This window comes from Streptosporangium canum, assembly GCF_900113865.1.
Lineage (GTDB): Bacteria > Actinomycetota > Actinomycetes > Streptosporangiales > Streptosporangiaceae > Streptosporangium > Streptosporangium canum.
Genome location: NZ_FOQY01000005.1, coordinates 342907 through 400167 on the forward strand (window position 1 = coordinate 342907; position 57261 = coordinate 400167).

The window sequence follows — 57261 nt, forward strand, 5'->3', positions numbered from 1 at the left end:
CACAATCGCCTCCTGACCGCTGTGACACCGGCCCGCCGGGAGGGACCATGCCCGACCTCCGTCATGTTCCCCGAGCGCTCGCGGTGGCCGCGGTCCTGGCGGCCGCGCTGCTGCGTCCTCCCGCGACGGCCGCCGGCGACGACCCCGGCCACCCCTGGCTGGACCCCGCCAGGCCCGTCGCCGAGCGGGTGGATCGCCTGCTCGGCGCGATGACGCAGGACGAGAAGCTGAACATGATCCGCGGGCACGGCCTCGCGCTGATCCCCCGGGGACGGGTGGCGCCCGTTCCCCGCCTGGGGATCCCCGAGCTCCGCATGCACGACGGCCCGCACGGCGTGAGCGACGTGCGCGGTGTGACCGCCTTCCCCGCGCCCGTCACCCTGGCCGCCACCTGGGACACCGCTCTCGCCCGCCGGTTCGGGGCCGCCCTCGGCGCCGAGGCGAGGGGCAAGGGCGTCAACGTCTACCTCGCCCCCGCCGTGGACATCCTGCGGGTGCCGCAGTCGGGAAGGGCCTGGGAGAGTTTCGGAGAGGACCCCTATCTCGCCTCCGCGATGGCGGGGGAGGAGGTCGCCGGGATCCGGGGGCAGAACGTCATCGCCACCGTCAAGCACTACATCGGCAACAACCAGGAGACCGACCGCATGCGGGTCGACGCCGTGATCGACGAGCGGACGCTGCGGGAGATCTACTACCCGCCCTTCGAGGCCGCCGTCGACGCCGGGGCCGGCGCGGTCATGTGCGCCTACAACAAGGTCAACGGCCCGTTCGCCTGTGAGAACCCCCAGACGCTCACCGCCGGCCTGAAGGACTCCATGGGCTTCGAGGGCTGGGTCATGTCCGACTGGCTGGCCACCCGGAGCGGGCAGAAGGCCGCCCTGGCCGGCCTGGACCAGGCGATGCCGGACGACCCGCTGTTCGCCGCGAACCTCAAGGCGGGGATCGCCCTGGGGACGTTCCCCGCGGCGCGGCTCGACGACATGGTCCGGCGCGTGCTCACGCCGATGTTCGCCGACGGGCTCTTCGAGACCGGGTACGGCGCGCCGGACCGGGACGTCCGCACCCCCGAGCACACCGCGCTGGCCCGCGACATCGCGGTCTCCGGCACCGTCCTGCTCAAGAACCGCGACGGGATCCTGCCGCTCACCGGCGGCCGGATCGCCGTCATCGGGACCGCCGCGCACGACAACGTCGAGATCACCTCCGCCGGCTCCGGCCGGGTGCTGCCGCCCTATGTGGTCACGCCGTACCAGGGCCTCAACGCCAGGGCCGGAGGCAGCGCGACCTACTCGCCGGGGGACGCGGAGGGGGCGCTGCCGTGGGACGTCGACAAGCGGCTGCGCGAGGCCGCCGACGCGGCCCGGCAGGCCGACGTCGCCGTGGTCGTGGTGGGCCTGTCCTCCCAGGAGGGAGAGGACAGGCCGGACCTCGGGCTGCCGGGCAACATGGAGACGCTGATCGAGACCGTCGCCGCGGCCAATCCGCGCACGGTCGTCGTGCTGACCGCCCCCGCGCAGGTCCTCATGCCCTGGGCCGACCGGGTCAAGGGCGTGGTCTCGGCCTTCGTCGGGGGGCAGGAGCTCGGCAACGCGCTCGCCTCCGTGCTGTACGGCGACGCCGACCCCGGCGGGCGCCTGCCGATGACGTTCGCCGCCCGGGCCGCCGACTACCCGGCGAGCACTCCTGAGCAGTTTCCCGGGGTCGGCCACCGGCAGGTCTACAGCGAGCGGCTGCTGGTCGGCTACCGGCACTTCGACGCGACCGCTCTGACGCCGCTGTTCCCCTTCGGGCACGGCCTGTCCTACACGAGCTTCTCCTACGACTCCCTGTCGATCTCCGGGGCCACGGTGCGCGCCAGGATGACCAACACGGGCTCACGCGCGGGCGTCGCCGTACCGCAGCTGTATCTCGGGTTCCCGGCGGAGGCGGGAGAGCCGCCCCGGCAGCTCCGCGGGTTCGCCAGGCTCCGGCTCGCGCCGGGGGAGTCGGCGACCGTCGCCTTCCGGCTCCCGGAGCGGGCCTTCCAGGTCTGGACGCCCCAGGGGTGGAGCACCGTGCGCGGCGATCACACCGTCGAGGTGGGCGCCTCCTCGCGGGATCTGCCCCTCAGCGGAACGCTGACCCGCTGAACAGCCGGCGCCGCCGGTCCGCGCCCTAGACTGGGCGCAACCACTAGAATGGAGTTCGGTAGCGATGCGGATCGGACTGTTGATCGACGAGCCCCAGGGGCAGGACGTACTGGGCAGGCTCCGGGGGCGGATCGCCCGCGCCGCCGACGACGGCTTCTCCTCGGCATGGATGTCCAACATCTTCGGCCTCGACGCGCTGACCGCGCTGGCCGTGGCCGGCAGCCAGGTGCCGGGGATCGAACTCGGCACCGGCGTCGTCCCCACCTACCCGCGCCACCCGGCGGTGCTCGCCCAGCAGGCGCTCACGGCCAACGCCGCCCTGGACGGGCGGCTCGCGCTCGGCATCGGCCTGTCGCACCAGATCGTCGTCGAGGGCGTGTACGGCTACAGCTTCGACCGGCCCGCCCGGCACATGCGCGAATACCTGTCGGTCCTGGTGCCGCTCGTGCGCGGGGAGCAGGTGGCGTTCGAGGGGGAGACCCTCAAGGCGCGGCTCGGGCTGACGACGCCGGGCGCCGGGGACATGCCCGTGCTCATCGCCGCGCTGGCCCCGCGCATGCTCAAACTGGCCGGCGAGCTGGCCGACGGCACCGTGCTGTGGATGACCGGCCCCAAGACCGTGGCCGAACACGTGGTGCCCGCCGTCACCGAGGCCGCCCGCGCCGCCGGACGGCCCGCGCCGAGGATCGTCTGCACGCTCCCGATCTGCGTCACCGGCGACGTGGAGGCCGCCAGGGCGCGCGCGGGCGAGGTGTTCGAGATCTACGGCCAGCTGCCGTCCTACCGGGCGATGCTCGACAGGGAGGGGGCCGCCGGCCCGGCCGACGTGGCGATCGTCGGCGACGAGGACGCGGTGGCCGCCCAGATCGAGTCGCTCGCCCAGGCGGGGGTCACCGACTTCGTGGCCGCCGAATACACCTCGGACCGCCGGACCCGGGAGTTCCTCAGAACCCTGCTCTAGGAGCTCGCCCCGGAGGGCCCCGCCCCGGCCGCGCGGGCCCGCGGGGCCCGCCTCCCGGACCACCAGGACGTGACGGCCCAGCGGGTGAGCGCCGACAGGGTCGAGCCGACCGACAGTGCCGAGCCGATCGAGAAGGCCGACGTGGCCGAGCCGATCGATCCGACGGACAGTGCCGAGCCGATCGAGAAGGCCGAGGCGGCCGAGCCGATCGACCCGACCGACAGCGCAGAGCCGGCGGATCCCAGGGAGCCGACGGACAGGATCGAGCCCGCGGACCCGATGGATAGGATCGAGTTCGTCGACCCGACGGACAGGATCGAGTTCTTCGAGCCGATGGACCACAGCGAGTTCTGATTTTCCGGCATGACGGCCATCATGCTCCATCCGCGGACGGCCGTGATCTACAGGCGGCCCGTGATCCGCGGACCGTCCGCGTCCTGCGGGCGAACCGTGCGCTACGGACGGTCCGTGGCCCGCAGGTGGTCGCGGACGAGGGCTCCGAACTCGGCCTCGAACAGGTCGTAGCGGCGCCTGAGGCCGTCGCCGGGCCAGTCGCCGGGCAGCAGGCCGGCCGGCAGCAGGGGGTCGGCCAGCAGATGGCGCAGCGCGGCGGCGGCCAGGGCGAACCGGCCGGCGACGGTGGTCGCCGCGTCGAAGGCGCTCTGCAGCGCCCGCGCGTGCCGGGCCCAGGCGGGCAGGTCCCACAGGGATCCCGCCAGCGAGGCGGGGTCCTCCTCCGGGACCGCCCGCAGGAAGGCGCACTGGCCGGCGACGACGGCGGGCCGGCCCCTGCTCAGATTGTCCGGCCGCATCCACACGCCCTCGCGGACCTCGGCCAGGCGCAGCGCCGCCATGGCCTCCCGGAGCGCGGCGCGTTCGGCGGCGGGCCGCCGCTCCGCGGTCACGATCGCGACCTCCCACGTGCCGTCCCAGGCACGGGTGCCGGGCGAGCGGCTCTCGTCCTGGCGGGCCTGCCGCAGGCGGAGGCGCTCGCTGAGCTCGTAGAAGCCGTCCGGCTGGCCGAGGTCGCCCGCGGCGACCATGCGTGACAGCGCGACCCGGACCGTGCCCTCGGAGATGCCGAACAGGGCGCCCACGCGGACCAGGCGGCCTGCCCCCAGCCGCGGGGGGTGGGTGCCCAGCAGCGTGCTGAGGATGACCGAGCGCGCGGTCAGCGGCCGGAGCCCGAGCGGGTCGTCTTCGTTCGCCATCGCCAGGTGGTTGCTTTCACGGGGTTCGGTGGTCGTAAGCGATCAAGGCATGTTCGACGGGCCGGCCGTCCGGCCGATTCGGGACGCAGAGCGGTCTCGCGGGAGCGGCCGCACTCCACCGGGGTGGAGTCCACCACCCGCACATCGTCGCTCCACAGCGTAGTGTCTACCGCCGACAGCCGTATGGCCTGCTGGAGCAGGCCCGCCGCCTTGCGCAGCCGCTTGTTGTAACCGGGTGTCATAGGTAGACATAGGAGCAGATGCCGTAGGTGAGCGCGGGCATGACGGATCCACCGCCGTTCCGAGGTGAGGCCCAGCAGGGTCTGCCGCACCGCCGACGTGACCGGCTCCGCGTCGCTGAGCTTTGGTGTATGCCCACCGACGGGCGCCAGGGTGCCGGCTGAGGTGATTCCTTCAGCAGGTCGTCGGATCGTACGTCCAGCGCAGTGGCCAAGCTGTCGAGGTCCGGCTTCACCGATGTCTCCGTCTCCCCTCCAGCCGAGGAACATGGAGTGCGAGGCGGGACCTCGCTACCGAATCAGGCGGTCACACTCTTCGGCGGCACTTTCGTAACTACCCGCAAGGAAGGTGTGGATCGCCGTCAGCTGGTCATCGGAGAAGGTGGCCATCAATCGGCGGCTGCGGGCATCGATCCCGTTGTAGAACGAAGCGATCCGTTCGAGTCCTGGGGCCGAGGCTTCGACGAGTACGCGGCGGCGGTCGTGCGGGTCGGGTTTACGCCGGACGTATCCCGCCTTCTCCAGACGGTCGATCATGTGCGTGACCGCGCCGGTGGTACGCCCGAGCTGAGAGCTGAGCGCGCCGGCCGTGGAGGCTCCGGCGCGGTTGAGTACGTGCAGGCAGAGCAGATCGGTCTGCGCGATGCCGAGTTGCTGGGCGATCAGGTCGTTCAGGCGTCCCAGGGCTCCGGCGAGGTCCGTTATGGACACGATGATCCGGGTGGCCAGTTCGTTCGGCTGGTCGTCCTGCGGCTTGACGGACATGCGACTTCCATTTAACTTCGCGGTTCAGATACTTAGCTATGAAGCTACTGTACCCGATGCGTCACCTCTGCGAACTGGAGGGCCTGATGGCGGCCCAGGTCCAGGTCGTTCCCCTTGGAAGGAGCCCCGCCGTGGACGACTGGTATGTGGACGACCGCTGCATCAACTGCGATGCCGCCCGACAACTCGCGCCCGACCTGATCGGCGAAGTCGGCGGACGGTCGCAGATCCTGCGTCCGCCGAACGATGAGACGGAGACACGGCGTCTCCACGCGGCCGCCTTCGCCTGCCCCACACGCTCGATCCGCCCGGCCTCCGGGCAGCCGGACCAAGCGCTCGACCCTTTTCCGATGGCCTTGGACAACGGCGTACTGATGTGCGGGCACAACTCCCGGCACACCGCCGGGGCCAACTCCTACCTGCTGCTGCGGCCGTCCGGCACGGCCATGATGATCGATACACCGCGCTGGAGCCGTGAACTCGCCGAGCGTTACGCGGCATCGGGCCTCGTTACCGATGTGCTGCTCACACACCGAGACCACGCCGCACACGGCCGCCGCTACGCGGACTATTTCGGCGCCCAGCTGTGGATCCACGAGGGCGACCTCGAAGCGGCGCCGGACGCGGACCAGGTGATCCGGGGCCTGGAACCTCTGCAGATCAGCGAGGAGGTCACCGCCCATCCACTGCCCGGCCACACCCGGGGCAGTGTGCTCTACCTCGCGGATGACCGGTACTGCTTCAGCGGCGACAGCTTCTACTGGTCACGCACCACCGGTGATCTGGAAGTCGCGGAGAGCGTGATGTGGTACTCCATCGAGCAGTTGGCCGCCTCCCTGGCCAGGGCGGCCGTACGGATGCGATTCGAATGGATCCTGCCAGGCCACGGTGGCCGCCACCGCCTGGCCGCCGACGAGATGTCCCGGCGGCTGCGAGCGCTGGCCGAACGCACGCGACTGCTACGGCCCCGGCCGATCGACTTCACGGCCGTCCGCTGGTGAGGGGCCGGCCCAACCGTTACCGGGGTCCACGCAGCGGCCGCAGTGCCCTTCCTCAACCGATTCCGGGAACCCTCCTGAAGAAGACGTCCGGTCCAGGGAGTGCGGGTACTTCGCTCAGGAGCGGGGCGCGGCTACTTGGGCCCCGACCCTGCTCATGCCGTCGGAGGTTACATCTTTTCTTCATGCGTCGCACAAGCGTAATGTCCAGGCATGGCTTCCTACCTCATCGAGCCGGTCGACCGGCTGCCCTTCGGCGGCCCGGACAAGGCCCGGCGTTACGCCACCGAGCGCTACCGGGGCGCGGCCGGCCTCAACTGGTACGGCTGCGACCCCACGCTGCGCTTCCTGATGCGCCGCCACCTCGGCGCCGACGCCCTGGAATGGGCGGCCCCCCACCTGGAACGGGCGGGCGCGCTGATGAGCGGCCCCATCCTCGAACACGCCGAGGAGACCGACCGCAACCCGCCCCGGCTGGAGAGGTACGACCGGTGGGGCCACGACGTCAGCCGGATCGTCATGCCGCCCTCCTTCGAGGCGGCCCGCCGCGAGCTGGTCGCCGGCTCCTTCACCCGCCCGGAGTTCGCGCGGGAGGCCGAGGCCGCCGGCGCCGACCCGGTGACCATGGGGGTGGCCTGGAACTACCTGCTCTACCAGGCCGACATCGGGATGGGCTGCGCGCTCGGCACCGGCGGCGACATGGTGGTGCTCATGGCCGAGGCGTTCGCCCCCCAGGACGTCAAGGAACGGGTCAGGGAGATCTTCGCGGACGGGATGTTCTCCGGCGAGGCCGCGCAGATGTTCACCGAACGCACCGGCGGCTCCGACCTCGCCGCCCTGGAGTCCACTGCCACCCCGACGGGGGACGCCTGGCGGCTGAACGGCCTGAAGTGGTTCGCTTCCAACGCCAACGGCTCCGCCTTCGTGGTGCTGGCCAAGGCCGAGGGCGGCCCCGACGGCAGCCGGGGCGTCGCTCCCTTCCTGGTGCTGCGCGAGCGCCGCGACGGCGGGCACAACGGCATCCGGGTCCGCAGGCTCAAGGACAAGCTGGGCACCAGGTCGGTGGCCTCGGCGGAGATCGAGTTCACCGACGCCGAGGCGTTCCTGCTGGCACCGGCGAGCACCGGCGCCGGCGACGGCAAGGGCCTGGGCCGGATGATGGAGCTGACCAACGGCGCCCGGCTCGGGATCGCCACGATGGGCCTGAGCTGCGCCCGGCGCGCCCTGGTCGAGTCGCTCTGCTACGCCCGCAGCCGCGAGGCCTTCGGCGCCGCCCTCATCGACCAGCCGCTCATGCGCCGCAAGCTGGCCGAGCTGATCGTCGAGGTCGAGGCGGCCCAGGCGCTGGTGTTCGACGGGTTCCACAACAGGCTGCGCCTGGGCCCGGCCCTGATCAAGCTCAGGGCCGCCCGCCTGGGCGTCACCGCGGCCAGTGACGCGATCGAGGTGCACGGCGGCAACGGCTACATCGAGCAGTGGCCGGTCGCCCGCATCCTGCGCGACGCCCAGGTCAACCCGATCTGGGAGGGCGGTGACAACATCCTCTGCCTGGACGTGCGCCGGGCCGTCGAGAAGGACCAGCACCTGCCGTTCTTCGACCGGCTGGCGGAGGCCGTACGGCATGCGCCGCCCGGCGACGACTCCACCGCCCTGCTGGTGTCGGACCGGATCGACCGGCTGCGCGAGGCCGTGGACCGGTGGCGTGGCCTCGACCCGGTCACCGCCGAGGCCAGGCTCTTCCCACTGGCGCAGTTCATGGCCGACGTCTACGCCGCCGCGCTGCTGCTGGAACAGGCCGGATGGGAGCGCCGCGAGCTCGGCGCCGACCGCAAGGCGCTGGTCGCCCGCCTCTACGCCCGCGCCCACCTCGCCGACCACGGCCCGCTGCGCGGCATCGACCACGTCGCCGAGGACCTCGAACGGTTCAAGGACCTCGCCGACGGCGCCTTCGTCGACGACCGGCCCTGACCGGCCACCGCGTCCGCCCGCGCGGACGGCCCGGCGCTCCCGGTCCGCGCGCCTGGCTGCGCACCCGGCTGCGGGAGCAGGCCACCTGGCGCGAGGCCGGCTACACACTGCTGTCGATCCTCGCGCTGTGGTGGGTCGACCTGGGGGCGATCGCCGTCAGCGGCGTGCTGCCGGGCGTGCTGCTCTCCGCGCCGCTCCAGCCCGACACGCCCCTGTCCCTCAGCCTGACCCTGGCCCTGGCCGGAGCGGTGATCATGCCGACCGCCGCCTATCCGATCACCGCCTGGGCGGGGGCCCGCGCCACCACGGCCAGGGCGCTTCTCGGCTCTCCCGACCCCGAGCTGGCCGAGGTCGTACGGTCACGGGCCCGCCTGGTCGACGCGTTCGAGGTCGAACGGCGCAGGATCGAGCGGGACCTGCACGACGGCGCCCATCAGCGGCTGGTCGCGCTGGCGCTGAAGCTCGGCATGGCCCGGCTCGACCTGGAGCCCGGTTCCCCGGCCGCGGAGCGGGTCGCCGAGGCGCACGAGGAGGCCATGCGGGCCCTGGCCGAGCTGCGGGAGCTGATCCGCGGGGTGCATCCGCGGATCCTCACCGACCTCGGGCTGCCCGAGGCGGTGCTCGACGTGGCCGGGCGCTCACCGGTCCCGGTGGAGGTGGACATCGTGCTTGCGCGGCGGCTGCCGACGGCGACCGAGGTGACCGCCTACTTCGTGGTCACCGAGGCGCTGGCCAACGTGGCGAAGCACAGCCGGGCCGCCCGCTGCCTGATACGCGGCCGCCTCACGCGGGAGGCCCTGGTAATTTCGCCGACGCACTGGACCGGGTGGCCGCCGGCGGCACCGTCGTCGACCCCGAGGTGGTCAGGCAGCTGCTGACGCGCCGCCGCGACCCGCTGCGGCGCCTCACCCCCAGGGAACGCGAGGTGCTCGCCCTCATCGCCGAAGGCCGCTCGAACGCCGCCATCGCCCGGACCCTCGTGGTCACCGAGGCCGCGGTGGCCAAGCACATCGCGAGCATCCTCGCCAAACTCGACCTCCCCCCGGCCGGGGACGACCACCGCCGGGTCCTCGCCGTCCTCGCCTATCTCCGCGGGTGAGCCGGTCTGCGGTCCCGTGACGGGTCAGGCGGGTCCTCCACGGCCCCCCGCGGGCGGATCAGAGGCCGAAGCCGCTCAGGGCCGCCCAGGCCGAGCCGGCGCCGACGACGGCCCCGGCGGCGACCTGGGCGGGAGTGTGGTGCCTGAGTCGCACCCTGGCCCAGCACACCGTCGCCACGATCAGCATGCCCGCCACGAGGGTCGGTGCGGCGGGCAGCACCTCGGCCAGCACCACCACGGTGCCCGCCGACACCGCCGCGTGGAAGGAGATCTTCCACCTGAGGGTGATCGGGACCGTCAGCGCGAGCGCGGCCAGCATCGCGGTCACCGTGGCGACCAGCAGCCGGGGCGCGCCCAGGGAGGCCAGCAGCACCAGCGTGACGAGCACCGCCATGACCGCCACCAGCAGCGGCCTCGTCCGGCTCGCCCGGTCGACCAGGTGATGGGAGTCCAGCCGCCCCGAGCGCACGCCGGCCAGGATCACCCCGGCGGGGATCCCGCCGCACAGCGCCGAGGCCACCAGCCCCCAGCCGGCGCCGTGCCAGCCGTCCGCCACCAGCCCCACGGCCGGAGGAAGCACGATGACCAGCACCTGGGGCGCGAACAGTCCGGTGACCCACCGCGCGAGCGCCGTCGGGCCCTTCTCGCCGCGCGCCGCGTCCCGACCGGTCAAGCCACTCCCATCGCCGCAGGGTCCGTGGCACAAGCCTGTCAGATGCGCGGCTCCGAGACGAACTTCCGGAAGCCGTCGATCCCGGCGGGTTGCGGCGGCTGCCCCTCGACGCCGGGCCGCGGGGAGGGGCCGTTCACCGGACGGCCCCTCCCGGCGGCCCGCGCCGGTCCGGGCGGGCTCAGTCGTTGGCGTGCAGGGCGCTGTTGAGCTCCACCCCGGTGCCCCGGCGGGGCACGACCTCGACGGCGCCGGAGGTGGAGTTGCGGCGGAACAGCAGGCCGGAGGTGCCGGAGAGCTCGGCTGCCTTGACGGTCCGGCCGTCGGGGAGGGCCACCTTGGTCCCGGCGGTGACGTAGAGGCCGGCCTCCACGACGCAGTCGTCGCCGAGGGAGATGCCGACGCCGCTGTTGGCGCCCAGCAGGCAGCGGTCGCCGATGGAGATGACCTGCTTGCCGCCGCCGGAGAGGGTGCCCATGATCGAGGCGCCGCCGCCCACGTCGGAGCCGTCGCCCACCACCACGCCCGCCGAGATGCGCCCCTCGACCATGGAGGCGCCGAGCGTGCCGGCGTTGAAGTTGACGAAGCCCTCGTGCATCACGGTCGTGCCGGCGGCCAGGTGCGCGCCGAGGCGGACGCGGTCGGCCTCGGCGATCCGGACGCCGGAGGGCACCACGTAGTCGACCATCCGGGGGAACTTGTCCACGCCGTAGACGGTCACCTGGCCGCGGGCCCGCAGGCGCAGCCGTACCGACTCGAAGCCCTCGACCGGGCACGGGCCGTAGTTGGTCCACACCACGTTGCTCAGCACGCCGAACAGGCCGTCCAGGCTCTGCCCGTGCGGCTGGACGAGACGGGCCGACAGCAGATGGAGGCGGAGGTAGGCGTCGTGGGCGTCGGCGGGAGCCTCCGAGAGCTTGGCGATCCCGGTCTGGACCGCGACCACCTCCACCCCGCGGTCCTCGTCCGGGCCGAGCAGCGCGGCGACCGCGGAGCCGAGCGCCTCTACGGCCTCCTCCGGGGTCAGCCGCCTGGTGCCCGGAGCGGAGGGCTCACCCAGTCGCGGGGAGGGGAACCAGGTGTCGAGCACCGTCCCGTCCGGGGTGATGGTCGCGATGCCGGCACCGTGGGCGCCTGATGTCTGTGCTGCTGCGTTCACGCCGACCAAGCCTAGTCAAAGCCGCTGCAATGGCAGTACGCCGAGGGAGAGTTGGACATGTGCGCGTGTCGCCGGAGTCATTAGCGTGGCCGCCATGTTGCGTGGCATCGATGTGTCGAACTGGCAGGGCGCCGTCGACTGGGACCACCATGCCGACAACGGGGTCTCCTTCGCCTTCGCCAAGGCGACCGAGGGAAGCACCTTCACCGACAAGTGGTTCGGCAGGAACTGGACCGGCATGCGGGAGAGCTGGATGGTCTGCGGGGCCTACCACTTCGCCCGCCCCGCCGGCGACCCGGAGACGCAGGCGGGGCACTTCCTGCGGGCCGTGCAACGGGCGGGCGGCATGCGCCGCGGCGACCTGCTCGCCCTCGACCTGGAGACCAACGACCACCTGCCCGCCCGCCGGGTGGCCGGCTTCGCCCGCCGATGGTGCCAGGCGGTCGTCGACCAGGCCGGGGTGCGTCCGGTGATCTACACCTTCCTGACGTTCGCGCTGAACGGCAACTGCGCCGGGCTGGAGGGATACCCTCTCTGGATCGCCGCGCCCGACGACCCGCGAGGCAGGCCGGACGTGCCGGGGCCGTGGGACAGGTGGACCATCCACCAGCACTCCCACATCCCCGTGGATCGCAACGTCTTCCGGGGCACCCGGGCCGATCTCACCTCGCTGGGCTACCGCCGGCGCCGCAATGTCCGAGATATCCTGTAGCGGACACCGGTAGCATCGACGGCAGACCTCAATATCGCCGTCTCTCAGGGAGTCACCGTGTCCGCCGTGCCAGAACTTCGTATCACCCTCGCCGGAGCCGAGCGTGTGGTGGCGGAGGGCACGACGTACGGCGAAGCGCTCCAGGCCGACGGCCGCTCCGTGGTCGCCGCCCGCGCGAACGGCGAGCTGAGGGACCTGGCGGCCCCCGTCGCCGAGGGGGACCAGGTCGAGCCGGTCGCGGTCGACAGCCCCGACGGCCGGGCGATCGTGCGCCACTCCACCGCGCACGTCATGGCCCAGGCCGTCCAGGAGCTGTTCCCGGAGGCGAAGCTGGGCATCGGCCCGCCGGTCGACAACGGCTTCTACTACGACTTCGACGTCAAGAACCCGTTCACCCCCGAGGATCTCAAGCGTGTCGAGAAGCGCATGCGCGAGATCGTCAAGCAGGGGCAGATCTTCTCCCGCCGGCCCGTCTCCGACGAGGAGGCGCAGGAGGAGTTGGCGGCCGAGCCGTACAAGCTGGAGCTCATCGGCCTCAAGGGCGGCGCCGGCGCGCAGGAGGACGGGGCCGACGTCGAGGTGGGCGGCGCCGAGCTGACCATCTACGACAACCTCGACCCGAAGACCGGCGACCTGTGCTGGAAGGACCTGTGCCGCGGCCCGCACGTGCCGACCACCCGGTCCATCCCGGCCTTCAAGCTGATGCGCTCCGGCGGCGCCTACTGGCGAGGCAGCGAGAAGAACCCGCAGCTCCAGCGGATCTACGGCACCGCCTGGGAGTCGCGCGACAAGCAGGACGAATACCTCCACCTGCTGGAGGAGGCCGAGAAGCGCGACCACCGCAGGCTGGGCGCCGAGCTGGACCTGTTCAGCTTCCCGTCCGAGCTGGGCAGCGGCCTGCCGGTCTTCCATCCCAAGGGCGGGATCATCCGCAAGGAGATGGAAGACTACATGCGCAGGCGGCAGGGCGAGGCGGGTTACGAGTTCGTCAACACCCCGCACATCACCAAGTCGCAGCTGTTCGAGACCTCCGGTCACCTGCCGTGGTACGCCGAGGACATGTTCCCCCCCTTCGAGCTGGAGGGGGTCGAATACCGCGTCAAGCCGATGAACTGCCCGATGCACAACCTGATCTTCCGGGCGCGCGGGCGGTCCTACCGTGAGCTGCCGCTGCGGCTGTGCGAGTTCGGCTCCGTCTACCGCTACGAGAAGTCGGGCGTCGTCCACGGCCTGACCCGGGTGCGCGGCATGACGCAGGACGACTCGCACATCTACTGCACCCGGGAGCAGATGGTCGGTGAGATCAAGAGTCTGCTCACCTTCGTGCTCAGCGTGCTGCGCGACTTCGGCCTGTCGGAGTTCTACCTGGAGCTGTCCACCCGCGACGACTCCGACAAGTTCATCGGTGATCCGGCCGACTGGGACGAGGCCACCGAGGCGCTGCGCCAGACGGCCGTGGAGTCGGGGCTCGAACTGGTCGACGACCCGGGCGGCGCGGCCTTCTACGGCCCCAAGATCTCGGTGCAGGCCAAGGACGCGATCGGCCGTACCTGGCAGCTGTCCACCATCCAGCTCGACCTCAACCAGCCCAAGCGGTTCGAGCTCGAGTACCAGGCCGCCGACGGCAGCCGGCAGACGCCCGTCATGATCCACCGGGCGCTGTTCGGCTCGATCGAACGCTTCCTCGGCGTCCTCACCGAGCACTACGCCGGCGCCTTCCCCCCCTGGCTCGCCCCGGTCCAGGTCGTCGGCATCCCGATCGCCGAGGCCCACGCGCCCTACCTGCAGGACCTGGCCAAGAAGGCCCGCGAGCGGGGCATCCGGATCGAGGTGGACGCCTCCGACGACCGGATGCAGAAGAAGATCCGCAACGCGCAGAAGTCCAAGGTGCCGTTCATGCTCCTGGCGGGCGACGAGGACATCGCCAACGGCGCTGTCTCCTTCCGTTTCCGCAACGGCGAGCAGAAGAACGGCGTGCCGGTCGACGAGGCGATCAACGAGATCGCCGACGCGATCGAGCGTCGCATCCAGGTCTGACCCGGACCGGACCGGTCTGGTCTGATCTGTCAGTCTGATCTGTCACGGGAAGTACGGCGGGCGGCCGTGGCCGCCCGCCGTACCGCTGTCCGGAGGTCCGCTCCGGGGCGGGCGGGCTCCACGGGGGTGGTCCGCCGTACGCCCGGCTGAGGCCGCCGCCGGCCCGCCGGGGCCCTGAGCACGGCGGCCCGCCGTGCCGGACGGCCCGGGCTCTGTCAGGGCTCGGCGGGCGCCTCCGGGTGGTCCTCGCCGGGCAGGCGCACGTCGTCCACGTTGACGTTGACCTCGACGACCCGCATGCCCAGCATCCGGCTGACCGTGCGGGCCACGTTCGTCTTGACCTCGTTGGCCACGTCCATGACCACATGGCCGTACTCCGCCACGATCGCCACGTCCACCGCGACCGTACGCTCCTGGACGTGGGCGCTCACGCCCCGGGGGCCGCGTCTGGCCCCGGCTCCGGCGCGCTCGCGGATCGACTCCACCGCGTCCGTGAGACCCGAGCCCAGGTCGGCGACGCCGGCCACCTCGAGTGCGGCGAGGGCGGAGACCTTCTCCACGACCTCGTCGGCCACCTTGATCCGTCCCTTGACCACGGCCGCGGCGACCGGCTCGGCGACCGGCTCCGGGTCGGCCACGGAGGCCACAGGGGCCATGGAGGCCACAGGGGCCACCGGGGGCGCCGGGGGCACGGAGGGGATGGTGATGGGAGGCGTGGAGGGGATGGAGGAGGTGGACAGGCTCAGGGAGAACGGGCGGGCGGCGGTGGTCGTTTCAGCGGGAGAGTCGGTCTCCTCGGTGATGTCCTCGACGGAGACGTCGGTCATGGGGTGCTCCTCGGCTGTTGGTGGTCACGCTCGCTGGGATTCTGCCGGAAATCTGCACCATTTGTTCGCCGCGGCGGTCCGTGGGGCATCCCGGGCACTCCGCCGGGAGTCGCCAAACCGAACAAATCCACTTGGCAATATGCTGATCGCCATGAGCGAAGAGCCAGAGACGCAGCAGGGAGCAGGGACGCCGGACGCGTTCGAAAGACTCTGGACTCCTCACCGGATGGCCTACATCAAGGGGACGAACAAGCCGACGGGGCCGGGCCCGGACGACGGCTGCCCCTTCTGCGAGATCCCCGCGATGAGCGACGAGGACGGGTTGATCATCGCCCGGGGCCGCTCGGTCTTCGCGGTGCTCAACCTCTACCCGTACAACTCCGGCCACCTGATGGTCTGCCCCTACCGGCACGTCGCGGACTACGCCGAGCTCGACGACGGCGAGACCGCCGAGCTCGCCGACTTCACCAAGCGGGCACTGGCCGCCCTGCGCAAGGCCAGCGGCGCGCAGGGCTTCAACGTGGGAATGAACCTCGGCGGTGTGGCGGGCGCGGGCATCGCCGCCCACCTGCACCAGCATGTGGTGCCCCGCTGGGGCGGCGACACCAACTTCATGCCGGTGGTCGGCCACACCAGGGTGCTGCCTCAGCTGCTCCGCGACACCAGGGAACTGCTCGCCGGCTCCTGGCCCGCGTCGCCGTAGCGGCCCGCGCCGTCACGGAGGACCTTGACGCCCACCGACAGCGTGAGCGGCACCCCCAGGGCGAGCGCCATGGACAGCACGGCCGCGCCCGAGTCGTTGACCAGCATGCCCACGACCCCGCTGACCAGGGTGCCGATCAGGCCGGCCCGCAGCGCGGGGGAGTGGCCGAACGCGGCCGGGAGGACCCCGGCGCTGGCCGCCCCCGGCCGCAGCAGCGCGTAGACCAGGAACGCGACCGCGGCGATCACGATCGGCATCAGGTTGGGGCTGAGCAGCGTGCCCAGCATCGCCCCCAGCTTGCGGCCGATCACCTCCATCGCCTCACCGGTGAACACCTGGCCGACGAAGCGGCCCAGATGTGACTGGGAGCCCGGCGGGCGCAGGTAATCGAGGTAGGCGATGGCCATCACGATGACGCCGCCCGCCACGCAGAACGCGCCCAGCTTGACCACCGAGACCCGCCTGCCCGCGATCAGCAGGGCGGTTACCGCGATGCCCGGCACGAAGGCGATCACCCCGCCGAAGTCGCTGCCCACCCCCGGCCAGCCGCCCATGATCATCGCCGAGCACCCCAGCACCGCCACGACGGCGACCCCCGCGGTCCTGCGGCCCCGGTCCGCCAGCCGGTGCGCGATCGCGGTGGTCAGCAGCAGCACCGAGGTGGCGAACAGCGCGAACGGGATGTTGCCCAGACCGGAGTAGCGGGCGCCGACCACGGCGGTGTATCCCATCACGCTGTTGAACTGCAGGGTCGTGCCCGTCAGCAGGTCACCGGCGAGCACCGCCCCGGTGACCCCCGTCACGACGGCCAGCGGCCCGAGCGGATCGTGCCGCCAGGGGCCGGCCAGCGCCACCGCGGACAGCAGGAGCGTCACCCCGGCGATCCCGCCGACCAGGGCGAGCACCGGTGCCGCGCTGTGGTGCCAGGGGAGAAGGTTGACCAGGTAGGTCGACACGGGGACGGACGCGAGCGCCAGCGCGGCCACGCGGATCCCGCCGAGCCCGCGCGAGCGGCGCATCAGCAGGAACGCGGTGAGGTAGAAGAGCACCTGGAGCGCGGCGACGGTGGTGAAGAAGATCCCGCCCACGTTCCTGATCGTCTGCCCGGCCACGTCGGCGTTCACCAGCGCGGTCCGCGCCGCCTCCGTGCCGCCGGTACGGCTCCCGCCCGCCTGCCAGGGCACCCCGACCACGGTCGCCGGGGTGGGGATGCCCGTCACCGCGAGCATCGTGGCGGTGATGTCCGGCAGGATCGAGACGTCCTCGCGGTGAGTGGAGGCCGCCCCCAGGAACCGGCCCGAGACGTCCGCGGCGCGCATCATGGTCGCGCGCAGGTGCGGGACGCTCCCGTGGTCGGCCAGGCCGGCCAGCAGCACGGTGGTGTCCTGGGGCAGGGCGGCCAGCACCGCCCCCGCCCCGGCGTCGGCCCGCCGCAGCGCCGCCGCCCGCTGCGGCGGGGTGAGGCTCTCCTCCACGGCGGGCAGCCGCCCGTCCGCCACGTAGGGCCTGATCAGGTCGTCCACGTCCACGGCGATCACCCGGCACTCGGTGAGCGCGCCGGGGCCGATCCGCGCGGGGGAGGGGGCGTAGCGGTCCACCTTCCCCGTCCGGTCGGCCAGCGCCAGCGCCGCGCCGGGACCGACCGCGGAGGTGCACTCCCCGGCGGCGTGCACGGCCTCGCCGAGCGTCCCGGCGTTCTTCTGCCGGGCGACCCGGTGCAGGTAGGCGTAGTCGGGGATGACCGCGCCGGCCGTGCCGGGGACGGGCTCCGGCGGGAGGCCGCAGGCGTAGCCGACCGCGGACCTGACCCCGGCGGAGACCGTCAGCCACCCGTCGTAGGGGCACGTCACCCGGCCGACCGCGCGCACCGACAGCGAGCCGACCGCGCTCTGCCCGGCCAGCCGCCACAGGTTGGGCGTGCTCTCGGGGCTGAGATCGCTCCACTGCAGGCCGGGAACCCCGATCAGCGCCACCCGCCCGCCCGCGGGCGCGGCGGCCTGCGCCGCCGTCGGCCACAGAACGCTCAGGACCAGCGCTAACGCGGCAAGCGTCTGCCTCACCGGTGACCTCCCCGACCTCGCCAAATGCTGGCACCGTAGGGGAACATTGTCCCCCCGTCCAGCGGATCCGTTGATCGGCTTGCGTGTCGGGTGGGGCGGCACACCGCCCCCGGGATCCGGCGGGTCCAAGGGGATACAGGTGTCGGCTCAGGTCAGCGCCGCCTCCGGGACCCGGCGGGTCCGGAGGGGGACAGGCGCCGGCTCAGGTCAGCGGTGCCCCCGGGCCCGGCGGGCCCAAGGGGGCAGGCGCCGGCTCAGGGCGCGGCCTTGGCGGGGGCGCTCTCGTTGTGCAGGCGGTCCAGGGAGCTGACGAGGTAGGCGCCGCCGCCCGAGACGGGGAAGGACTGCCGGTCGCCGCCCGCCGCGGGGACGACCGCGACGAGGTTGCGGGCATCGGCGGTGGCGCACTCGCCGACCTTGCCGGAGGGGATCTGGTAGACCGCGTAGGAGGCGGCGCCGGGAGAGCCCTTCCAGCTGAGCGCCGTGCCCTGGATCCTCACCTCGGCGGGCTGGGCGGGCGCCCGGCCGCCGAGGTCCTTCATCAGGGGCAGCAGCGCGGGGTGGGAGTAGTGGTTCTTGACGATCAGGTCCAGCACGCCCAGCGGGTTGGTCAGCAGCTGCTTGGCGTTGAAGTAGACGTCACCCTTGACCTGCTTGTGCTTGCGGTTCTTGGTGAGGTGTGAGGGCAGCTCGCCGGGCCTGGTCCAGGCGGGGGTGTCGGTGCTGCCGACCCGGTAGAGGGCCTGCCCGATGTAGAGGTGCACGTCGGTGCCCTTGACCTCCTTCGCCCACCACGGCATCAGCACGTCGTAGTCGGCGGCCTTGAAACCGCTCGGCCAGTAGAGCTGCGGCGCGACGTAGTCGACCGTGCCCTTGCGGATCCAGTGGCGGGCGTCGGCGTAGATGGAGTCGTAGGCCGACATGCCCGCGGTGGCCGAGCCGGTGGGGTCCTCGGACTTGTTGCGCCAGATCCCGAACGGGCTGATGCCGAACTTCACGTGCTGCTTCGTGCCGTGCACGGCCTTGTCGACCTGCGCGATCAGCTTGTCGACGTTGGCGCGGCGCCAGTCGGCCAGCTTCTCGCCCTTGCCGTACTTCTTGAAGGCGGCGCCGTCGGCGAACTGCGCGCCCCCGCCCGGGTAGGGGTAGAAGTAGTCGTCGAAGTGGACTCCGTCGACGTCGTAGCGCTTGACCACGTCCGTGATGACCGAGGTGACGTGGTCGCGGACCGCGGGCAGGCCCGGGTTGTAGTAGACCAGGCCCTCGTGCTTGACGATCCACTCGGGGTGGACCCGGGCCGGATGGTCGGCCGGAAGCTTGCTCACGTCGCCGTCGTAGGCGGCGCGGTAGGGGTTGAACCAGGCGTGGAACTCCAGCCCGCGTTTGTGGGCCTCGGCGACCAGGAAGGGCAGCGGGTCCCAGCCCGGGTCCTTGCCGGCCGTACCGGTCAGAAACTTCGACCAGGGTTCCATCGACGACTTGTAGAAGGCGTCGGAGGCGGGCCGGACCTGGACGAACACCGCGTTGAGCCGGCGCTTGACCGCGTTGTCGAGGATCCTGACGTATTCGGCCTGCTGCTTGGCGGCGGAGAGGCCGGTCCGCGAGGGCCAGTCGATGTTCTTCACCGTGGCGATCCAGACGCCGCGCAGCTGCCGCTTGGGATACCTCGCGTCGGTGGTGCACGAGGCCGTCTGGGAGGCCGCGGTCGTCTCGGAGGTGGTGGCGCCGGGCGCGCGCTTGAGGGCCGTGGGCTTGGTCACCTGGGCATCCGGGCCGAAGGCGTAGGCGGCGCCGGTGGTGACGACGGCGAGGGCGGCGGCGAGGAGCAAAGGGCGTCCGGTTCGCATGGTTCCTCAGTGTGGCATCGGGACCGGCGTGCTTTGGCCGGAAAAAAGAAATCGTTTCGTGACGTCACCGTTACGTGGGGAACTTTTTGGGAGGCGCGAGCCGGATGGTTCACGCCTCCCCGGGGCGATCAACCGGCGACCTTGCCCACCAGGTGGGCCGGGAGCGGTTCATAACGCAGGAAGGTGCGCTGGAACGTCCCCGTGCCGTGTGACATCGATCTCAGATCGATGGCGTAGCGGGTGATCTCCAGCTCGGGCACCTCGGCCCGGACGAGGGTACGGCCGATGCCGACCTGCTCGGTGCCGAGGACCCGGCCACGGCGGGTGGACAGGTCGGACATCACGGCGCCGACGTGGTCGTCGGAGACCAGCACGGCCACCTCGTCGACCGGTTCCAGCAGCAGGGTCGGCACCTTGGCCGCGGCCTCCTTCAGCGCGAGCGCCCCGGCGATCTGGAAGGCCATGTCGGAGGAGTCGACCGAGTGGGCCTTGCCGTCGTACAGCGTCACCCGCACGTCCACCATGGGATAGCCGGCCACCACGCCGCGCTGCATCTGGTTGCGGACGCCCTTCTCCACCGAGGGGATGAACTGGCGCGGGACCACGCCGCCGACGATCTTGTCCACGAACTCGAAGCCCTCGCCGGAGGGCAGGGGCTCGACCTCCAGGTGGCAGATGGCGAACTGCCCGTGACCGCCGGTCTGTTTGACGTTGCGTCCCAGCGCCTGGCACCGGCCGCCGAAGGTCTCCCGGAGCGGGACCCGCAGCTCGATCTTCTCCACCTCGACGCCGTGCCGCTTGCTCAGCCGGTCCAGCAGCACGTCGGCGTGGGCCTCGCCCATGCACCACAGCACGAGCTGCCGGGTCTCGGCGTTGTTCTCCAGCCGGAGCGTGGGATCCTCGGCGACCAGCCGCTGCAGCGCCTGGCCCAGCTTGTCGTCGTCCGCCTTGGACCTGGCCTGGATCGCCACCGGCAGCAGCGGTTCGGGCATCGTCCAGGAGGTCATCAGCAGCGGCCGGTCCTTGTCGGAGAGGGTGTCGCCGGTCTCCGCGCGCGACAGCTTGGCCACCGCGACGATGTCGCCGGCCACGCATTTGCCGGTCGTGCGCTGGTGCCTGCCCAGGGGCGAGGACAGCGCGCCGATGCGCTCGTCCACGTCGTGGTCCTCGTGGCCGCGGTCGGCCATGCCGTGTCCCGAGACGTGCACGGTCATGTCCGGGCGCAGCGTTCCGGAGAACACCCGCACCAGGCTGATCCGGCCCACGTAGGGGTCGCTGGTGGTCTTGACGACCTCGGCCACCAGCGGTCCGTCGGGGTCGCAGGCGATGCCGGCGACCGGCGTGCCGTCGATCTCGGTGATCTCCGGCATCGGGTGCTCCAGGGGGGAGGGGAAGCCCTGGGTGATGAGTTCGAGGACCTCCGTCGCGCCCACGCCGGTCCCGGTGGCGAGCACCGGGTAGAAGCCGCCGCGCGCGACCGCCTTCTCCAGGTCGTCGATGAGGACCTTGGTGTCGATCTCCTCCCCGGAGAGGTAACGGTCCATCAGGGACTCGTCCTCGCTCTCCTGGATGATCCCCTCGATCAGGGCGCCGCGGTACTGCTCGATCTGGTCCTCGTAGGAGGACCCCGGGGCGTTCTCGGTCCGGGTGCCGGTGGCGTAGTTGTAGAACTTCTGGGTCAGCAGCCCGATCAGGCCGTTCATCCGGCCGTTGGTGACCACCGGCAGGTACAGCGGGGCCACTCCCTCGCCGAAGAGGTCCTGGCAGGCGGTGAGGGCCTCCTCGAAGTCGGCCCGCTGGTGGTCGATCTTCGTGATCACGACCGCCCGCGGCATCCCGACCGTCGCGCACTCCTCCCACAGCATCCGGGTCAGGCCGTCCACGCCCTCGGACGCCGAGACCACGAACAGCGCCGCGTCGGCCGCGCGCAGCCCGGCGCGCAGGTCGCCGACGAAGTCGGCGTAGCCGGGGGTGTCCAGCAGGTTGATCTTGATGTCGTTGTGGACCACGGGGGCGACGGTCAGGTTCACCGAGCGCTGCTGGCGCACCTCGACCTCGTCGAAGTCGCTGACCGTGGTGCCGTCCTCGACCCGGCCGGGCCGCTGGACGGTCCGGGTGGCGGCCAGGAGCGCCTCCACGAGCGTCGTCTTCCCCGCACCGGAATGGCCGACCAGCACGACATTCCTCACCATGTCCGGCCGGTCGGCCGCAGGCGCCCTCCCCGCGGCTCCCGCTGCCCCGCCGGTTGCCTTCTCTGCCACGTCGCCTCCCGCGTCGTTGCCGGAGCGCGGCCAGGTGCGGCCACACCCTCGGGTCCGCTGCCGCGTCCGCACACTGCGAGGACGCGGTCTGTTCACCAAATACCCATGTGGCGAATATCACAAGAGCTCCGGGCCAATCCGCTTGCGGAGCGTTGGATGCACGCTCACATGCGGATTGGCCTACGATCAGAGCGCGATGCTGAAACTTCTGCGCCCCGCCGTAACCCGAGTCTTGACCCCCCTGGGCAGGGCGCTCGCCCGCCGAGGGATCAGCCCCAACGTGGTCACCGCGGTCGGCACGCTCGGCACCGTCGCCGCGGCCCTCTTCTTCTACCCCCGTGGAGAGTTGTTCCCCGGCACGGTGGTGATCACGTTTTTCGTGCTGGCGGACCTTCTCGACGGGGTCATGGCCAGGATGGTCGGGCAGGGAAGCCTCTGGGGCGCCTTCCTCGACTCCACCCTCGACCGGGTGGGCGACGCCGGGATCTTCTCCGGGCTGGCGATCTGGTTCGTGGTGAGCGACCAGCGGGTGCTGGCCGGGGTCGCGCTGTTCTGCCTCGTGGCGGGCGCGGTGGTGTCCTACGTCAAGGCCAGGGCCGAGGGGCTGGGCATGACGTGCGACGTCGGCCTCGCGGAACGGCCCGAGCGCCTGGTCGTCGGCCTGGTCTCCGCCGGTCTCGGCGGCCTCGGCGTGCCCTACATCCTGGCCGCCGGGCTCTGGCTGCTCGCCGCCGCCAGCGCGGTCACCGTCGGCCAGCGCCTGCTGCACGTCCGCCGCCAGGCCGTCTCCGTCCCGCCCCGGACCCTCCGCTGATCGGGAGAGCGATGACCGACAAGCCGTCCTTGCAGGATCGTCTCGTCGCCGCCGGTTTCGGCGCCGGCTGGACGCTCGTGCCCCGCCTCCCCGAACGCCTCACCGCCTGGGCCTTCCGCAAGGCCGCCGACCGCCTCTGGAGGCGTCGCGGCGGTTCGGTGCGGCGGCTGGAGGCCAACCTCGCCCGGGTCAGGGGCACCTCACCGGACGACCCGGCGATCCGGGAGCTGAGCCGCGAGGGCATGCGCTCCTACTTCCGCTACTTCCACGAGGTGTTCCGGCTGCCCTCCATGCCCGCGGAGGAGATCCTCTCCCGGATGAAGGTCGTCGGCGACGAGCAGGTCTACGACAACCTGGCCAAGGGCCGCGGCGTGGTCCTGGCCCTGCCGCACATGGGCAACTGGGACCAGGCGGGCGCCTGGTTCGTCGCCAAGGGGCACCCGTTCACCACCGTCGCCGAGCGGCTCAGGCCCGAGTCGCTCTTCCACCGCTACACCGCCTTCCGCGAGGGACTGGGCATGGAGGTGCTGCCGCTCACCGGCGGGGAGAGCCACACCTTCGGCACCCTGGCGCAGCGGCTGCGGGCCGGCCGGCCGGTCGCCCTGCCCGCCGAGCGCGACCTGACCGCCAAGGGCGTCGAGGTGCAGTTCTTCGGCTCGGCCACGCGCATGCCCGCCGGTCCCGGCCTGCTGGCGGTGCACACCGGAGCCGCGCTGATCCCGGCGATCCTCTACTTCGAGGGGCGCGACTGGGGTCTGCAGTTCCACCAGGAGATCGCGGTCCCCACCGAGGGCACCCGGAAGGAGAAGGTGGCCGCCGTCATGCAGGACCTGGCCACGGTCTTCGAGAAGGGCATCACCGAGCACCCGGAAGACTGGCACATGCTCCAGCGGCTCTGGCTCGAGGATCTGGAGCCCCGCGGATGAGGAGACGCGGCCGGGCCCGGCATGGTGAGCGGAGGGGGGAGCACGACGGAGCGGGCTCTCCGCGAGGCGGACGAGGGGCGGTGGGAGAGCAATGAGGATCGGCATCGTCTGTCCCTACATGTGGGACGTGCCGGGCGGCGTGCAGGTGCACATCCGCGACCTCGCCGAGGCGCTGATGGAGGACGGTCACCAGGTTCAGGTGATCGCGCCGGCGGGCGACGACGCGTCGCTGCCGCCGTACGTGACCTCGGTCGGCCGCGCGGTCCCCGTCCCCTTCAACGGGTCGGTGGCCAGGATGTCGTTCGGGTTCCTGTCGGCCAACCGGGTGCGCCGCTGGGTGCGCGAGGGCCGCTTCGACGTGCTGCACGTGCACGAACCGTTCATCCCCTCGGTGGGCCTGCTCGCCTGCTGGGTGGCCAGGGGGCCGATCGTGGGCACCTTCCACGCCTCCTACGGCCGTTCCCGCGCGTTCTCGGTCGCGTCGCCCGTGATCACGAGCGCGCTGGAGAAGATCACCGCCCGGATCGCGGTGTCGGACGCGGCCAGGAAGACCCTGGTCGAGTTCATCGGCGGCGACGCCGTGCTCATCCCGAACGGGGTGACGGTCAGCCGCTACAGCGAGGCCGAGCCGCTGCCGGGCTGGGACGAGGGCGAGGTGATCGGCTTCCTCGGCCGGATGGACGAGCCCCGCAAGGGCCTGCCGGTGCTGCTGGAGGCGTTCACCCTGCTGGCGGCCGAGCGGCCCGGGCTGCGCCTGCTCATCGCCGGGCCCGGCGACGCCGGTGAGGTGCTGGAGAAGGTCCCGGCCCGCTTCCATGACAGGATCGGCCTGCTCGGCATGGTCAGCGAGGAGGACAAGGTCCGCGCCTACCACTCGGTGGACGTGTTCTGCGCGCCCAACCTGGGCGGCGAGAGCTTCGGCATCGTGCTCACCGAGGCGATGTCGGCCGGTGCCGCGATCCTGGCCAGCGACATCCCGGCCTTCCGCAAGGTGCTCGACGACGGTCAGGCCGGGGCGCTGTTCGAGACCGGCGACGCCGGGTCGCTCGCCCGCGAGGCCGCCGCCCTGCTCGACGACCCCGATCGCCGGGCCAAGCTGTCGCAGGAGGCCCGCCAGGCCGTCCGGAAGTACGACTGGTCCACGGTCGCCCGCGACGTCCTGCGCGTCTACGAGACCGTGGCCAGCACGGCCGGGGTGGAGGAGGACGACACGCCGTGACCACCACGCTGATCCTGGTGGTGGGCGCGATCGTGCTGCTCACCGCCGTCTACATCTCCTGGCGGGCGGGCCGGCTGGACCGGCTCCACATCCGGCTGGAGCTGGCCCGCGAGTCCCTGGACGCCGCCCTGGTGCGGCGGACCGCCGTCTGCCTGGAGCTGGCGGCGTCCCGCGTCCTGGACCCGGCCACGAGCCTGGTGCTGGCCGCGGCGGCCCACGAGGCCCGTACGGCGGGGCCCGAGGAGCGCGAGCACGCCGAGAGCGACCTGTCGCGCACCCTGCGGGCGGTGGTCGACCAGGAGCGCTTCCGCGACCGAGTGGCCGCCACCCCGGCGGGCACCGACCTGCTGGAGGAACTCGGCGCCGCGGTGGCCAAGGTGCTCTACTCGCGCCGCTTCTACAACAACGCGGTCGGCGTGACCCGCGCGGCCCAGCGCCGCTGGCTCGCGCGCACGTTGCGACTGGCCGGGCACACGGAGTATCCGGATTTCTTCGAGATCGACGACACGCCCCCGCAGGCCCTCGCCGCCGAATAGGGCGCGCAGGCAGCGAGATATCGGTCAGGTGAATAGGACGCACACAAAGGGGGGAATCCGGTAAGTCGGGCACAGGTAAGCTCTTGGGCGTTTCATGGCCGATTTGAGGAGATGAGCCGTGCGGGTGCCCCGGATGATCGCCGTCACGCTGGCGGGAGTCGCCGTCCTGGCTCCGGCCGCGGCCTGTTCCTCCGATGAACCGGCCCCGGGGAAGAACCCGCAGGCGGCCACCGCCCCGCCCGCGGACGCGACCCCGACCCCCGAGCCGACCCATCCCTTCACCGGGCTCCCCGGAGCCGCCCGCAGGGCCGTGCTCGCGGCGAAGATCGAGAACACCTCGGCCGGCAAGCCGCAGCTCGGCCTCAAAAGCGCCGACATCGTCTATGTCGAGCAGGTCGAGGCGGGCCTGACGCGCCTGATGGCGATCTTCTCCTCGAAGATCCCGCCCAAGATCGGCCCGGTCCGCAGCGCCCGGATCTCCGACCTGCACATCGTGCCGCAGTTCGGCAAGCCCGCCTTCGCCTACTCGGGCGCGCAGACCAAGATGCTTCCCATCATCGCGCAGTCGTCGCTGTTCGACGTCTCCGACAGCCGGGCGCCGGGCGCCTACTTCCGCCAGCCGGGCCGTTACGCGCCCTACAACCTGTTCGCCAACACCAGGGAGCTGCTGGCTCAGGCGCCCAAGGCGACCAGGGCCAAGGACGTCGGCTTCACCTTCGGCGACGCCCCCGAGGGGGGCGTGCCCAAGAAGATGTTCAGCGTGAAATACCCCGCCGCCCGCTTCACCTTCGGCTGGTCGGAGGCCGCCGGAAAGTGGCTGATCTGGCAGGACGGCGAGAAGGACATGGCGGCCGAGGGCGGCCAGCTCGGCGCGCCGACGATCGTCGTGCAGTACACCAAGACCGAGCGCTCGGAGTTCCACGACAAGAACCAGAGCTACACGCCTCTGGTGCACAGCACCGGCAAGGGCAGCGCGATCGTGCTCCGCGACGGCAAGGCCTTCAAGGCCAAGTGGTCACGTGAGACGGAGGAGGACGGCACCGTCTTCACCACCGAGGCGGGCGAGCCGATGAACTTCGCCCCCGGGCAGGTGTGGGTCGTCCTGGCCGCCCGCAAGCCCGTCATCCCCTGATCTCCGGGCCCGGCTGCCCTCCCGGCCGCGCCGCGCCCTACATGATGTCCAAGAAGATCGCCCTTACGCGACAAGTTGTCGTGTAAGGGGACAGGCGGATCAGCGCCTACCATGGAGACGTGGTGGCCGTCCCTGCGGACGGCCCATGTTCCGCAACCAGCCGTCGTGAGGTAGAGACCGTGTCCAGCAGCACGCCCGAAGTCACCGAGACCGCCGTCACCGGAACCGCCCGGGTGAAGCGCGGCATGGCAGAGATGCTCAAGGGCGGCGTCATCATGGACGTCGTCAACGCCGAGCAGGCCAAGATCGCCGAGGACGCCGGAGCCGTCGCCGTCATGGCGCTCGAGCGGGTCCCCGCCGACATCCGCGCCCAGGGTGGCGTCTCCCGGATGAGCGACCCCGACATGATCGACGGCATCATCGCCGCCGTCTCGATCCCGGTCATGGCCAAGGCCCGCATCGGTCACTTCGTCGAGGCCCAGGTGCTCCAGTCGCTCGGCGTCGACTACGTCGACGAGTCCGAGGTGCTGACCCCCGCCGATTTCGCCAACCACATCGACAAGTGGCAGTTCACCGTGCCCTTCGTCTGTGGCGCGACCAACCTGGGCGAGGCGCTGCGCCGCATCACCGAGGGCGCGGCGATGATCCGCTCCAAGGGTGAGGCGGGCACCGGCGACGTCTCCAACGCCACCACCCACATGCGCAAGATCCGGGGTGAGCTCAAGCGCCTGTCCTCGCTGCCCGAGGACGAGCTGTTCGTCGCGGCCAAGGAGCTGCAGGCGCCGTACGAGCTGGTCGCCGAGGTCGCCAAGACCGGCAAGCTGCCGGTCGTGCTCTTCACCGCCGGCGGCATCGCCACCCCGGCCGACGCCGCGATGATGATGCAGCTCGGCGCCGAGGGCGTGTTCGTCGGGTCGGGCATCTTCAAGTCCGGCAACCCGGCCCAGCGTGCCGCCGCGATCGTCAAGGCCACCACGTTCTACGACGACCCGGACGTCATCGCCAAGGTCTCCCGCGGCCTGGGCGAGGCCATGGTCGGCATCAACGTCGACGACATCCCGGCCCCGCACCGCCTGGCCGAGCGCGGCTGGTAGGAATTTTCGGGAAAGGCGACATCCGTGAAGGATGTCGTCTTTTTCGTGTCCGGAGGAGTTCACTCCGCCGTCATGATCCTCCGCGAGGCTGACGGGCGTCCGTGCCCGATCATCCTGGGAGGCCCCCATGTCCCGGCTCACCCGACGTTCCTTCCTTGTCACCGGCATCGCGGCGGGAGCGGTGGCGGGCGTGCCCGCCGTCGCGAACGCCGACCCCGAGCCCGCCTCCGAGAGCGCCGCGTCCCTGGCCTCCCGCGGCCTGCGCGCCGATCCCTTCACCCTCGGTGTCGCCTCCGGGGACCCCGACTCCGACGGCTTCGTGATCTGGACCCGGCTGGCGCCCCAGCCCCTGGCCGAGGACGGCCTGGGCGGCATGCCCGACCGGCCCTTCCCGGTCCAGTGGCAGGTCTACGGCGACGCGGCCGGCCGCCGCGTCCTGCGGCGGGGCGTGGCCCTGGCGATGCCGGAGTGGGGGCACAGCGTCCACGTCGAGCTGGACGGGCTTCCCTCCGACCGGGAGTACTGGTACCGCTTCAAGGTGGGCCCCTACCTCTCGCCGACGGGCCGGGCCAGGACCGCCCCCCACGTGCTCTCCTACGGCTCCGGCCTGGCGATGGCGTTCGTCTCCTGCGCCCAGTACGAGCACGGCTACTTCACCGCCTACCGTCGGCTGGCCGAGGAGCACCCCGACCTGGTCCTGCACCTGGGCGACTACCAGTACGAGTACCGGCGCGACACCTACACCATCCCCGGCGGCAACATCCGCCACCACGAGGGGCCCGAGACCGAGAGCCTGGCGAACTACCGCCAGCGGCACGCCCAGTACAAGACCGACCCGGACCTGCAGGCGGCGCACGCCGCCGCCCCCTGGCTGGTCGTCTGGGACGACCACGAGCTGGACAACAACTGGGCCGACGAGGTGCCGGAGAAGCCGGAGGTGCCCCAGCCGAACTTCCTCGCCCGGCGCGAGGCGGCCTTCCGGGCGTACTACGAGAACATGCCCCTGCGCCGCGGGTCCATCCCGCGGGGCGTCGACATGCAGCTCTACCGGCGGGTCCGGTGGGGCAGGCTGGCCACCTTCCACATGCTCGACACCCGGCAGTACCGCAGCGACCAGGGCTGCGGCGACGGCTACCGCGACTGTCCGGCCGCGGTGGACCCCGCGCGCTCGATCACCGGGGACGCGCAGGAGCGCTGGCTGCTGGACGGTTTCCAGCACTCGCGGGCGCAGTGGGACATCCTCGGCCAGCAGGTCTTCTTCGCCCAGCGCGACAACAACGCCGGACCGGCCAAGATCACCAGCCAGGACGGCTGGGACGGCTACGTCGCCTCGCGGCAGCGGATCACCCAGGGCTGGCTGGACGCCGGGGTGCGCAATCCCGTCGTGCTCACCGGCGACGTGCACGCCCACTGGGCCAGCGACCTCAAACTCGACTACGACGACCCCACCACGCGCACGGTCGGCTCGGAGCTGGTCGCCTCCTCCATCACCACGGGCGGCGACGGACGCGACTCCGATCCGAAGACCCACCCCTACCTGACGATCAACCCGCACCTGCGGTTCTACAACAACCAGCGCGGCTACGTGGTCACCCGGATCGAGCGCGAGCTGCTCACCGCGGACTTCAAGGTGCTGCCGCAGGTCACCCAGGCGGGCGCGGCGGCGCACACCAAGGCGACCTTCGTGATCGAGGGCGGGGTCCCCGGCGTCCAGCAGACCTACCTGCGCCCGCTCGACCCGTCGGTCGGCAGGGCGCCCGAGGTGCCGGCGGCCGAGCGGATCCAGGAGACCGTGGACTGGGAGACCAGGCGTCCCTGACCGTTCCGGGGCGGCGTCCCGCGGGGCGCCGCCCCCTGTCCGGAATAATGGTTAGCCAGGCTAAGTTAGACTGACTAACTATGACGACGGATGATCTGGCGCAGAGCCTTTCGAGGGAGCTGCGGCACCTGGTGCTGCTGCTGCGCCGCGTGGCGGCCGGGCAGCCCATCACCAGCCAGCAGTACGCCGTGCTGGGCTCGCTGGAGAGCGGCCCCCGCCGGATGACCGGGCTGGCCGAGGAGCACGGAGTCCAGCTGCCCACCATGACCGTGCAGATCAACCGGCTGGAGGAGCCCGGCCTGGTGGCGCGCGGCACCGACCCGTCCGACGCCCGGGTCCGCACGGTCGAGCTCACCGAGGAGGGGCGCGCCCGCCTGGTAGCCGTCAGGCGTGCCCGCGTCGCCTACCTGACCGAGCAGTTGGAGGCGCTGACAGCCGAGGAGCGCGCCGCGATCGGCGCCGCGCTCCCGGCCCTCGCCAAGCTCGGCGACGTCTGACCCGCGGCCGCCGCTCCCGCCGCCGGCCGCGCCCCGCGAACCACCGCAGAAAATCGCACGATCGGACGGCCCGGTCCCCGTGCCCGCTCCGTCCGAGAAGGAGTTCACCCCCATGTCAGCACAGAGCGGCGGCAGCATCCTGCGCCAGCCGATGTCCGTCTGGGCCACCGCGTTCGCCGCGGTCGTCGCCTTCATGGGCATCGGTCTGGTCGATCCGATTCTGCCCTCCATCGCCCAGGGGCTGCACGCCGGCCCGAGCCAGGTCTCCCTGCTGTTCACCAGCTACTTCCTGGTCACCGCCGTGGCCATGCTCGTCACCGGGTGGGTCTCCAGCCGGATCGGCGGCAAGCGCACCCTGCTGCTCGGCCTGGCCCTGGTCGTGGTCTTCGCCGCCCTGGCCGGAACCTCCGGCAGCGTCGGCGAGCTGATCGGCTTCCGGGCCGGCTGGGGCCTGGGCAACGCCCTGTTCGTGGCCACCGCACTGGCCGTCATCGTCGGCGCGGCCAGCGGCGGCGCCGAGTCCGCCATCATCCTCTACGAGGCGGCCCTCGGCCTGGGCATCTCCATGGGCCCGCTGGTCGGCGCCGCCCTCGGCGACTGGAACTGGCGCGCGCCCTTCTTCGGCACCGCCTCCCTCATGGCCGTCGGCTTCGTCCTCATCGCCACCCTGCTGAGGGCCACCCCCACGCCGGCCGTGAAGACCCGCCTGGGCGACCCGCTCCGCGCCCTCGCCCACGGCGGCCTGTCGACGACCGCCTTCACCGCGTTCTTCTACAACTTCGCCTTCTTCACGATCCTGGCCTTCACCCCCTTCATCCTCGGCATGTCGCCCTACGGCATCGGCGCGGTCTTCTTCGGCTGGGGCGCCTGCGTCGCGCTCGCCTCGGTCTTCGGCGCCCCCGCCCTGCAACGGCGGCTCGGCTCGGTCAAGGTGCTCCACCTGTCCCTGGCGGTGCTGGCCCTCCTGCAGGTCGGCATCGCGCTGTCGGGCCACGCCGGCATCGTCGTCTTCGTCATCCTGTCGGGCATCCCGATCGGCCTGAACAACACCGTGTTCACCGAGGCGGCCATGGAGGTCTCCGACGCGCCGCGGCCGGTCGCCTCCGCCGGGTACAACTTCGTGCGCTGGATGGGCGGGGCCCTCGCGCCGTACATCGCCACCAAACTGGGGGAGGACGTCGCCCCCGCGCTGCCGTACCTCCTCGGCGCGCTCTGCTGCCTGGCGGGCATGGCCGTCCTGTACGGCAGGCGCCACCACATGCGGAGCCTGGAGCGCGTCGACGCCCACGCCTTCCGGGACGCCCCCGCGGTCGCCTGACCGGTTTGGGGAGACCTGCGCAGTGGCCATACGCTGAGGGGGCATTCCGAGCACTTTGAAAGGACCACTGGTGACCATCGCCCCGACGATCGGTGTGTTCGCTCTGCAGGGAGACGTGCGCGAGCATGCGCGCTCCCTGGAGACGGCGGGCGCAAAGGCGGTAGCCGTACGGCGGCCCGGTGAGCTGGAGGCGGTCGACGCCCTGGTCATCCCCGGCGGGGAGTCCACCACGATGTGGAAGCTCGCCGAGACCTTCGACCTGCTCGAACCGCTCAGGCTGAGGATCAAGAACGGCATGCCCGCCTACGGCTCCTGCGCCGGCATGATCATGCTGGCCGACCGGATCGAGGGCGGCATCGACGGCCAGCAGACGATCGGCGGCATCGACATGGTGGTCCGCCGCAACGCCTTCGGCCGCCAGGTCGACTCCTTCGAGGCCGACGTCGACTTCGCCGGCCGCGGCCCGCTGCGCGCGGTTTTCATCCGCGCCCCGTGGGTGGAATCCGTCGGTTCCGACGTCGAAGTGCTGGCTCGGGCCGAAGCTGGGGATAGGATCGTCGCGGTCCGCCAAGGACCGCTGCTCGCCACGTCCTTCCATCCAGAACTTACCGGGGATGTCGGCGTGCATTCATACTTTGTTGAGATGGTGAGGGAGCTCTAGGCGATGTCCGGCCACTCCAAATGGGCGACGACGAAGCACAAGAAGGCCGCGCTCGACTCCAAGCGCGGCAAGCTGTTCGCCAAGCTCATCAAGAACATCGAGGTCGCGGCCCGGACCGGCGGCCCGGACCCGGACGGTAACCCGACGCTGTACGACGCCATCACCAAGGCGCGCAAGAGCTCGGTCCCGATCGACAACATCGAGCGCGCCCGCAAGCGCGGCGGCGGTCTGGAGGCCGGCGGCGCCGACTGGCAGACCATCATGTACGAGGGCTACGCCCCGGGCGGTGTGGCGGTGCTGATCGAGTGCCTCACCGACAACCGCAACCGCGCGGCCTCCGAGGTGCGCGTCGCGCTGACCCGCAACGGCGGCTCCCTGGCCGACCCCGGCTCGGTGTCCTACATGTTCAACCGCAAGGGCGTCGTGCTCGTCCCCAAGGGTGAGCTGTCCGAGGACGACGTGCTGACCGCGGTCCTCGACGCGGGCGCCGAGGAGGTCAACGACCTGGGCGACCAGTTCGAGGTCGTCTCCGAGGCCACCGATCTCGTCCCGGTCCGCAAGGCCCTGCAGGACGCCGGGATCGACTACGACTCGGCCGAGTCCGGCTTCCTGCCGACGATGAACGTCCCGCTCGACGAGGACGGCGCCCGCAAGGTCTTCAGGTTGATCGACGCCCTTGAGGACAGCGACGACGTCCAGAACGTCTGGGCCAACTTCGACGTGTCCGACGAGGTTCTGGAGAAGCTCGACGCGTGACGGCCTCCGGAGCGCCCGCCTCCCTCGCGGAGGCGGGCGCTCCGCCGTCTGATGAGTATTTCGAGTTGTCTGTGAGGTTTGTCCCCGCGGCTGAGGGCAGCCCAGGCGGACGATGGGGAATCCTGATCTGATCTTCGCGCTGGCAGGCGCCGGAGCCCTGCTCGCGGCCGTCCTGCCCCGGCTGCTCAACCGGCGACCCTTCTCGTTGCCGCTGGCCTGCCTGATCGGCGGGATCCTGCTCTACCTCCTGCCGCTGGACCTGCCCAGGCCCGACCCCGTGGCCCATCGGGCCCTGGTCGAGCACGCCACCGAGATCTGCGTGCTGATCTCGCTCATGGGCGCCGGGCTCGCGATCAACCGGCGCTTCGGGCCGCGCGCCTGGGCCTCCACCTGGCGCCTGCTGGGATGGACGCTCCCGCTGACCGTCATGGGAGTGGCCGGCGCCGCCTGCCTTCTGCTGGACTGGCCCCCGGCCGCGGCGCTGCTGCTGGGCGCGGTGCTCGCCCCGACCGACCCGGTGCTCGCCTCCGACGTGCAGGTCGGCGAGCCCGTCGACTCCGAGAAGGCCGACGACGAGGTCCGCTTCACCCTCACCTCCGAGGCGGGGCTCAACGACGGTCTGGCCTTCCCCCTGGTGTTCGCCGCCATCGCGATGGCGTCCGCCGGCGGCTTCGGATGGGCCGGCGAGTGGGTCCTGGTGGACCTGCTCTACAGATGCGGGGCGGGACTGCTCTGCGGCCTGCTGGCCGGAAAGCTGCTGGGCCGGCTGTTCTTCCGCGCCCCGGTGTCCGACCTGCGGCTCGCCGAGCACAGGGACGGCTTCGTCGCGCTGGCCGCGACGTTCCTGGCGTACGGCCTCACCGAGCTGGTGCACGGATACGGCTTCATCGCGGTGTTCGTGACCGCGTGCACCATCAGGGCCGCCGAGCGCACCCACGGGTACAACGGCGTGCTGCACGGCTTCATCGAGCAGATCGAGCGGCTGTTCACCGCCTGGCTGATCCTGCTGCTCGGCGGCTTCGTGGCGGTGGGCGGCCTGGCCGCGCTCACCTGGCGGGGCGCGGCCGTCGGCTTGATCCTGCTGCTGGTGATCCGGCCGCTGACCGGCTGGGTCGCCCAGCTCGGCGGGCGGGCGGGGCCGCGCGAGCGCGGCGTGACGGCCTTCTTCGGCATCCGCGGCATCGGCTCGCTGTTCTACCTCGCCTACGCCCTCGGGCACGCCGAATTCGGCGTGCCCGCCGAGGAGCTCTGGGCGGTGGTCGCCTTCACCGTGCTGGCCTCCCTGGTCCTGCACGGGGTCACCGCGACGCCGATCATGTCGCGGCTGGACCGCCTGCGCGACAGGACGGGGGACGCGGGGACCGAGCCCGCCGCGCGCCACCTGTAGGGATCGATTCGCCTTTCCGGACCCGCCCTGCCTAGGTTGGGGGCTTGTGGAGCTACGTGATCTGACCGCCGACGACCTCGACGCGGTGCTGGACAACCGCAAGCGCGCCTTCGGGCCCATCTCGGGAGGGGATCTGGAGACCTGGCGCAAGCTGGTCGTCCCGATGCTCGAAGAGGGGAGATACCTCGGGATCGTCGACGGCTCCCGGCTGGTCGCGACCAGCCGGGTCAACGACTTCACCCAGTGGTGGCACGGCAGGCCGATCTCCATGGGCGGCGTCGCGTCGGTGACCGTCGCCCCCGAGGAGCGGGGACGAGGCGTCGGCCGGACGCTGATGCGGGCCACCGTCGACCGCTGCGCGGAGCTGGGCCATCCGGTCTCGGCGCTCTACCCGGCCACCACCCACATCTACCGGTCGCTCGGCTGGGAGCACGCCGGCGCCATGCACCGGGCCACCCTGCCGGCCGAGGCCCTGCGCGCGATCAGGACCACCGGGCAGGTCGAGATCCGCCGGATGGGCCCCGCCGACGCCGCCGAGGTGGTCGCCGTCCTCGGCCGCGTCCACGCCGCCACCCGCGCCTCCGGCCCCGTCTGCTGGGACGAGAGAACCTGGCGCCTGCACCTGGAGGAGCGGGACGCCTTCCTCTACCTGGCCGACGACGGTTTCGTGGTCTACCGCTGGCAGGGCGGCGACATCGAGGTCTCCAACCTCGTCGCGGGCTCGGAGGCCACGGCACGGGCGCTGTGGGCGATGGTCGGCTCGTCGGCCTCCATCGCCAAGTCGGTCCGGGCGGTCGTCGCCCCCGACGACCCGGTGTTCTGGCTGATCGGGGACCGTCCCAGAGACGAGGTCGGCCAGACCCGCTGGATGTTCCGCGTCGTCGACCTCGCCCCGGCCGTCGCCGGACGCGGCTTCCCGGCGGGCGTCACCCTCGACGCCGTCGTCCGGGTCGACGACCCCCAGCGCCCCGCGAACTCCGGTCCGTGGCACCTGTCGGTCTCCGGCGGCTCCGGTACGGCCGAGCCCGCGGGCACCCTGCCGGAGTCCACTCCCGCCTTCACCGCCGGCGGCTTCTCCGCCCTGTTCGCCGGAGTCCCGGCGGCCACCCTGCGCCGCTCGGGTCTCCTCACCGGCCCGGCGGACGGAGACGACGCCCTCGACGCCGCCTTCCAGGCCAGAGCCCACATGCTCGACTACTTCTGAGCGGCGGTGAGGTGGCCGTGCGCGGTGCGCTCCCACGCGGTAGAGTCGGGCACCGAACAGGTGTTCGGCGAGCGGAGGCGTGTCGGTGCGGTTGCCCGAGCTGCGGGTGATGGGGGTCGATCCGGGGCTGACCCGGTGCGGGCTCGGGGCGGTCGAGGGACGGCCCGGAGCGCCGCTCAGCCTCGTCAAGGTCGGAGTCGTCCGGACCCCGGCCGACGACGAGATCGGGGCCAGGCTGGTGGCGATCGAAGCGGGCATCGAGCAGTGGCTCGACGAGATCCGGCCCGACGCGGTCGCCGTGGAGCGGGTCTTCGCCCAGCACAACCTCAGGACCGTGATGGGCACCGCGCAGGCGTCCGCCGTGGCGATCCTGTGCGCCTCCCGCCGGGGACTGCCGGTGGCCCTGCACACGCCGTCCGAGGTCAAGGCCGCGATCACCGGCAGCGGCACGGCCGACAAGCAGCAGGTGGGGACGATGGTGACCCGGCTGCTGCGGCTGGACGCCATGCCCAAGCCCGCCGACGCCGCCGACGCGCTGGCGCTCGCGATCTGCCACGTGTGGCGGGGCGGGGCGCAGAACCGGCTGGCCGAGGCCGTGGCCAGGACCAAGACCGGGCCGGGGACGACCGCCGCCGCCTATTTCCGGGGGCGGGGCCGGGCCGGATATTCGAGAGGAACCACGCAGTGATCGCCTCGGTGCGGGGACGGGTGGCCGCGATCGCGCCCGACGGTGCGGTGGTCGAGGTCGGCGGGGTGGGCATGCTGGTCCACTGCACGCCGGGCACGCTGGCCACGCTCAGGGTGGGCGAGGAGGCCCGGCTGGCCACCTCGCTGGTGGTCCGGGAGGAGTCGCTGACGCTGTTCGGCTTCGGGAGCGACGACGAGCGCGGCGTCTTCGAGATGCTGCAGACGGCCAACGGGGTCGGCCCCAAGGTCGCTCTGGCGATGCTGGCCGTCCACACCCCCAACGCGCTCCGGACGGCCGTGGCGAGCGCCGACGTCAAGGCGCTGACCAGGGTTCCCGGGGTGGGCCCCAAGGGGGCCCAGCGGATCATCGTCGATCTCAAGGACAAGCTCGGCACGCCCGATCAGGCCGTCAACGCCGTCCTCAACGGCGGTACGGCCGCGCCCGCCTGGCGGGACCAGGTGCACTCCGGACTGGTCGGCCTCGGCTACTCGGCCCGGGACGCCGACGAGGCCGTCGCGGCCGTCGCCCCCCAGGCCGACGCCGAGGTGGCGGAGGGCCGCTCCCCGCAGGTGGCGACGTTGCTCAAGGCCGCGCTCCGCGCCCTGAGCGTGCGGTGAGGACGGGGTCTGCGATGCGGATCCCGGAGGGACGCGGCACGCTCGGCAAGGTGGCGGCCGTCCGCGCGGGTCTGGACGGCCGGGACCGGTCGGGCGAGACGGGAGTCGTCCGCGCGGGTCTGGACGGCCGGGACCGGTCGGGCGAGACGGGAGTCGTCCGCGCGGGTCCGGACGGCTCAGGTGAGGCGGGGAGGACCCGCGTGAGTGAAGGTGGACCGGCGTGAGCTTCGATCGGGATCTGGTGGCGCCGGACGCCGAGGGCGACGAGCGGCTGATCGAGGCGGCGCTGCGGCCCAAGCGCCTGGACGAGTTCATCGGCCAGGCACGGGTGCGCGAGCAGCTGTCGCTGGTGCTGCAGAGCGCGCTGCGGCGCAACCGGCCGCCGGACCATGTGCTGATGAGCGGCGGGCCCGGGCTGGGCAAGACGACCCTCTCCATGATCATCGCCACGGAGCTCTCCGTGCCGCTCCGGATCACCTCCGGGCCCGCGCTGGAGCGGGCGGGTGACCTCGCGGCGATCCTGTCGACCCTCTCGGAGGGAGAGGTCCTCTTCATCGACGAGATCCACCGGATGGCCCGTCCGGCGGAGGAGATGCTTTATCTCGCGATGGAGGACTTCCGCGTCGACATCGTGGTGGGCAAGGGGCCCGGGGCGACCGCGATCCCGCTGGAGGTCGCGCCGTTCACCCTGGTCGGGGCCACCACGCGGGCCGGGCTGCTGCCCGCGCCGCTGCGCGACCGGTTCGGCTTCGTCGCGCACATGGAGTTCTACGACGTGGCCGAGCTGGAGCAGGTGCTGCACCGCTCCTCACGGCTGCTGGGCCTGCAGCTCCCCGGCGACGCGGCGCACGAGATCGCCGGACGGTCGCGGGGCACGCCCCGTATCGCCAACCGGCTGCTGCGCCGGGTCCGCGACTTCGCCGAGGTGCGGGCCGACGGAGTGGTCACCCGGGACGTCGCCTCGGCGGCGCTGAACCTCTACGAGGTGGACGCCGAGGGGCTGGACCGGCTGGACCGGGCGGTGCTCGGGGCGCTGCTGCGGAAGTTCGGGGGCGGCCCGGTGGGACTTTCCACGCTGGCGGTCGCGGTGGGGGAGGAGCCCGAGACGGTCGAAGTGGTCGCGGAGCCGTTCCTGGTCCGGCAGGGCCTGCTGGCGCGCACCCCCCGGGGCCGGGTCGCCACCGCCGCGGCCTGGGTCCACCTGGGGCTGACGCCGCCGCCGGACGCGTTCGGCGCCTCGATGCTCGTCGATCTTGAGGATGATCTGGGGCAGGCCTGACGTTGGGTTTTGATGGGGAAACCGTACAGAGTTGATCACAGATCGGTGACAACGGTATCGAAATGGGAACTTCCCTGCGCGCCTGTCCGTGACTTCGTTGCCGCGCTCTAACAGCTCGCCTAAACTCCGTGGCTTGGCTGGCTGTGTAGGCTGACGTGCTGAGCGGCGTGGCCGCATACGACGTCCGGCCCCAGGCCGGTCATTCTTAAGCCTAAGGAGCGGCCCTATGGGCGACTATTCAAGCCTTATCATGATCGCTCTGATGGTCGTGGTGTTCTACTTCCTGCTTATCCGGCCGCAGCGCAAGCGGCAGCAGGAGCAGGCCCAGATGCAGAACTCCCTGACCTCCGGAACCCGCATCATGACCACGACGGGGCTTTTCGCGACCGTGGTGGCGATCGACGCCGACGACGTGATCCTGGAGATCGCCCCCGGTGTCGAGACCCGCTGGGTCAAGGCCGCGATCGGCCGCGTGCTGACCCCGGTCGACGACGTCGAGCACGAGGAAGATGTCAAGAGTGTCGACGTCGTGGACGACAATGTGGTGGACACCGTGAAGCCGCACGACGACCAGGACTCGCCGAAGAAGTGATGCACAGGCTCACCGACCATCCCCTATAGCCGAAAGAACTGACGACCAGTGGCCCGACCGACCAGCGGCCAGAGCAGACCGGGGCGCATGCTCCTGGTGCTTCTGGCGATTATTCTCGCCATGGGCGGGGTGATGTTCTTCAACAAGGCATTCACCCCGGAATATGGCCTCGACCTCGCCGGCGGCACGACAGTGACGCTGCAGCCCGTCACCCCGAACGGCTCTCCTCCCACCGAGGAGAGCCTCAACCTCGCCGTGGGCATCATCCGCAACCGGGTGAACGGCAGCGGAATCTCCGACGCCGAGGTCGCCAAGTCCGGTGACAACATCGTCATCTCCGTCCCCGGAGCCGGGCAGGAGGAAGTCGTCAAGCTGGTCGGCACCACCGCGGAGCTGCGATTCCGCCAGGTGATGGCGGTCGCGGCAGGGTCGCCGCCGCCCCCCGCTCAGATGCCCACCCAGGCGCCGACACCGGCGCCGTCCGCCTCTCCCACGGCCACCGGCAAGCAGAACTCCAGGGCCCCCAAGTCCGAGCAGACGGCCACGCCGAGCCCGACCGGCTCGCCCGCCGGTCGTGCCCTGTCCTCGGCGCTCACCAACCCGAGCCCGGGCGCCACGCAGGCCCCCTCGGACAAGAAGCCGGCCAAGAACGCGTCTCCGTCCGCGGAGCCGAGTCGGAGCGCCGCTCCGTCGGCGCAGCCCACGGCCCCGGCCATGGACCCGAACGACCCGATGGCGGGCGTGGACCCGAACGGGATCGACCCGGCGGTGCTCAAGCAGTTCCAGGAGCTCGACTGCGCCAAGGACAACGGCCAGGGCGCCCAGGACGACCCCAACAAGCAGTTCGTCGGCTGCAGCCAGGACGCCGGCACCAAATACGTGCTCGACAAGGCGGCCGTGACCGGCACCTCGATCGACACCGCGACCGCCGGGGTCGACCAGACCACCGGTGAGTGGCTCGTCCAGCTCTCCTTCAAGGGCGACGGCCCGACCCAGTGGTCGAAGGTCACCACCACCGCCTTCAACTCGCAGCCGCCGCGCAACCAGGTCGCCATGGTCCTGGACGGCGTGGTGATCTCCGCGCCGGTCATCCAGGAGCCGATCACCGGCGGCCGGGCGCAGATCTCCGGCAGCTTCACCCAGGTGACGGCCGACGAGCTGGCCAGCCAGCTCAAGTTCGGCGCGCTGCCGCTGAAGTTCAAGAAGGGCTCGATCGAGGAGGTCTCCTCCACCCTGGGCGCCGACCAGCTCCGCGGCGGCCTGATCGCCGGCGCGATCGGCCTCGGCCTGGTGCTCGTCTACTCGATGCTCTACTACCGGGGGCTGGGCATCGTCTCGGTGCTGAGCCTCATGGTCGCCTCGATCCTGACCTACCAGGCGGTGGTGATCCTCGGCGCGTTCGCGGGCTTCCGCCTGTCGCTGCCGCACATCATCGGCCTGATCGTCTCGATCGGTATCACCGCGGACTCGTTCATCGTCTACTTCGAACGCATCCGTGACGAGATGAAGGAGGGCCGCCGCTCGCTGCGGACGGCCGTCGAGGTCGCCTGGGTCCGTGCCCGGCGGACGATCCTGATCGCGGACGCGGTCATGTTCATCGCCGCCGTGGTCCTGTACTTCCTGGCGGTCGGCGGCGTGGCCGGATTCGCGTTCGCGATGGGCCTGACCACTCTGATCGACATCGCCGTGGTGTTCATGTTCACCAAGCCGTTCGTCGCGCTGCTCGCCAAGCGGAAGTTCTTCGCCAGGGGCCACAAGCTCTCCGGCCTCGACGCCGAGCGCATGAGCCTCCAGACGTCCGTCGGCTCCAAGCCCACCCCGCAGGAGGCCTGATGTCCGGCATCGCGCGCCGGCTGTACCGAGGCGAGGTCAATGTCGACTTCGTCGGGCGCAAGAAGCTCTGGTACGGCCTCTCCGCCGTCCTCCTGCTGATCTCCATCGCCGGTCTGCTCGTCAACGGCCTGAACCTGGGCGTGGAGTTCAAGGGCGGGTCGGTGTTCTCCTTCAAGGCCCCGGCCGCCGACATCCAGCAGGTGCGCACCACCTTCAACGACGCGGGCGTACACCAGGTCATCGCGCAGACGACGAACAACGGCTGGCGGGTCACCACCGAGAGCCTCCCCGAGGAGGAGGTGACCACGGTCCAGAAGGCGGTCGCCCAGAAGTTCGGCCTGCAGCAGAACCAGGTCAACCTCCAGGTGATCGGCGCCTCGTGGGGCGGTCAGGTGGCCGACAAGGCCGTCGTCGGCCTGATCGTCTTCATGCTGGCGATCATCCTGTACCTCACGCTCGCCTTCGAGTGGAAGATGGCGCTGGCCGCCGTCGTGGCGCTGCTCCACGACCTGGTGATCACCGCCGGCGTCTACGCGTGGTCCGGATTCGAGGTCACCCCGGCGACCCTGCTGGGCTTCCTGACGATCCTCGGATACTCGCTGTACGACGCGGTCGTCGTGTTCGACATGATCAAGGAGGTCACCGCCAAGCTCGGCACGACCTCCAAGATGACCTACACGCAGGCCGCCAACAACGCGCTGAACCACACGCTGATCCGGTCGCTGAACACCACCCTGGTGGCGATCCTGCCGGTGGCCGCGATCCTGTTCATCGGCACCACGCTGTTCGGCGCCGGCACGCTGAAGGACCTGTCGCTGGCCCTGTTCGTCGGCATGATCGTCGGCACGTACTCCTCGCTGTGCGTGGCGACGCCGATGCTGGTCACATTGAAGGAGCGGGAGTCGCGTTACCAGGCGATCGCCCGTAGGCTCGCCGCCCACGGCGGTGCGGCCGGGACGGCGGCCAAGAGCGCCCGCCAGCCGGTCACGGCGGGGGCCGCCAACGGCTCCGTGCCGGACGCCGAGAAGCGCAAGAAGAAATAGGCGGAACAAGATCACGCCTCCGCTCCCGCCAGGGGGCGGAGGCGTTTTCGTAAGGATGTGACCATGAGTGAGCTGCAGCGGCTGATCCTCGACAGGATCCGCGACATACCCGACTACCCCCAGACGGGAGTGCTGTTCAAGGACATCACCCCACTGCTCGCGGACCCGCCGGCCTTCGCGGAGGTGGTGAACGAGCTCGCCGGGCTCCACCGGGTCGACAAGATCGTCGGCATCGAGGCGCGGGGCTTCATCCTGGCCGCCCCGGCCGCCTACAAGGCGGGTGCCGGGTTCGTCCCGGTACGCAAGAAAGGCAAACTGCCCTCCGAGACGCTTGAGGCGTCCTACGATCTGGAGTACGGTTCCGCCACCATCGAGGTCCATCGGGACGCCTTCGCCCCAGGAGATCGCGTTCTGATCGTCGATGACGTGCTCGCCACCGGAGGTACGGCGTGCGCGGCGGTGGAACTGGTCCGCAGGGCGGGCGCCGACGTCGTCGCCATCGCCGTGCTCATGGAATTGGCCTCCCTCAGGGGACGCGAGCGGCTGGACGGCGTCGAGCTGCACTCCCTCGTGATCGTCTGATTCCACCCCACCGGGGTAAGCATTGAAGCCGGTCTGGATACACTTGGGAGATCTGGACTCGAATGTGAGGAGTCTGAGTGCCCCGTGATGTGGTCGTCCCCGACGTGACCGCCGACGGCGGCGGTCCCGTGACGGCCGTCCCGGCCGGCGATGCCGGTTCCGCCATGTCCGGAGCCACCGAAGAGAAGCCTGCGGTAAGGCGCAGGCTCGCGCGCTTTGGGGGGCAATGGGGTGGCGCCATGAATCCGGTGCTGGAGCCGCTGTTCCGGACGGTCCGTGCGACCCATCCGAAGGCAGACCTGCGGCTGATCGAGCGTGCCTATGATGTGGCCGCCTACCACCATCGCGATCAGAAGCGCAAGAGCGGCGACCCCTACATCACCCACCCCCTGGCGGTGGCGACGATCCTGGCCGAGCTCGGCACCGACGACGAGACGCTGTGCGCCGCGCTGCTGCACGACACCGTCGAGGACACCGCCTACGGTCTGGACGAGCTGCGCTCGGACTTCGGCGACAACATCGCGCTGCTGGTCGACGGCGTCACCAAGCTCGACAAGGTCAAGTTCGGTGACGCCGCGCAGGCCGAGACCGTGCGCAAGATGGTCGTGGCGATGTCCCGCGACATCCGGGTGCTGGTGATCAAGCTCGCCGACCGGCTGCACAACATGCGCACCATGCGCTACCTCCCCGAGCACAAGCGGCAGCAGAAGTCCCGCGAGACGCTGGAGATCTTCGCGCCGCTCGCCCACCGGCTGGGCATGAACACCATCAAGTGGGAGCTGGAGGACCTCGCGTTCGCCATGCTCTACCCCAAGCGCTACGACGAGATCGCCAGGATGGTGTCGGAGCGGGCCCCGCGCAGGGACCTGTTCCTGCAGGAGGTCATCGAGAAGGTCTCCGGCGACCTGCGCGAGGCCAAGATCCGCGCGGTGGTCAAGGGGCGTCCCAAGCACTACTACTCGGTCTACCAGAAGATGATCGCCAGGGACGTCGCCTTCGACGACATCTACGACCTGGTCGGCATCCGGGTGCTGGTCGACACGGTCCGCGACTGCTATGCCGCCCTCGGAACGATCCACGCGCGATGGAACCCGGTGCCCGGCCGGTTCAAGGACTACATCGCGATGCCCAAGTTCAACATGTACCAGTCGCTGCACACCACGGTGATCGGCCCCGAGGGCAAGCCGGTGGAGCTGCAGATCCGCACCCACGCCATGCACCACAGGTCCGAGTACGGCGTGGCCGCGCACTGGAAGTACAAGGAGGACATGACGGCCTCCGCTCCTCCCGGAGCGAAGCTGAAGCCCGGCAACGACATGGCGTGGCTCCGCCAGCTCCTGGACTGGCAGAAGGAGACCGCCGACCCGGGGGAGTTCCTGGAGTCGCTCAGGTTCGACCTGTCGGTCTCGGAGGTGTACGTCTTCACCCCGCGGGGTCAGGTGATCGCCCTCCCCGAGGGCGGGACGTCGGTCGACTTCGCCTACGCCGTGCACACCGAGGTCGGACACCGCTGCATCGGGGCCCGGGTCAACGGCCGCCTGGTGCCGCTGGAGTCGCGGCTGGGCAACGGCGACACCGTCGAGATCTTCACCTCCAAGTCGCCCGACGCGGGCCCGTCGCGCGACTGGCTCAAGTTCGTCAAGTCCGGCCGGGCCCGTAACAAGATCCGTCAGTGGTTCTCCAAGGAGCGCCGCGAGACCGCGATCGAGGCGGGCAAGGAGGCCATCGGCCGGGCCATGCGCAAGCAGGGCCTGCCGTTGCAGCGCATGATGTCCGGAGAGTCCCTCCTGACCCTCGCCAGGGACCTGCGCTATCCCGACGTCTCCGCGCTCTACGCGGCCGTCGGAGAGGGCCACATCGCCGCCCAGGCGGTCGTGCAGAAGCTGGTGCACTCCCTCGGAGGGGTGGACGGCGCGGAGGAGGACATCGCCGAGGCCGCGGTGCCCACGAAGGTGCGTGGCCGGCCCCGCGGCAGCGGTGGCGCGGGCGTGGTGGTGGCGGGCGACTCGGACGTGTGGGTACGGCTGTCGCGCTGCTGCACTCCCGTGCCCGGTGACGAGATCATCGGCTTCGTCACCCGTGGGCACGGCGTGTCGGTGCACCGCACCAACTGTCCCAACGTGGAGCAGCTGAAGTCCCAGCCGGACCGGCTGGTCGAGGTGGCCTGGTCGGCCGCGGACGACTCGGTGTTCCTGGTCGCCCTGCAGGTCGAGGCGCTCGACCGGCCGCGCCTGCTGTCGGATGTGACCCGGACCCTTTCGGACCAGCACGTGAACATCCTGTCGGCGTCGGTGACGACGTCCAGGGACCGGGTGGCGATCAGCAAGTTCACCTTCGAGATGGGCGACCCCAAGCACCTGGGGCACGTCCTGAAGGCCGTGCGCAACATCCCGGGTGTCTACGACGTCTACCGGGTCAGCGGCGCCGGAGCCTGACCCCGCCGCCCCGCCACCGGGCGGGGCGAGGTCCCCGTACCCGCCGCGGGTGCCGCTCCCCGTCTCCCGGACGGCCGGGGCCTCGGCGCGCGTGCGAGCGGGTGGGGCGGCCGGCACCGTGCCGCCGCGAGGCCGCCCAGGGGCCGCCGGCTGCGCCGTACGGGGGAATGCCGGAGGGCGCGCCCCCGCAAGCGGGGACACGCCCTCCAGGGTCTCTCAGCGCGTCAGGAGAACTCGGCGAGCGTGCGCTCGGCCTCCTCCAGCCAGGAACGGCGGGCGATCAGGGCCTCCTGGGCGTCCTTCACGTCCTTGTCCTTGCCGGCCGCCTGCGCCTTGGCCAGGCGGGTCTCCAACTGCTCGATCGACTTGTGGAGCTGGTCGACCGTGTTCTGGGCACGCGCGCGGGCCTCGGGGTTGGAGCGCTTCCACTCCGCCTCCTCGGCCTTGCGGACCGCTTCGTCGATCTTGCGCAGCCCGCCCTCAAGGCGGTCGCGCTGCTCGCGCGGGACCTGACCGGCGGCCTCCCACCGCTCCAGGATGCCGCGCAGCGCGGCCCTGGCGGAGCGGGCGTCGGAGACCGGGACGATCTTCTCGGCCTCGGCGAGGAGCTGCTCCTTGACCTCGGCGTTGGCCGCCAGCGAGGCGTCGCGCTCGGCGAAGACCGCGGAACGGGCCTGGAAGAACTGGTCCTGGGCGCCCTTGAAACGGCCCCAGAGCTCGTCCTCCACCTCACGGGAGGCCCGGCCCGCCGTCTTCCACTGCTGCATCAGCTCGCGGTAGGCGGAGGCCGTGGCGCCCCAGTCGGTGGAGGAGGCCAGTGCCTCGGCCTCGGCGACGATCCGCTCCTTGGAGGAGCGCACGCCCTCACGCTGCTCGTCCAGCCCGGCGAAGTAGGCCTTGCGCCGCTTGGCGAAGGCCGTACGGGCCGCGGACAGCCGCTTCCAGAGCGCCGCCTCGGTGACGCGGTCGATGCGCTCGGCCGCCTTCCACTCCTCGACGAGCTGGCGCAGCCGCTCGCCGCCGGTCTTCCAGTGGGTGGTGTCGTCGGCGATGCGCTCGGCCTCGGCGACGATCCGCTCCTTGATGCCCTTGGCCTCCGCGCGGGCCACGTCACGAGCGGCCTTGACCTCCTCGCGGCGCTGGGCGACCAGCTCCGTGAGGACGTTCAGCCGGTTCAGCAGCGCGTCGAGGTCGCCGACCGCATGCGCGCCGGTGATCGCTTCGCGGAGCTTGACGATGGTCGCCTCGGCCTGGGCGGGTGGCAGGTCGGTGCCGCGGACCCGCTGTTCCAGCAGCGTCACCTGCCCGGCCAGCTCGTCGAACTTGCGATGGAAGTAGGCAAGTGCCTCCTCCGGCTCGCCGGCCTGCCAGGACCCGACGGCCCGCTCTCCCTCAGCCGTACGCACGTAGACGGTGCCGTCGTCGTCTACCCGGCCCCACGGGTCGGTGCTCACCGTGTCCTCCCGCACTTTCATCAGCCTTTCGAGGCTAACCGCCCCTTGGTTGTATTACGTCAGCTCTTGTTGGACATTGTCACGTTTTTGATTTCGACGGTTTCCTTCGGAGCTCCGGTCCCGTCCCCACCGGGGGTGATGACACCACCCTTGTTCACCTTGTCGATGATCTCCATCCCCTTGGTGACCGTACCGAACGGGGTGTAGTCCGGGCTCAGCGGGGCGTCACCGTAGACGATGAAGAACTGGCTGCCGTTGGTGTCGGGGCCGCTGTTGGCCATGGCCACGACGCCCCGGGTGTACTTCGCGCCCTCGAGGTTCTCGTTGACGAAACGGTAGCCGGGGCCGCCCTGGCCGTCGGTGGGGTTCTTGCCGTCGGCCTTGGCCAGCGGGTCGCCGCACTGCAGCACCGGGAACTGGTCGGAGCCCAGGCGGTGACACTTGGAGCCGTCGAAGAACTTCTTCTCCGCCAGGAAGGCGAAGGAGTTGACCGTGCAGGGCGTCTTCCCGGCGTCCACCGCGATCACGATGTCGCCCTGGTTGGTCTTCAGGGTCATCGTCTTGGGCTTGGTGTCCACCTTGGCCGGAGGGGTGCCCACGTTCTTGGCGGGGCTGCCGTCGGCGTCGGCGACGTAGCCGCAGGTGCCGCTGGCGGGATCGAAGGCCGTCGGCTTGGCGGCGGTGTCCGTCGGCGACGGGTTCGCCGACGCCTCGGAGCTCGCCGAGGCCTCCGGGCTGGCCGTGGCCGGTGAGTCACTGCCCCCGAGCAGGGTCGTCGCGGCGATGACGCCGCCGATGACGACTACGACGCCTACGCTGGTACCGATGATCGCGTTGCGCTTGGCCCGGGCCTCCCGCTCGATGCGCCGCTGATTCTGCCGCTCGTAGTGCTCGCGCGCCAGCTGCTTCTGGCGGTCCTTGCCGCTCACCGCTTCGCCCTCCCGAGTGCCGGAGTATTACTTAATGAGGTGGGCGAATCGTATCGGCCAAAGGGTAATGGTTCGCAGCCCGCCGACCCGCACCGGTACCCTTCGGTTACATTCCCATCCGTATTCTTGACGAGATCAGCTGAGGCAGATGCTCATCGCCGGCTTTCCCGCAGGGTCGTTCCAGACCAACTGCTACGTCGTCGCGCCCGCCGCGGGCGAGGAGTGCGTCATCGTCGACCCGGGGCAGAACGCCGTCGGCGACCTGGACGACGTGCTGCGCGAGCATCGGCTGAAGCCGGTCGCGGTGCTGGTCACCCATGGTCACATCGACCACATGTGGTCGGTCGCCCCGGTCTGCGGCGCGCGTGACGTTCCCGCGTGGATCCACCCGGAGGACCGTGATCTGCTCTCCGATCCGGGTAAGGGACTGTCGCTGGCGACCAGGCAGCAGCTGTTCGGCGGGCTGGCCTTCACCGAGCCCGACGACGTGCGGGAGCTGGCCGACGGCGAGGTGCTGTGTCTGGCGGGCATGGAGCTCACGGTCGACCACACCCCGGGCCATACCAGGGGGTCGGTGACGTTCAGGCTGCCCAGCACCGAGGAGATTCCGGACGTGCTGTTCTCGGGCGACCTGTTGTTCGCCGGCTCCATCGGACGCACAGACCTCCCGGGCGGCGACTACCCGACCATCCTGCGCAGCCTGGCGACCAAATGCCTGCCGCTGCCGGAGGACACGATGGTCCTGCCCGGCCACGGACCACAGACCACGATCGGCCACGAGCGCGCGACCAACCCGTATCTCGCGGAAGCCGCCCCGTACGCCGGTCCCACCAGGGGAATCTGAAGATGACTTTGCAGGCGCCCAAGGGCACCTTCGACTGGCTCCCGCCCCGTGCGGAGCAGGCGCTCGCCGTGCGGGAGGCGCTGACCGCCCCGGCCCGCCGCGCGGGCTACGGCTACATCGAGACGCCGGTCTTCGAGGACACCGCGCTGTTCGTCCGCGGTGTCGGCGAGTCGACCGACATCGTCTCCAAGGAGATGTACACCTTCGAGGACAAGGGCGGGCGTTCGCTCACGCTGCGACCCGAGGGCACCGCGTCGGTCGTGCGCTCGGTCCTCCAGCACGGCCTGCAGAACGGCCAGCTCCCGGTGAAGCTCTGGTACTCCGGCAGCCAGTTCCGCTACGAGCGCGCGCAGAAGGGCCGCTACCGCCACTTCTGGCAGGTCGGCGCCGAGGCCCTGGGGGCCGAGGACCCCGCGCTGGACGCCGAACTGATCGTGCTGGCCGCCGACGGCTTCGCCGGGCTGGGCCTCACCGGCGTGCGGCTGCTGCTCAACACGCTCGGCGACAAGGAGTGCCGTCCCGTCTACCGGACGGCGCTGCAGGACTTCCTGCGCGCCCTCGACCTCGACGAGCCCACCCGGCAGCGGATCGAGATCAATCCGTTGCGCGTCCTCGACGACAAGCGCCCCGAGGTGCAGGCCCAGCTCGCCGGCGCCCCGCTGGTCGTCGACCACCTGTGCGAGGCGTGCAAGGCCTACCACGAGGAGGTCCGCTCGCTGCTGACCGCCGCCGGCCTGGCCTACACCGACGACCCCCGGCTGGTCCGCGGTCTCGACTACTACACGCGCACCACCTTCGAGTTCGTCCACGACGGGCTGGGCTCGCAGTCGGCGGTCGGCGGCGGCGGCCGCTACGACGGGCTGAGCGAGATGCTCGGCGGCCCGGCCCTGCCCAGCGTCGGCTGGGCGCTCGGCGTCGACCGGACGCTCCTGGCGATGGAGGCCGAGGGGCTGCTGGGCGCCGAGACCGTCGAGTCGCGCGTGCAGGTGTACGGTGTGCCGCTGGGTGAGGAGGCGCGCCGCCGGATGTTCCTGCTCATGACCGAGCTGCGCCGGGCCGGTCTCGACGCCGACATGTCGTTCGGCGGCAAGGGCGTCAAGGGCGCCATGAAGGGTGCCGACCGGTCGGGTGCGAGCTATGCGGTGATCCTCGGCGAGCGAGATATCGCCGCCGGATCCGCGCAGGTCAAGGACCTGGCCAGCGGCGACCAGGCCGCCGTGCCGCTCGCTGAGATCGTCACGACCTTGAAGGAGAGACTGAAGAAATGATCCGCACGCACGAAGCGGGATCACTGCGCAAGGAGCACGCCGGACAGCAGGTGACGCTGGCCGGTTGGGTGGCGCGCCGCCGCGACCACGGCGGTGTGGTCTTCATCGACCTGCGTGACGCCTCCGGCTCCTCCCAGGTGGTCTTCCGCGAGGAGGACGACGCGCACGGCCTGCGCGCGGAGTACTGCGTCAAGGTCGTCGGAGAGGTGCGGGTCCGTCCGGAGGGCAACGAGAACCCCGAGCTGCCGACCGGCGCGATCGAGGTCGTCGCCTCCGAGGTCGAGGTGCTCAGCGAGTCCGCGCCGCTGCCGTTCCCGATCGAGGGCGGCACGGGGGTGTCGGAGGAGGCCCGGCTCAAGTACCGCTACCTCGACATCCGCCGCCAGCAGGTCGCCAACGCCATGCGGATCCGCTCCAAGGCCACCTACCTGGCCCACGAGGTGATGAACGAGCACGGGTTCAACTACATCGAGACCCCGACGCTGACCCGTTCCACCCCCGAGGGCGCCCGTGACTTCCTGGTCCCGGTCCGGCTGCAGCCCGGCAGCTGGTACGCGCTGCCGCAGTCGCCGCAGCTGTTCAAGCAGCTGCTCATGGTCGCCGGCATGGAGCGCTACTACCAGCTCGCCCGCTGCTTCCGCGACGAGGACCTGCGCGCCGACCGGCAGCCGGAGTTCACCCAGATCGACGTCGAGATGTCCTTCGTGGACCAGGACGACGTCATCGCCCTGGGTGAGGCTCTGGTCAGCCGCATCTGGAAGGAGACGCTCGGCTACGAGCTGCCGACGCCGCTGCCCCGGATGACCTACTGGGACGCGATGTCCCGCTACGGCTCCGACAAGCCGGACCTCCGTTTCGGCCAGGAACTCGTCGAGATGACCGAGTACTTCGCCGGCACCACCTTCCGCGTGTTCCAGGCGCCGTACGTGGGCGCCGTGGTCATGCCGGGCGGCGCCTCCCAGAGCCGCAAGGAGCTGGACGGCTGGCAGGACTGGGCCAAGTCGCGCGGCGCCAGGGGCCTGGCCTACGTGCTCGTCGGCGAGGACGGCACGCTCGGCGGCCCGGTCGCCAAGAACCTCTCCGAGACCGAGGCCGCGGGCCTGGCCGCCAAGACGGGCGCCAAGTCCGGCGACGCGATCTTCTTCGCGGCCGGTACGGCCGCCGCCTCGCGCGACCTGCTCGGCGCGGCACGCCTGGAGATCGGCCGCCGCTGCGGCCTGATCGACGAGTCGGCGTGGAACTTCCTCTGGATCGTCGACGCCCCCATGTTCGAGGAGGACGGCGAGGGCGGCTGGACCGCGGTCCACCACCCGTTCACCGGGCCCAAGCCCGAGTGGGCCGACAACTTCCAGGACCACCCCGGCGAGGCCCTGGCCTACGCCTACGACATGGTCTGCAACGGCATGGAGATCGGCGGCGGCTCGATCCGTATCCACCGGGCCGAGATGCAGCAGCGGGTCTTCGACGTGCTCGGCATCTCCAAGGAGGAGGCGGAGAACAAGTTCGGCTTCCTGCTGGAGGCGTTCAAGTACGGCCCGCCGCCGCACGGGGGCATCGCCTACGGCTGGGACCGGATCTGCATGCTCCTGGCGGGCGGCGACTCCATCCGCGACGTCATCGCCTTCCCGAAGACGGCGTCCGGCTTCGACCCGCTGACCGGCGCGCCCACCCCCATCACGGGTGAGCAGCGCAAGGAGGCGGGCGTGGACGCCAAGCCGAAGGCGGAGGTCTAGGCCCGAGCGCGGCGCGGGCCCCCGGAACGACCCGTTCCGGGGGCCCGCGCCGTACCGGCGGCTAGAAGCGGACCGGCAGCGCCCGCAGCCCGCGGATCAGCGAGCCGTCCTGGCGCCAGGAGAGCTCGTCCGGCGGGCAGCCGAGGGCGATGTCCGGCAGGCGCCGCAGGAGCGTCCCGAAGGCGATCTGGGCCTCCAGGCGGGCCAGCGGAGCCCCCAGGCAGAAGTGGACGCCGTGGCCGAACGCCACGTGCCGGTTGTCGGCCCGGGTGATGTCGAGGGTGTCCGGATCCTCGAACGCCCCGGGGTCGCGGTCCGCGGCGCCGAGGGAGACGTGGACCAGGCTGCACTTGGGGATGTGGACGCCCGCGATCTCCAGGTCGTCGGTGGAGAAGCGGAAGGTGGCCCGCTCCACCGGGCCCTCGTAGCGCAGGAACTCCTCGATCGCCGAGGGCAGCAGCTCGGGCCGCTCCCGCAGCAGCCGGAGCTGGCCGGGGTTGGCGAGCAGGGCCAGCATGCCGTTGCCGATCAGGTTGACCGTGGTCTCGTGTCCGGCGATGAGCAGCAGCGTGAGCGTGGAGACCAGCTCGTTCTCGCTGAGCAGTTCCTCCTCGTCGCGGGCGGCGACCAGCGCGCTGATCATGTCCTCGCGCGGCTCGGCCCGGCGCTCGGCGACGGTCTGGACGAAGTAGGCGCGGATGGCGGTGTTCGCCTCGACGCGGCGCAGGGCCTGCTCGTCGTCGAACTGCGGGGTGATCAGGGTGGTCGACCACTGCCGGAAGTCGTCGCGGTCCTCGACGGGGACGCCCAGAAGCTCGCAGATCACCGTGATCGGCAGCGGGAAGGCGAAGTCGTCGAGCAGGTCGGCGTGGCCCTTGACGGCCATCGCGTCGATGAGACGGTCGGTGATCTCCTGGACCCGGGGACGCAGGCTCTCGGTCCGCCGCGGGGTGAAGGCCTTGGAGACCAGGCGGCGCAGCCGGGTGTGGTCCGGCGGGTCGCTGTTGAGCATGTTGTGGGCCAGGACCGGGTTGCCCTGGCCCAGGATCGCGCGGAACGCCTCGGGCCCCTCGAACGGGTTCTTGCTCAGGCGCGGGTCGTTGAGGGCCCGGCGGCCGTGCTCGTAGTCGACCACCAGGAAGCCGTCGACGCCGGGCGGGAACTCGATCGGGTGGACCGGCCCCTTCTCCCGGAGCGCGGCGTAGGCGGCGTAGGGGTCCCTGCCGAACTCGGGATTCACCACGAACTCGACGGGTAGCTTCTGCGACATCCGGTCCCCCTCGGTGAGATGGATCACACTGCCTCTGCTCCAAGTGTCTCTCCGGGGCTCCGGGGATCACCCGACTGTGATCGGGATCACAGTCCGCGCGGCGGCCTCCCGGCCCGAGGGGGACGGCTTCCACGCCGGAAAGCCGGACGCCCCGGCGGTCGACCGACCGCCGGGGCGTCCAACAGGCGCTCCGCTAGGTGAGCTGCACGTCCTTGATGATCACCGGGATCTTGGGGGCGTTGGAGCCGCCGTCACCGGTGATGTCGTCGGGGTTGGTGATCCACCCGCCCTTGGAGACCTTGTCGAGGATGTCCATGCCCTTGGTGACCGTACCGAAGGGGGTGTAGTCCGGGCCCAGCTGGGCGGTCTCCTCGCCGAGCGAGATCCAGAACTGGCTGCCGTTCTGGTTGGCCGCCTCGGGGGGCTGGGCCATCGCGACGGTGCCCTTGGTGTAGGGGAGGCCGCCGAGGTTCTCGTCGTCGAAGACGTAACCCGAGCTGCCCTGGCCGTCGGTGGGGTTCTCGCCGTCGGCCTTGGCCTGCGGGTCGCCGCACTGGAGCAGGGCCAGGCCGGAGTTCTCCGGGGTGGCCAGGCGGTGGCACTTGGTGTTGTCGAAGAAGTTCTTCTTGGCGAGGAAGGCGAAGGAGTTCACCGTGCAGGGCGCCTGCGCCGTCGCCAGGTCGATCACGATGTCACCGTGGTTGGTGGTGATCGTCATGGTCTTCAGCTTCAGGCTGGGCTTGCCCGGCGGCATGCCCACCTTCTTGGCCGGGCTGCCGCTGGTGTCCTTGCGGTAGGAGCAGCTCACCTTGGACGGGGCGACGGGGGCGCTGGTCGTCGCGGACGGCGTCGGTTCCGCGGCGGTCTCGGAGGGGGCGGGAGAGCTCGCGGCCGCGGGCTTGCTGTCGCCGCCCCCGAGCAGCGTCGTCGCGGCGATCAGGCCGCCCACGACGACGACCACCGCTGCGCCGGCTCCGATGAAGGTGTTCCGCTTCGTCTTGGTCGCCTGCTCAGCACGCTTGGCTTGGCGCTCTTTGTGCTCCCGCGCCAGCTGGCTCTGGCGGTCCTCGCCGCTCACCGGTATGTCCTCCAGGATTACTGTTACTTGACTGTCAACTGGCCGAAAGCGTACCGGCCTCAGCGTGTGCTGAATGTAAGTGACGGAATCCATCAGATGGGGCAGATGTGAAAACTGCCCAGCATCTGGTGCATTTCGGAACCGTTCGTGGTGAGATTCCGTACTTGGTGACGACGAGCCACGGATGACCGGAGCCCCCGCATGTTCGACGAGATCCTGGGTCTGCCCGCCCACCCGCTGATCATTCACGCCGCGGTGGTCCTGACGCCGCTCCTGGCCGTGCTGGCCGCCGTCTACGCGCTGGCGCCGCGCACGCGCGCCGTGCTGCACTGGGCGGTGACGGCACTCGCGGTGGCCGTCCCGGTCGCCGTCTTCGCGGCCAGGCAGAGCGGCGAGGCGCTGAAGGACAAGCGGTTCTCCTCGGTCGACGGCCCGCTCGGCCTGCGCATCGCCGAGCACGAGGGGTTCGCCACGCCGCTGCTGTCGGCCGCCCTCGCCCTGGGCGTGCTCTCGCTGGCACTCGTCCACGTCTCGCGGGCGGAGCGGTACGGCCGCCCGGTGGGGCGGGTCGTCTCGGCGCTCACCGTGGCCGCGGCCGTCGTGGCGGGCTACTACGTGCTGCGCGCGGGGCACAGCGGGGCGATGGCGGTCTGGGGGAGCTGACGGCCGGCGGCGGCCTCTCCCCGGCCACCGGCCCCCCGGACCCCCGGTCCAGCCGGGGACGGGGCCGCGACGGGGGCGGATCCGGGACGGGCGGCCTGACGGTACTGTCGGAGCGTGGACAGCCTGTTCGATTCCGCGGCGGAGGAAGCCCACCGCGGCCATGAGCCCCTGGCGGTGCGGATGCGCCCGCGCGGCCTTGACGAGGTGATAGGCCAGCGCCACCTGCTGGGCCCCGGCACGCCGCTGCGCAGGCTCGTCGAGGCCGAGGCGCCCATGTCGCTGTTCCTGTGGGGCCCGCCCGGCACCGGCAAGACCACCCTGGCCTACGTGGTCGCGGGCGTCACCGCACGCCGTTTCGTCGAGGTCTCCGCGGTGTCCGCCGGCGTCAAGGAGGTCCGCGCGGCCATCGAGCAGGCCCGGCGCGAGCTGGGCATGTCCGGCCGCCAGACCGTGCTGTTCGTGGACGAGGTGCACCGTTTCAACAAGGCCCAGCAGGACGCCCTGCTGCCCGCCGTGGAGAACCGCTGGGTCACCTTCATCGGCGCCACCACCGAGAACCCGTTCTTCTCCGTCATCTCGCCGCTGCTGTCCCGCTCGCTCCTGCTGACCCTGGAGTCGCTGTCGGAGGACGACATCCGGATGGTGCTGGAGCGCGCCGTCGCCGACCCGCGCGGCCTGGACGGGAAGGCGAAGCTGGCGCCCGAGGCCGCCGAGCACCTGGTCCGGCTGGCCGGGGGAGACGCCCGCAGGTCGCTCACCTACCTGGAGGCCGCCTCGCTGATCGCCGACGGCGAGATCACCGTCGAGGTGGTGGAGCGCGCGGTGGACAAGGCGGCCGTCCGCTACGACCGCCAGGGCGACCAGCACTACGACGTGATCAGCGGCTTCATCAAGAGCATGCGCGGCTCCGACGCCGACGCCGCGCTGCACTACCTCGCCCGCATGATCGAGGCGGGTGAGGACCCCCGTTTCATCGCCCGCAGGATCGTCGTCTTCGCCTCCGAGGACGTCGGCATGGCCGACCCGACGTGCCTGCAGGTCGCGGTGGCCGCGGCCCAGGCGGTGGAGTTCATCGGCCTGCCCGAGGGACGGCTCAACCTGGCCCAGGCGGTCATCCACTGCGCGCTGGCCCCCAAGTCCAACGCGGTGATCAACGCCATCGGCGCGGCCTCCGAGGACGTACGGCGCGGCAGCATCGGCCACGTCCCCACCCACCTGCGCGACGCCCACTACGGCGGGGCCAAGAAGCTCGGCCACGGCAAGGGGTACAAATACCCCCACGACTTCGAGCACGGCCTGGTCCGCCAGGACTACGCCCCGGAGGAGCTCCGGGACCGCCGCTACTACCAGCCCACCCGCCACGGCGCCGAAGTGGCCTTCGCCGACCGCTGGTCCAAGATCCGCGCTTTCCTCCGCGGTCAGTAGCCGCTCCGGGCGGGCGCCCCGGTGCCGGAGCGTGCCGCGGCGGGTTTCCCGGCGGCTAGCCTGGGTACCCGCCCCGCGCGGCCGGGGGGCCGACGGTGCCGGCCGGCCTCGCGAGGTCCCCGGCACGCACGGAGGAGACGGCCGTCGTGCGGCGGCATGCCGGGGGAACAAGGCGGGACACGATAGGGTCTTGCCATTCCAGCCGGGTGAACTAAGGAGATCGGCGCATGCTTACCGCGGGAGAGGTCGCCGGGCTGATCGTGGCCACGGCGTGGGCGGTGCTCGTCTGCTTCCTGGCCATGGTCCTGGTGAGGCTGGCCCGGCTGCTCACCGAGACCACCAAGATGGTCTCCGACCTGAGCGAGCGCGTGGTGCCGTTGCTGGAGGACGTCACGGCCACCGTTGGCGAGACCAACCGCCAGCTGATCGCCGTCGAGGCCATCGCCAAGGACGTCAAGCAGGTCAGCGGGCACGTCGTGAAGGTCAGCGACGTCACCCAGAGCCTGGTCACCGGGCCGTTGATCAAGGTTGCGGCACTGAGCCACGGCATCAAACAGGCCCTGCGCGTCCGCGGCAGATCGAACCTCCGGATGCTGGAGAGGCGGCGGCGATGATCCGGCGGCTGTTCTACATGTCCCTGGGCGCGTTCGGCGCGGTGTGGGTCATGCGTAAGCTGCAAGCACTGCATCCGAACCACCTGGCCCGGCGCGCCGTGCACAACGCCTCCGGAGCCCTGGAGCAGATGCGGGAATTCGCCGGCGACGCCCTGGACGGCGCGGCCAAGAGGGAAACCGAGTTGCGATCCAGGTTCGGGCTCGACACTGTTGAGAACACCTATCACTACGACGTAAAGGATGGCCGCTGACATGGAGTCGGCAGAGATCGCCCGCCGCTTCCTGCGCTTCTTCGAGGAGCGTGGGCACACCGTTGTGCCCTCGGCCAGCCTGATCGCCGAGGACCCGACGCTGCTTCTGGTCCCCGCGGGCATGGTGCCCTTCAAGCCCTACTTCCTGGGACAGCAGAAGCCGCCCTTCAACCGGGCCACCAGCGTCCAGAAGTGCGTGCGCACCCCCGACATCGACGAGGTCGGCAAGACCACCAGGCACGCCACGTTCTTCCAGATGCTCGGCAACTTCTCCTTCGGCGACTACTTCAAGGAGCAGGCGATCCCGCTCGCCTGGGAGCTGCTGACCAAGCCCGAGTCCGAGGGCGGTTTCGGCTTCCCCGAGGAGCGGCTCTGGGTCACCGTCTACCAGGACGACGACGAGGCCTACGACATCTGGCATGAGAAGGTCGGCGTCCCGGCCGAGCGCATCCAGCGCCGCGGCCTGGAGGACAACTACTGGCACATGGGCGTCCCGGGTCCGGGCGGGCCGTGCAGCGAGATCTACTACGACCGCGGCCCCGAGTACGGCAAGGACGGCGGCCCCGTCGCCGACGAGAACCGCTACCTCGAGGTGTGGAACAACGTCTTCATGCAGTTCCAGCTCGGCGCGGTCCGCAGCAAGGTGGACTTCGACGTCACCGGCGAGCTGCCCGCCAAGAGCGTCGACACCGGCATGGGCCTGGAGCGCATGGCGGCGATCCTGCAGGGCGTCGACAACATCTACGAGATCGACACCACCTACAAGATCCTCGATCGGGCCGCCGAGCTGACCAAGACGCGTTACGGCCGCGACGAGCGCGCCGACGTCTCGCTGCGGGTCATCGCCGACCACGTCCGGACCGGCGTGATGCTCGTCGCCGACGGCGTGCTGCCCTCCAACGAGGGGCGGGGCTACGTCCTGCGCCGCATCCTGCGCCGCGCCATCCGCAACCTGCGCCTGCTGGGCGCGGGCGAGGAGCGCTACATGCACGAGCTCACCGCGGTGACCATCGACGTGATGGGCGAGCAGTACCCCGAGCTCAAGGCCGACGCCCCGCAGATCCACGGCGTCATCGACGCCGAGGAGGCCTCGTTCCTGGGCACCCTCCGCACCGGCACCGCGATCTTCGACGTCGCCGTGGAGGAGACCAGGCGCAAGGGGAAGGGCACCCTCGCCGGGGAGCAGGCCTTCCAGCTCCACGACACCTACGGCTTCCCGATCGACTTGACCCTGGAGATGGCCTCCGAGCAGGGGCTCAAGGTCGACGAAGAGGGCTTCCGCCGGCTGATGAAGGAGCAGCGCGACCGGGCCAAGGCCGACGCCGCCGCCAAGAAGACCGGCAACGCCGACATCTCGGTGTTCGGCCAGATCCTTGAGAAGACCGGCCGGGTGGAGTTCCTGGGCTACGACCAGGTGACCGCCGAGGCCGAGGTCATCGGCCTGCTCGTCGGCGGGGCCCCGGTCCCGGCCGCGGGAGCCGGCACCGAGGTCGAGGTCGTGCTGGGCCGTACCCCCTTCTACGCCGAGGGCGGCGGCCAGCTCGCCGACCAGGGGATCATCCGCACCGACGGGGCCGAGGTCGAGATCGTGGACGTGCAGTCCCCGGTCTCCGGCGTCGTCGTCCACCGCGGGAAGGTCCGCGCCGGCGAGATC

General features: G+C 71.1%; 51 protein-coding genes and 2 pseudogenes (1 of these 53 only partly in view). 40 read left to right on the top strand and 13 right to left on the bottom strand.

Translation table 11 applies throughout. The features are described 5' to 3' along the window. Positions 1 to 47: 47 nt before the first annotated feature. The 3 genes from BM085_RS10375 (at position 48) to BM085_RS44305 (ending at position 3444) form a co-directional block, all read left to right on the top strand. Positions 48 to 2129 carry a beta-glucosidase family protein gene (locus tag BM085_RS10375; RefSeq protein WP_093886779.1) on the top strand — a complete coding sequence of 694 codons (2082 nt, stop codon included), beginning with the start codon at positions 48 to 50 and terminating at the stop codon, positions 2127 to 2129. 64 nt (positions 2130 to 2193) lie between these two features. Beyond that, positions 2194 to 3090 (top strand): TIGR03564 family F420-dependent LLM class oxidoreductase, encoded by an 897-nt coding sequence (locus tag BM085_RS10380; RefSeq protein ID WP_093886780.1) that lies wholly within the window; start codon positions 2194 to 2196, stop codon positions 3088 to 3090. Between the two features lie 69 nt (positions 3091 to 3159). Further along, entirely contained in the window at positions 3160 to 3444 is a 285-nt protein-coding gene (locus tag BM085_RS44305) for a hypothetical protein (protein WP_177245036.1), read from the top strand. Positions 3445 to 3545: 101 nt separating this feature from the next. Here BM085_RS44305 and BM085_RS10390 read toward each other — a convergent pair whose 3' ends face one another. The 3 genes and pseudogenes from BM085_RS10390 to BM085_RS10395 all read right to left on the bottom strand — a co-directional run bounded on the left by BM085_RS10390 (position 3546) and on the right by BM085_RS10395 (position 5305). Beyond that, positions 3546 to 4301, bottom strand: a complete 756-nt coding sequence (locus BM085_RS10390; protein WP_093886781.1) for a PaaX family transcriptional regulator C-terminal domain-containing protein — start codon at positions 4299 to 4301, stop codon at positions 3546 to 3548. Positions 4302 to 4369: 68 nt separating this feature from the next. Then, positions 4370 to 4776 (bottom strand): annotated as a pseudogene (locus BM085_RS47385) (IS982 family transposase); the annotation flags it as partial. A 55-nt stretch (positions 4777 to 4831) separates the two neighbouring features. Then, positions 4832 to 5305, bottom strand: a complete 474-nt coding sequence (locus BM085_RS10395) for a MarR family winged helix-turn-helix transcriptional regulator (RefSeq protein ID WP_093886782.1) — start codon at positions 5303 to 5305, stop codon at positions 4832 to 4834. Between the two features lie 38 nt (positions 5306 to 5343). On the opposite strand from BM085_RS10395, the gene BM085_RS10400 reads away from it, so the two are divergent. The 4 genes and pseudogenes from BM085_RS10400 to BM085_RS10415 all read left to right on the top strand — a co-directional run. Beyond that, complete coding sequence (locus BM085_RS10400; protein WP_218158672.1) at positions 5344 to 6306, top strand: 4Fe-4S domain-containing protein; 963 nt, start codon at positions 5344 to 5346, stop codon at positions 6304 to 6306. A gap of 210 nt (positions 6307 to 6516) precedes the next feature. Next, positions 6517 to 8271, top strand: a complete 1755-nt coding sequence (locus BM085_RS10405; RefSeq protein ID WP_093886783.1) for an acyl-CoA dehydrogenase family protein — start codon at positions 6517 to 6519, stop codon at positions 8269 to 8271. Continuing rightward, complete coding sequence (locus tag BM085_RS10410; protein WP_245789241.1) at positions 8268 to 9149, top strand: sensor histidine kinase; 882 nt, start codon at positions 8268 to 8270, stop codon at positions 9147 to 9149. Before BM085_RS10405 ends, BM085_RS10410 begins: the two co-directional genes overlap by 4 nt. Beyond that, a pseudogene (locus BM085_RS10415) lies at positions 9071 to 9370 on the top strand (response regulator transcription factor); the annotation flags it as partial. The gene BM085_RS10410 and the pseudogene BM085_RS10415, both read left to right, overlap by 79 nt. Before the next feature lie 58 nt (positions 9371 to 9428). On the opposite strand, the gene BM085_RS10420 reads toward BM085_RS10415, so the two are convergent. Together BM085_RS10420 and dapD are read right to left on the bottom strand one after the other, a co-directional pair. Next, positions 9429 to 10043, bottom strand: coding sequence for a hypothetical protein (locus BM085_RS10420; protein WP_093886784.1), 615 nt, complete (start codon positions 10041 to 10043; stop codon positions 9429 to 9431). 178 nt (positions 10044 to 10221) lie between these two features. Next, positions 10222 to 11199: a 2,3,4,5-tetrahydropyridine-2,6-dicarboxylate N-succinyltransferase gene (gene dapD, locus BM085_RS10425; RefSeq protein ID WP_177245037.1), complete on the bottom strand. Its 978-nt coding sequence runs from the start codon at positions 11197 to 11199 to the stop codon at positions 10222 to 10224. Positions 11200 to 11293: 94 nt separating this feature from the next. Between dapD and BM085_RS10430 the strand changes: the two genes are divergently transcribed. Both BM085_RS10430 and thrS read left to right on the top strand, forming a co-directional pair. Then, a complete protein-coding gene (locus BM085_RS10430) occupies positions 11294 to 11911 on the top strand; it encodes a glycoside hydrolase family 25 protein (protein WP_177245038.1) in 618 nt (205 codons plus the stop codon). A gap of 57 nt (positions 11912 to 11968) precedes the next feature. Next, the gene (thrS, locus tag BM085_RS10435; protein WP_093886786.1) at positions 11969 to 13948 is read left to right on the top strand and encodes a threonine--tRNA ligase; all 1980 of its coding nucleotides are present in this window, start codon (positions 11969 to 11971) and stop codon (positions 13946 to 13948) included. 215 nt (positions 13949 to 14163) lie between these two features. On the opposite strand, the gene BM085_RS10440 is transcribed toward thrS, so the two are convergent. Then, positions 14164 to 14775, bottom strand: coding sequence for an Asp23/Gls24 family envelope stress response protein (locus BM085_RS10440; protein ID WP_093886787.1), 612 nt, complete (start codon positions 14773 to 14775; stop codon positions 14164 to 14166). A gap of 151 nt (positions 14776 to 14926) precedes the next feature. Between BM085_RS10440 and BM085_RS10445 the strand changes: the two genes are divergently transcribed. Continuing rightward, positions 14927 to 15478 (top strand): HIT family protein, encoded by a 552-nt coding sequence (locus tag BM085_RS10445; RefSeq protein ID WP_231509822.1) that lies wholly within the window; start codon positions 14927 to 14929, stop codon positions 15476 to 15478. Here BM085_RS10445 and BM085_RS10450 read toward each other — a convergent pair. The 3 genes from BM085_RS10450 to BM085_RS10460 all read right to left on the bottom strand — a co-directional run bounded on the left by BM085_RS10450 (position 15421) and on the right by BM085_RS10460 (position 21646). Beyond that, entirely contained in the window at positions 15421 to 17538 is a 2118-nt protein-coding gene (locus tag BM085_RS10450; protein ID WP_093886788.1) for a hypothetical protein, read from the bottom strand. The two genes, BM085_RS10445 and BM085_RS10450, sit on opposite strands and share 58 nt — an antisense overlap. Positions 17539 to 17792: 254 nt before the next feature. Continuing rightward, positions 17793 to 19385: a glycoside hydrolase family 10-like protein gene (locus BM085_RS10455; protein ID WP_093886789.1), complete on the bottom strand. Its 1593-nt coding sequence runs from the start codon at positions 19383 to 19385 to the stop codon at positions 17793 to 17795. 128 nt (positions 19386 to 19513) lie between these two features. Then, positions 19514 to 21646: an elongation factor G-like protein EF-G2 gene (locus BM085_RS10460; protein WP_093886790.1), complete on the bottom strand. Its 2133-nt coding sequence runs from the start codon at positions 21644 to 21646 to the stop codon at positions 19514 to 19516. A gap of 196 nt (positions 21647 to 21842) precedes the next feature. Between BM085_RS10460 and pgsA the strand changes: the two genes are divergently transcribed. The 22 genes from pgsA (at position 21843) to BM085_RS10570 (ending at position 44078) form a co-directional block, all read left to right on the top strand. Then, positions 21843 to 22460: a phosphatidylinositol phosphate synthase gene (gene pgsA / locus BM085_RS10465; RefSeq protein ID WP_093886870.1), complete on the top strand. Its 618-nt coding sequence runs from the start codon at positions 21843 to 21845 to the stop codon at positions 22458 to 22460. A gap of 11 nt (positions 22461 to 22471) precedes the next feature. Then, the gene (locus BM085_RS10470) at positions 22472 to 23386 is read left to right on the top strand and encodes a phosphatidylinositol mannoside acyltransferase (protein ID WP_093886791.1); all 915 of its coding nucleotides are present in this window, start codon (positions 22472 to 22474) and stop codon (positions 23384 to 23386) included. A 91-nt stretch (positions 23387 to 23477) separates the two neighbouring features. After that, positions 23478 to 24605, top strand: coding sequence for a glycosyltransferase family 4 protein (locus BM085_RS10475; RefSeq protein ID WP_093886792.1), 1128 nt, complete (start codon positions 23478 to 23480; stop codon positions 24603 to 24605). Next, positions 24602 to 25141: a hypothetical protein gene (locus BM085_RS10480; RefSeq protein WP_031165685.1), complete on the top strand. Its 540-nt coding sequence runs from the start codon at positions 24602 to 24604 to the stop codon at positions 25139 to 25141. Before BM085_RS10475 ends, BM085_RS10480 begins: the two co-directional genes overlap by 4 nt. A gap of 118 nt (positions 25142 to 25259) precedes the next feature. Next, positions 25260 to 26273, top strand: a complete 1014-nt coding sequence (locus BM085_RS10485) for a DUF3048 domain-containing protein (RefSeq protein WP_093886793.1) — start codon at positions 25260 to 25262, stop codon at positions 26271 to 26273. 179 nt (positions 26274 to 26452) lie between these two features. Beyond that, the gene (gene pdxS / locus BM085_RS10490) at positions 26453 to 27367 is read left to right on the top strand and encodes a pyridoxal 5'-phosphate synthase lyase subunit PdxS (RefSeq protein ID WP_012892587.1); all 915 of its coding nucleotides are present in this window, start codon (positions 26453 to 26455) and stop codon (positions 27365 to 27367) included. Between the two features lie 127 nt (positions 27368 to 27494). Next, entirely contained in the window at positions 27495 to 29186 is a 1692-nt protein-coding gene (locus BM085_RS10495; RefSeq protein WP_093886794.1) for an alkaline phosphatase D family protein, read from the top strand. Positions 29187 to 29266: 80 nt separating this feature from the next. Then, positions 29267 to 29683 carry a MarR family winged helix-turn-helix transcriptional regulator gene (locus BM085_RS10500; protein WP_086566906.1) on the top strand — a complete coding sequence of 139 codons (417 nt, stop codon included), beginning with the start codon at positions 29267 to 29269 and terminating at the stop codon, positions 29681 to 29683. A gap of 112 nt (positions 29684 to 29795) precedes the next feature. After that, positions 29796 to 31001, top strand: a complete 1206-nt coding sequence (locus BM085_RS10505) for an MFS transporter (RefSeq protein WP_143120874.1) — start codon at positions 29796 to 29798, stop codon at positions 30999 to 31001. Positions 31002 to 31071: 70 nt separating this feature from the next. After that, the gene (pdxT, locus tag BM085_RS10510) at positions 31072 to 31662 is read left to right on the top strand and encodes a pyridoxal 5'-phosphate synthase glutaminase subunit PdxT (protein ID WP_093886795.1); all 591 of its coding nucleotides are present in this window, start codon (positions 31072 to 31074) and stop codon (positions 31660 to 31662) included. A 3-nt stretch (positions 31663 to 31665) separates the two neighbouring features. Continuing rightward, positions 31666 to 32418 (top strand): YebC/PmpR family DNA-binding transcriptional regulator, encoded by a 753-nt coding sequence (locus tag BM085_RS10515; protein WP_093886796.1) that lies wholly within the window; start codon positions 31666 to 31668, stop codon positions 32416 to 32418. A gap of 112 nt (positions 32419 to 32530) precedes the next feature. Then, complete coding sequence (locus BM085_RS10520; RefSeq protein WP_093886797.1) at positions 32531 to 33805, top strand: cation:proton antiporter; 1275 nt, start codon at positions 32531 to 32533, stop codon at positions 33803 to 33805. A 46-nt stretch (positions 33806 to 33851) separates the two neighbouring features. Further along, complete coding sequence (locus tag BM085_RS10525) at positions 33852 to 35009, top strand: GNAT family N-acetyltransferase (RefSeq protein WP_093886798.1); 1158 nt, start codon at positions 33852 to 33854, stop codon at positions 35007 to 35009. A gap of 100 nt (positions 35010 to 35109) precedes the next feature. Then, positions 35110 to 35697 carry a crossover junction endodeoxyribonuclease RuvC gene (gene ruvC / locus BM085_RS10530; protein WP_093886872.1) on the top strand — a complete coding sequence of 196 codons (588 nt, stop codon included), beginning with the start codon at positions 35110 to 35112 and terminating at the stop codon, positions 35695 to 35697. After that, the gene (gene ruvA, locus BM085_RS10535; protein ID WP_093886799.1) at positions 35694 to 36314 is read left to right on the top strand and encodes a Holliday junction branch migration protein RuvA; all 621 of its coding nucleotides are present in this window, start codon (positions 35694 to 35696) and stop codon (positions 36312 to 36314) included. Before ruvC ends, ruvA begins: the two co-directional genes overlap by 4 nt. Positions 36315 to 36328: 14 nt before the next feature. Continuing rightward, positions 36329 to 36538 (top strand): hypothetical protein, encoded by a 210-nt coding sequence (locus BM085_RS10540; protein WP_093886800.1) that lies wholly within the window; start codon positions 36329 to 36331, stop codon positions 36536 to 36538. Then, positions 36535 to 37593 (top strand): Holliday junction branch migration DNA helicase RuvB, encoded by a 1059-nt coding sequence (gene ruvB / locus BM085_RS10545; RefSeq protein WP_093886801.1) that lies wholly within the window; start codon positions 36535 to 36537, stop codon positions 37591 to 37593. Before BM085_RS10540 ends, ruvB begins: the two co-directional genes overlap by 4 nt. 226 nt (positions 37594 to 37819) lie before the next feature. Beyond that, entirely contained in the window at positions 37820 to 38185 is a 366-nt protein-coding gene (yajC, locus tag BM085_RS10550; RefSeq protein WP_093886802.1) for a preprotein translocase subunit YajC, read from the top strand. 87 nt (positions 38186 to 38272) lie between these two features. Next, positions 38273 to 40018, top strand: coding sequence for a protein translocase subunit SecD (gene secD / locus BM085_RS10555; protein WP_093886803.1), 1746 nt, complete (start codon positions 38273 to 38275; stop codon positions 40016 to 40018). Beyond that, complete coding sequence (secF, locus tag BM085_RS10560) at positions 40018 to 41061, top strand: protein translocase subunit SecF (protein WP_093886804.1); 1044 nt, start codon at positions 40018 to 40020, stop codon at positions 41059 to 41061. The genes secD and secF overlap by 1 nt, the downstream gene beginning before the upstream one ends. A gap of 63 nt (positions 41062 to 41124) precedes the next feature. Continuing rightward, positions 41125 to 41643, top strand: a complete 519-nt coding sequence (locus BM085_RS10565) for an adenine phosphoribosyltransferase (protein WP_093886805.1) — start codon at positions 41125 to 41127, stop codon at positions 41641 to 41643. A gap of 239 nt (positions 41644 to 41882) precedes the next feature. Continuing rightward, positions 41883 to 44078, top strand: coding sequence for a RelA/SpoT family protein (locus BM085_RS10570; RefSeq protein WP_093886873.1), 2196 nt, complete (start codon positions 41883 to 41885; stop codon positions 44076 to 44078). A gap of 224 nt (positions 44079 to 44302) precedes the next feature. Here BM085_RS10570 and BM085_RS10575 read toward each other — a convergent pair whose 3' ends face one another. Together BM085_RS10575 and BM085_RS10580 are read right to left on the bottom strand one after the other, a co-directional pair. After that, positions 44303 to 45553, bottom strand: coding sequence for a DUF349 domain-containing protein (locus tag BM085_RS10575; protein ID WP_177245039.1), 1251 nt, complete (start codon positions 45551 to 45553; stop codon positions 44303 to 44305). Between the two features lie 38 nt (positions 45554 to 45591). After that, complete coding sequence (locus BM085_RS10580) at positions 45592 to 46461, bottom strand: peptidylprolyl isomerase (protein WP_093886806.1); 870 nt, start codon at positions 46459 to 46461, stop codon at positions 45592 to 45594. 148 nt (positions 46462 to 46609) lie between these two features. Between BM085_RS10580 and BM085_RS10585 the strand changes: the two genes are divergently transcribed. Genes BM085_RS10585 through aspS form a run of 3 tightly spaced genes read left to right on the top strand, consistent with a single transcriptional unit; the run spans position 46610 to position 50306 of the window. Next, entirely contained in the window at positions 46610 to 47305 is a 696-nt protein-coding gene (locus BM085_RS10585) for an MBL fold metallo-hydrolase (RefSeq protein ID WP_093886807.1), read from the top strand. 2 nt (positions 47306 to 47307) lie between these two features. Next, positions 47308 to 48573, top strand: coding sequence for a histidine--tRNA ligase (gene hisS / locus BM085_RS10590; protein ID WP_093886808.1), 1266 nt, complete (start codon positions 47308 to 47310; stop codon positions 48571 to 48573). Beyond that, positions 48570 to 50306, top strand: a complete 1737-nt coding sequence (aspS, locus tag BM085_RS10595; protein ID WP_093886809.1) for an aspartate--tRNA ligase — start codon at positions 48570 to 48572, stop codon at positions 50304 to 50306. The genes hisS and aspS overlap by 4 nt, the downstream gene beginning before the upstream one ends. A 61-nt stretch (positions 50307 to 50367) precedes the next feature. Here aspS and BM085_RS45845 read toward each other — a convergent pair whose 3' ends face one another. Further along, positions 50368 to 51576 carry a cytochrome P450 family protein gene (locus tag BM085_RS45845; RefSeq protein WP_093886875.1) on the bottom strand — a complete coding sequence of 403 codons (1209 nt, stop codon included), beginning with the start codon at positions 51574 to 51576 and terminating at the stop codon, positions 50368 to 50370. A gap of 193 nt (positions 51577 to 51769) precedes the next feature. Next, positions 51770 to 52654 (bottom strand): peptidylprolyl isomerase, encoded by an 885-nt coding sequence (locus BM085_RS10605; RefSeq protein ID WP_093886810.1) that lies wholly within the window; start codon positions 52652 to 52654, stop codon positions 51770 to 51772. Between the two features lie 201 nt (positions 52655 to 52855). Between BM085_RS10605 and BM085_RS10610 the strand changes: the two genes are divergently transcribed. The 5 genes from BM085_RS10610 to alaS form a co-directional block, all read left to right on the top strand. After that, entirely contained in the window at positions 52856 to 53317 is a 462-nt protein-coding gene (locus BM085_RS10610; RefSeq protein WP_093886811.1) for a DUF2231 domain-containing protein, read from the top strand. Between the two features lie 114 nt (positions 53318 to 53431). Then, positions 53432 to 54742: a replication-associated recombination protein A gene (locus BM085_RS10615; RefSeq protein ID WP_093886812.1), complete on the top strand. Its 1311-nt coding sequence runs from the start codon at positions 53432 to 53434 to the stop codon at positions 54740 to 54742. A 227-nt stretch (positions 54743 to 54969) separates the two neighbouring features. Then, on the top strand, positions 54970 to 55356 hold the full coding sequence (locus tag BM085_RS10620; RefSeq protein WP_093886813.1) for a DUF948 domain-containing protein: 387 nt from the start codon (positions 54970 to 54972) through the stop codon (positions 55354 to 55356). Continuing rightward, the gene (locus BM085_RS10625; protein ID WP_093886814.1) at positions 55353 to 55607 is read left to right on the top strand and encodes a hypothetical protein; all 255 of its coding nucleotides are present in this window, start codon (positions 55353 to 55355) and stop codon (positions 55605 to 55607) included. The genes BM085_RS10620 and BM085_RS10625 overlap by 4 nt, the downstream gene beginning before the upstream one ends. Position 55608: 1 nt before the next feature. After that, positions 55609 to 57261 carry the 5' portion of an alanine--tRNA ligase gene (gene alaS, locus BM085_RS10630; protein WP_093886815.1) on the top strand. 1020 nt of this gene lie beyond the right edge of the window, so 1653 of the gene's 2673 nt are visible here — the first part of the coding sequence; its start codon is at positions 55609 to 55611; the stop codon falls past the right edge of the window.

What these genes read in the sequence shown, in the direction of transcription:
- aspS (WP_093886809.1), top strand. Translation starts at nt 48,570, where the DNA reads ATGATCCGCACGCACGAAGCGGGATCACTGCGCAAGGAGCACGCCGGA.
- BM085_RS10540 (WP_093886800.1), top strand. Translation starts at nt 36,329, where the DNA reads ATGCGGATCCCGGAGGGACGCGGCACGCTCGGCAAGGTGGCGGCCGTC.
- BM085_RS10445 (WP_231509822.1), top strand. Translation starts at nt 14,927, where the DNA reads ATGAGCGAAGAGCCAGAGACGCAGCAGGGAGCAGGGACGCCGGACGCG.
- yajC (WP_093886802.1), top strand. Translation starts at nt 37,820, where the DNA reads ATGGGCGACTATTCAAGCCTTATCATGATCGCTCTGATGGTCGTGGTG.
- secD (WP_093886803.1), top strand. Translation starts at nt 38,273, where the DNA reads ATGCTCCTGGTGCTTCTGGCGATTATTCTCGCCATGGGCGGGGTGATG.
- BM085_RS45845 (WP_093886875.1), bottom strand. Translation starts at nt 51,576, where the DNA reads ATGTCGCAGAAGCTACCCGTCGAGTTCGTGGTGAATCCCGAGTTCGGC.
- BM085_RS10405 (WP_093886783.1), top strand. Translation starts at nt 6,517, where the DNA reads ATGGCTTCCTACCTCATCGAGCCGGTCGACCGGCTGCCCTTCGGCGGC.
- BM085_RS10500 (WP_086566906.1), top strand. Translation starts at nt 29,267, where the DNA reads ATGACGACGGATGATCTGGCGCAGAGCCTTTCGAGGGAGCTGCGGCAC.
- pgsA (WP_093886870.1), top strand. Translation starts at nt 21,843, where the DNA reads ATGCTGAAACTTCTGCGCCCCGCCGTAACCCGAGTCTTGACCCCCCTG.
- BM085_RS10390 (WP_093886781.1), bottom strand. Translation starts at nt 4,301, where the DNA reads ATGGCGAACGAAGACGACCCGCTCGGGCTCCGGCCGCTGACCGCGCGC.
- BM085_RS10625 (WP_093886814.1), top strand. Translation starts at nt 55,353, where the DNA reads ATGATCCGGCGGCTGTTCTACATGTCCCTGGGCGCGTTCGGCGCGGTG.
- BM085_RS10565 (WP_093886805.1), top strand. Translation starts at nt 41,125, where the DNA reads ATGAGTGAGCTGCAGCGGCTGATCCTCGACAGGATCCGCGACATACCC.
- BM085_RS10585 (WP_093886807.1), top strand. Translation starts at nt 46,610, where the DNA reads ATGCTCATCGCCGGCTTTCCCGCAGGGTCGTTCCAGACCAACTGCTAC.
- BM085_RS10475 (WP_093886792.1), top strand. Translation starts at nt 23,478, where the DNA reads ATGAGGATCGGCATCGTCTGTCCCTACATGTGGGACGTGCCGGGCGGC.
- BM085_RS10505 (WP_143120874.1), top strand. Translation starts at nt 29,796, where the DNA reads ATGTCAGCACAGAGCGGCGGCAGCATCCTGCGCCAGCCGATGTCCGTC.
- BM085_RS10395 (WP_093886782.1), bottom strand. Translation starts at nt 5,305, where the DNA reads ATGTCCGTCAAGCCGCAGGACGACCAGCCGAACGAACTGGCCACCCGG.
- BM085_RS10455 (WP_093886789.1), bottom strand. Translation starts at nt 19,385, where the DNA reads ATGCGAACCGGACGCCCTTTGCTCCTCGCCGCCGCCCTCGCCGTCGTC.
- hisS (WP_093886808.1), top strand. Translation starts at nt 47,308, where the DNA reads ATGACTTTGCAGGCGCCCAAGGGCACCTTCGACTGGCTCCCGCCCCGT.
- BM085_RS10570 (WP_093886873.1), top strand. Translation starts at nt 41,883, where the DNA reads ATGAATCCGGTGCTGGAGCCGCTGTTCCGGACGGTCCGTGCGACCCAT.
- BM085_RS10470 (WP_093886791.1), top strand. Translation starts at nt 22,472, where the DNA reads ATGACCGACAAGCCGTCCTTGCAGGATCGTCTCGTCGCCGCCGGTTTC.
- BM085_RS10440 (WP_093886787.1), bottom strand. Translation starts at nt 14,775, where the DNA reads ATGACCGACGTCTCCGTCGAGGACATCACCGAGGAGACCGACTCTCCC.
- BM085_RS10430 (WP_177245038.1), top strand. Translation starts at nt 11,294, where the DNA reads ATGTTGCGTGGCATCGATGTGTCGAACTGGCAGGGCGCCGTCGACTGG.
- BM085_RS10515 (WP_093886796.1), top strand. Translation starts at nt 31,666, where the DNA reads ATGTCCGGCCACTCCAAATGGGCGACGACGAAGCACAAGAAGGCCGCG.
- BM085_RS10495 (WP_093886794.1), top strand. Translation starts at nt 27,495, where the DNA reads ATGTCCCGGCTCACCCGACGTTCCTTCCTTGTCACCGGCATCGCGGCG.
- BM085_RS10375 (WP_093886779.1), top strand. Translation starts at nt 48, where the DNA reads ATGCCCGACCTCCGTCATGTTCCCCGAGCGCTCGCGGTGGCCGCGGTC.
- BM085_RS10520 (WP_093886797.1), top strand. Translation starts at nt 32,531, where the DNA reads ATGGGGAATCCTGATCTGATCTTCGCGCTGGCAGGCGCCGGAGCCCTG.
- BM085_RS10575 (WP_177245039.1), bottom strand. Translation starts at nt 45,553, where the DNA reads ATGAAAGTGCGGGAGGACACGGTGAGCACCGACCCGTGGGGCCGGGTA.
- secF (WP_093886804.1), top strand. Translation starts at nt 40,018, where the DNA reads ATGTCCGGCATCGCGCGCCGGCTGTACCGAGGCGAGGTCAATGTCGAC.
- BM085_RS10610 (WP_093886811.1), top strand. Translation starts at nt 52,856, where the DNA reads ATGTTCGACGAGATCCTGGGTCTGCCCGCCCACCCGCTGATCATTCAC.
- BM085_RS10380 (WP_093886780.1), top strand. Translation starts at nt 2,194, where the DNA reads ATGCGGATCGGACTGTTGATCGACGAGCCCCAGGGGCAGGACGTACTG.
- BM085_RS10620 (WP_093886813.1), top strand. Translation starts at nt 54,970, where the DNA reads ATGCTTACCGCGGGAGAGGTCGCCGGGCTGATCGTGGCCACGGCGTGG.
- BM085_RS10400 (WP_218158672.1), top strand. Translation starts at nt 5,344, where the DNA reads ATGAAGCTACTGTACCCGATGCGTCACCTCTGCGAACTGGAGGGCCTG.